Annotated in this window: 37 protein-coding genes, 1 tRNA gene and 2 pseudogenes; 21 read left to right on the top strand and 19 right to left on the bottom strand. The window is 65.3% G+C overall.

Annotated elements, in window-relative coordinates; all coding sequences use genetic code 11:
- Window positions 1-684: 684 nt before the first annotated feature.
- The gene (locus tag ACE3SL_RS09875; protein ID WP_374525566.1) at window positions 685-1737 is read right to left on the bottom strand and encodes a 5-methyltetrahydropteroyltriglutamate--homocysteine methyltransferase; all 1053 of its coding nucleotides are present in this window, start codon (window positions 1735-1737) and stop codon (window positions 685-687) included.
- 84 nt (window positions 1738-1821) lie between these two features.
- Between ACE3SL_RS09875 and ACE3SL_RS09880 the strand changes: the two genes are divergently transcribed.
- Window positions 1822-3387 carry a long-chain-fatty-acid--CoA ligase gene (locus tag ACE3SL_RS09880; RefSeq protein ID WP_374525567.1) on the top strand — a complete coding sequence of 522 codons (1566 nt, stop codon included), beginning with the start codon at window positions 1822-1824 and terminating at the stop codon, window positions 3385-3387.
- Window positions 3388-3927: 540 nt separating this feature from the next.
- Here the strand turns inward: ACE3SL_RS09880 and ACE3SL_RS09885 are convergent.
- From ACE3SL_RS09885 to ACE3SL_RS09905, 5 genes are read right to left on the bottom strand one after another with little or no spacing between them, the layout of a single operon-like run.
- Entirely contained in the window at window positions 3928-4521 is a 594-nt protein-coding gene (locus ACE3SL_RS09885) for a VOC family protein (RefSeq protein WP_374525568.1), read from the bottom strand.
- A gap of 11 nt (window positions 4522-4532) precedes the next feature.
- Window positions 4533-5150 (bottom strand): glutathione S-transferase family protein, encoded by a 618-nt coding sequence (locus ACE3SL_RS09890; RefSeq protein ID WP_374525569.1) that lies wholly within the window; start codon window positions 5148-5150, stop codon window positions 4533-4535.
- Window positions 5151-5197: 47 nt separating this feature from the next.
- Window positions 5198-5851 (bottom strand): carboxymuconolactone decarboxylase family protein, encoded by a 654-nt coding sequence (locus ACE3SL_RS09895; RefSeq protein WP_374525570.1) that lies wholly within the window; start codon window positions 5849-5851, stop codon window positions 5198-5200.
- Between the two features lie 11 nt (window positions 5852-5862).
- On the bottom strand, window positions 5863-6261 hold the full coding sequence (locus tag ACE3SL_RS09900) for a nuclear transport factor 2 family protein (protein ID WP_374525571.1): 399 nt from the start codon (window positions 6259-6261) through the stop codon (window positions 5863-5865).
- A 14-nt stretch (window positions 6262-6275) separates the two neighbouring features.
- The gene (locus ACE3SL_RS09905; protein WP_374525572.1) at window positions 6276-7571 is read right to left on the bottom strand and encodes a spinster family MFS transporter; all 1296 of its coding nucleotides are present in this window, start codon (window positions 7569-7571) and stop codon (window positions 6276-6278) included.
- Window positions 7572-7678: 107 nt separating this feature from the next.
- Here ACE3SL_RS09905 and ACE3SL_RS09910 point away from each other — a divergent pair, with 107 nt between their 5' ends.
- Window positions 7679-8446, top strand: a complete 768-nt coding sequence (locus ACE3SL_RS09910; RefSeq protein ID WP_374525573.1) for an SDR family NAD(P)-dependent oxidoreductase — start codon at window positions 7679-7681, stop codon at window positions 8444-8446.
- A 90-nt stretch (window positions 8447-8536) separates the two neighbouring features.
- On the opposite strand, the gene ACE3SL_RS09915 is transcribed toward ACE3SL_RS09910, so the two are convergent.
- Complete coding sequence (locus ACE3SL_RS09915; protein ID WP_374525574.1) at window positions 8537-10801, bottom strand: TonB-dependent receptor; 2265 nt, start codon at window positions 10799-10801, stop codon at window positions 8537-8539.
- A 119-nt stretch (window positions 10802-10920) separates the two neighbouring features.
- Between ACE3SL_RS09915 and ACE3SL_RS09920 the strand changes: the two genes are divergently transcribed.
- The gene (locus ACE3SL_RS09920) at window positions 10921-11424 is read left to right on the top strand and encodes a DUF3237 domain-containing protein (RefSeq protein WP_374525575.1); all 504 of its coding nucleotides are present in this window, start codon (window positions 10921-10923) and stop codon (window positions 11422-11424) included.
- A gap of 94 nt (window positions 11425-11518) precedes the next feature.
- On the opposite strand, the gene ACE3SL_RS09925 is transcribed toward ACE3SL_RS09920, so the two are convergent.
- Window positions 11519-12676, bottom strand: coding sequence for a CaiB/BaiF CoA transferase family protein (locus ACE3SL_RS09925; RefSeq protein ID WP_374525576.1), 1158 nt, complete (start codon window positions 12674-12676; stop codon window positions 11519-11521).
- A gap of 118 nt (window positions 12677-12794) precedes the next feature.
- Here ACE3SL_RS09925 and ACE3SL_RS09930 point away from each other — a divergent pair, with 118 nt between their 5' ends.
- Window positions 12795-13700 carry a hydroxymethylglutaryl-CoA lyase gene (locus ACE3SL_RS09930; RefSeq protein ID WP_374525577.1) on the top strand — a complete coding sequence of 302 codons (906 nt, stop codon included), beginning with the start codon at window positions 12795-12797 and terminating at the stop codon, window positions 13698-13700.
- 6 nt (window positions 13701-13706) lie between these two features.
- On the opposite strand, the gene ACE3SL_RS09935 is transcribed toward ACE3SL_RS09930, so the two are convergent.
- Window positions 13707-14177, bottom strand: coding sequence for a DUF3237 domain-containing protein (locus ACE3SL_RS09935; RefSeq protein WP_374525578.1), 471 nt, complete (start codon window positions 14175-14177; stop codon window positions 13707-13709).
- 61 nt (window positions 14178-14238) lie between these two features.
- Complete coding sequence (locus ACE3SL_RS09940) at window positions 14239-16425, bottom strand: TonB-dependent receptor (RefSeq protein WP_374525579.1); 2187 nt, start codon at window positions 16423-16425, stop codon at window positions 14239-14241.
- Window positions 16426-16569: 144 nt separating this feature from the next.
- Between ACE3SL_RS09940 and ACE3SL_RS09945 the strand changes: the two genes are divergently transcribed.
- Entirely contained in the window at window positions 16570-17943 is a 1374-nt protein-coding gene (locus tag ACE3SL_RS09945) for a spinster family MFS transporter (protein ID WP_374525580.1), read from the top strand.
- Between the two features lie 210 nt (window positions 17944-18153).
- Here the strand turns inward: ACE3SL_RS09945 and ACE3SL_RS09950 are convergent, their stop codons facing one another.
- The 4 genes from ACE3SL_RS09950 to ACE3SL_RS09965 all read right to left on the bottom strand — a co-directional run bounded on the left by ACE3SL_RS09950 (window position 18154) and on the right by ACE3SL_RS09965 (window position 23017).
- The gene (locus ACE3SL_RS09950; protein WP_374525581.1) at window positions 18154-19299 is read right to left on the bottom strand and encodes an NAD(P)/FAD-dependent oxidoreductase; all 1146 of its coding nucleotides are present in this window, start codon (window positions 19297-19299) and stop codon (window positions 18154-18156) included.
- Between the two features lie 44 nt (window positions 19300-19343).
- Window positions 19344-20771: a CapA family protein gene (locus ACE3SL_RS09955; protein ID WP_374525582.1), complete on the bottom strand. Its 1428-nt coding sequence runs from the start codon at window positions 20769-20771 to the stop codon at window positions 19344-19346.
- Window positions 20772-20852: 81 nt separating this feature from the next.
- A complete protein-coding gene (locus ACE3SL_RS09960; protein WP_374525583.1) occupies window positions 20853-22346 on the bottom strand; it encodes a sensor histidine kinase in 1494 nt (497 codons plus the stop codon).
- Window positions 22347-22351: 5 nt separating this feature from the next.
- The gene (locus ACE3SL_RS09965; RefSeq protein WP_374525584.1) at window positions 22352-23017 is read right to left on the bottom strand and encodes a response regulator; all 666 of its coding nucleotides are present in this window, start codon (window positions 23015-23017) and stop codon (window positions 22352-22354) included.
- A 209-nt stretch (window positions 23018-23226) separates the two neighbouring features.
- Here ACE3SL_RS09965 and ACE3SL_RS09970 point away from each other — a divergent pair, with 209 nt between their 5' ends.
- On the top strand, window positions 23227-24852 hold the full coding sequence (locus ACE3SL_RS09970; RefSeq protein ID WP_374525585.1) for a serine hydrolase domain-containing protein: 1626 nt from the start codon (window positions 23227-23229) through the stop codon (window positions 24850-24852).
- A gap of 40 nt (window positions 24853-24892) precedes the next feature.
- Window positions 24893-27562: a TonB-dependent receptor plug domain-containing protein gene (locus ACE3SL_RS09975; protein ID WP_374525586.1), complete on the top strand. Its 2670-nt coding sequence runs from the start codon at window positions 24893-24895 to the stop codon at window positions 27560-27562.
- An 85-nt stretch (window positions 27563-27647) separates the two neighbouring features.
- On the opposite strand, the gene ACE3SL_RS09980 is transcribed toward ACE3SL_RS09975, so the two are convergent.
- On the bottom strand, window positions 27648-28868 hold the full coding sequence (locus ACE3SL_RS09980; protein ID WP_374525587.1) for a M20/M25/M40 family metallo-hydrolase: 1221 nt from the start codon (window positions 28866-28868) through the stop codon (window positions 27648-27650).
- A gap of 234 nt (window positions 28869-29102) precedes the next feature.
- Between ACE3SL_RS09980 and ACE3SL_RS09985 the strand changes: the two genes are divergently transcribed.
- Window positions 29103-30275, top strand: a complete 1173-nt coding sequence (locus tag ACE3SL_RS09985) for an acyl-CoA dehydrogenase family protein (protein ID WP_374525588.1) — start codon at window positions 29103-29105, stop codon at window positions 30273-30275.
- Window positions 30276-30331: 56 nt separating this feature from the next.
- On the opposite strand, the pseudogene ACE3SL_RS09990 reads toward ACE3SL_RS09985, so the two are convergent.
- A pseudogene (locus ACE3SL_RS09990) lies at window positions 30332-30427 on the bottom strand.
- A 227-nt stretch (window positions 30428-30654) separates the two neighbouring features.
- Between ACE3SL_RS09990 and ACE3SL_RS09995 the strand changes: the two are divergent.
- From ACE3SL_RS09995 to ACE3SL_RS10050, 12 genes and pseudogenes are all read left to right on the top strand, one after another.
- Window positions 30655-30942 (top strand): annotated as a pseudogene (locus ACE3SL_RS09995) (integrase core domain-containing protein); the annotation flags it as partial.
- Between the two features lie 249 nt (window positions 30943-31191).
- Complete coding sequence (locus ACE3SL_RS10000) at window positions 31192-32997, top strand: PLP-dependent aminotransferase family protein (RefSeq protein ID WP_374525589.1); 1806 nt, start codon at window positions 31192-31194, stop codon at window positions 32995-32997.
- An 84-nt stretch (window positions 32998-33081) separates the two neighbouring features.
- Complete coding sequence (locus ACE3SL_RS10005; RefSeq protein ID WP_374525590.1) at window positions 33082-33990, top strand: carbon-nitrogen hydrolase family protein; 909 nt, start codon at window positions 33082-33084, stop codon at window positions 33988-33990.
- Window positions 33987-36347, top strand: a complete 2361-nt coding sequence (locus ACE3SL_RS10010) for a TonB-dependent receptor (RefSeq protein WP_374525591.1) — start codon at window positions 33987-33989, stop codon at window positions 36345-36347. Before ACE3SL_RS10005 ends, ACE3SL_RS10010 begins: the two co-directional genes overlap by 4 nt.
- A 2-nt stretch (window positions 36348-36349) precedes the next feature.
- Window positions 36350-37744: a sulfotransferase gene (locus ACE3SL_RS10015; RefSeq protein ID WP_374525592.1), complete on the top strand. Its 1395-nt coding sequence runs from the start codon at window positions 36350-36352 to the stop codon at window positions 37742-37744.
- Window positions 37741-39837 carry a hypothetical protein gene (locus ACE3SL_RS10020; RefSeq protein WP_374525593.1) on the top strand — a complete coding sequence of 699 codons (2097 nt, stop codon included), beginning with the start codon at window positions 37741-37743 and terminating at the stop codon, window positions 39835-39837. Before ACE3SL_RS10015 ends, ACE3SL_RS10020 begins: the two co-directional genes overlap by 4 nt.
- On the top strand, window positions 39828-41003 hold the full coding sequence (locus tag ACE3SL_RS10025; protein WP_374525594.1) for an MFS transporter: 1176 nt from the start codon (window positions 39828-39830) through the stop codon (window positions 41001-41003). The genes ACE3SL_RS10020 and ACE3SL_RS10025 overlap by 10 nt, the downstream gene beginning before the upstream one ends.
- Before the next feature lie 24 nt (window positions 41004-41027).
- Entirely contained in the window at window positions 41028-42308 is a 1281-nt protein-coding gene (gabT, locus tag ACE3SL_RS10030) for a 4-aminobutyrate--2-oxoglutarate transaminase (RefSeq protein WP_374525602.1), read from the top strand.
- Complete coding sequence (locus tag ACE3SL_RS10035; protein WP_374525595.1) at window positions 42305-43771, top strand: NAD-dependent succinate-semialdehyde dehydrogenase; 1467 nt, start codon at window positions 42305-42307, stop codon at window positions 43769-43771. Before gabT ends, ACE3SL_RS10035 begins: the two co-directional genes overlap by 4 nt.
- A 340-nt stretch (window positions 43772-44111) precedes the next feature.
- Complete coding sequence (locus ACE3SL_RS10040; protein WP_374525596.1) at window positions 44112-45587, top strand: M20 family peptidase; 1476 nt, start codon at window positions 44112-44114, stop codon at window positions 45585-45587.
- 37 nt (window positions 45588-45624) lie between these two features.
- Window positions 45625-45701: transfer RNA gene (locus ACE3SL_RS10045), tRNA-Pro, on the top strand.
- A 285-nt stretch (window positions 45702-45986) separates the two neighbouring features.
- Window positions 45987-47900 (top strand): hypothetical protein, encoded by a 1914-nt coding sequence (locus tag ACE3SL_RS10050; RefSeq protein WP_374525597.1) that lies wholly within the window; start codon window positions 45987-45989, stop codon window positions 47898-47900.
- A 305-nt stretch (window positions 47901-48205) separates the two neighbouring features.
- On the opposite strand, the gene ACE3SL_RS10055 is transcribed toward ACE3SL_RS10050, so the two are convergent.
- The 3 genes from ACE3SL_RS10055 to ACE3SL_RS10065 all read right to left on the bottom strand — a co-directional run bounded on the left by ACE3SL_RS10055 (window position 48206) and on the right by ACE3SL_RS10065 (window position 50793).
- On the bottom strand, window positions 48206-49054 hold the full coding sequence (locus ACE3SL_RS10055) for a hypothetical protein (protein ID WP_374525598.1): 849 nt from the start codon (window positions 49052-49054) through the stop codon (window positions 48206-48208).
- Window positions 49055-49140: 86 nt separating this feature from the next.
- Window positions 49141-49641 carry a hypothetical protein gene (locus ACE3SL_RS10060; RefSeq protein WP_374525599.1) on the bottom strand — a complete coding sequence of 167 codons (501 nt, stop codon included), beginning with the start codon at window positions 49639-49641 and terminating at the stop codon, window positions 49141-49143.
- Window positions 49642-49911: 270 nt separating this feature from the next.
- The gene (locus ACE3SL_RS10065; protein WP_374525600.1) at window positions 49912-50793 is read right to left on the bottom strand and encodes a 3'-5' exonuclease; all 882 of its coding nucleotides are present in this window, start codon (window positions 50791-50793) and stop codon (window positions 49912-49914) included.
- Between the two features lie 226 nt (window positions 50794-51019).
- On the opposite strand from ACE3SL_RS10065, the gene ACE3SL_RS10070 reads away from it, so the two are divergent.
- On the top strand, window positions 51020-51727 hold the full coding sequence (locus ACE3SL_RS10070; protein ID WP_374525601.1) for a hypothetical protein: 708 nt from the start codon (window positions 51020-51022) through the stop codon (window positions 51725-51727).
- Window positions 51728-52308 lie beyond the last annotated feature (581 nt).

The following is a 52308-nucleotide window of genomic DNA, read 5'->3' on the forward strand; positions in this document are numbered from 1 at the left end:
ACCACTGTCTCCACAATCAACATCCCGTTCTCGCCAACTGATCAAAACCAGTCGGCCGACTATATCCCCGGGATGAAGGGGTCCTTTTTGCACGCCGATCACCCCACGAAGGGGGTGCCTATTGCACGCTGATCCTCAGCCAGGGTGAGCGCGCCCGGAAAACGGGGGCGCTTCATCCTTTGCCATTGGCGATTCGAATCAATTTGTTCGCTGCGTTGTAAGCTGTCGTGGATAGTCATTCGATCCCGAGTTTTGCCCACATTCATTCCCACACTTGAAGAATCCGTTCGGCTTGGATCGCTGTGGACGCGTGGGGACATCAACTCCCGTAAAACCTAAGTTTTGTAGGCATCCAGCGGACGGTCGGGGACGCTAGGGGAGGTAAAAATGGAGAAGAGTAAATGTCTCCATTTTAACATATAAATATCTGATATTCTTTGACTTTATCGCTCCATCTTCTCTTTTTTCACATGCATTCCCACACGTTTCCGTCCGCATTCGTTCGCCCGTCGGCAAGATCGTCCCGCATCGGGGCGAGAGGCGTGGCGAAGTTCATACCACCCTTCACGGGTCGCTTATCGCCATTCTCGACTTTGCAAACGATGCTCCGCAACCCGAGGTCAACCAAGTTATAACATCGGCGGCCCCCGGATTGGCGGGGATGATGAAATATTGTTGCTGCGCTTATTTGAGTTCCGCCCGTACCAGCGCGGCTCCATCGACCATCGCCTTCAGCTTGGCCTGGCTATGCTCGCGGCTGTGGTATTTCATTCCGCAGTCGGGCGCGATCCACAGGCGTTCGGCATCGACATAGCGCAGCGCCTCGCGGATGCGGCCCGCGACGACCTCGGGCGTCTCGACGTCGGGCACCGACAGGTCGAGCACGCCGTACATGATCGTCTTGGTCGGCAGTTCGGCGAGGATCGACGGGTCGAGCCCCGGCTGCGCCGCCTCGATCGAGATCACGTCGATCGCCGAGGCTTCGAGCTCGGCAAGGAAGTCATAGGCTTTCGGCTTCGGCCCCGTCGCGCCGGCGCCATGATGCACCATCGCATAGCCGAAGCATATGTGCAGCGCCGTCGTCCCGCCGACGCCGTCGAGCGCGCGGTTGATCGCCTCGATCGCATAGCTGTTCGCTTCTGCAGCGCGCGCCTGCAGATAGGGTTCGTCGAGCTGGACGACATCGACGCCGGCTGCGAACAGATCTTTCACTTCGGCGTTGACCGCGTCGGCATAATCCATCGCGAGCGCTTTCGCGTCCGGATAATAGCCGTTCTCTGCCTGCTGCGTCATCGTGAATGGGCCGGGCAGGGTAAGCTTCACCGGCTTGGTCGAATGGCGGCGGAGGAATGCGGCGTCTTGCGACTCGATCGGTGCGACGCGACGGATCGGACCGGAGACGAGCGGCACCGGATTGGCGTTGCCGGTGCGGTCGATCGCGGTGCCGTGCTTTTCGGTGTCGATGCCTGAAAGCGCGGTCGCGAGGCGGTTCGAATAGCTTTCGCGGCGCATTTCGCCGTCGCCGACGATGTCGATTCCCAGCTCCTCCTGATCACGGATCGCCATCAGCGTCGCGGCTTCCTGCGCATCGGCCAGCCAGGGAGCGGGAATGCGCCACAGCGTCTCGGCGCGCACGCGCGGCGGCAGGCTGGCCTTCAATCGCTCGCGGTCGATCAGCCAGTCGGGCTGGGGGTAGCTTCCGACGATCGTCGTCGGCAATATGGGATGGTCGAACAAGGCTGATCCTCTCGATTTTTAGGCTGGTCAGTATTTACTTAGTATTCTATCCAATTCAAGCGAAACAGACGGTGGGAGAGCGAAATGATCGATCTGGAGGCCATCAGGACATTGGCGGACATTCCCGCAGCGCAGGCGCGAGCGCGCGGCGATGCGGTCGCGGTGAAGTTCGGGGACCGCGAGACGAGCTTCGCCGAACTCGACGCGCGGTCGAACCGCGTGGCGAATGCGCTGATCGCCTCGGGCGTCGTACCCGGCGACCGCATATCGGTGCTGACCAAGAACCATGATGGCTGGTATCCGCTCTTCTTCGGCACCGCTCGGGCGCGGGCGTGCCTCGCGCCGGTCAACAACCGCCTCGCGGCGGGCGAGATCGCCTTCATCCTCGGCGACGCTGGGCCGAAGCTGCTGTTCGTCGGCGAGGATTTCTTCGATCTGGCGCTTGCCGCGGTCGCCGGTCTTGCGAGCCCGCCGCGGCTGGTCGCGCTCTATGGCGACCATCCGGCGTTCGAGCCGTTCGAGGCGTGGCTGGGCGACGCCGCCGCGGCCGCGCCGGCGGACGAGCCGCAACTCGGCGACGATGTGCTCCAGCTCTACACGAGCGGCACCACGGGGCGGCCGAAGGGCGTCGTGCTCGCGAACCGGAATTACCGCCGCTTCCTCGAAATGGCGACCGAGGTCGATGGCTTCGCTTATGGCGAGGATGAGACGGTGATGATCGTCATGCCGCTGTTCCACGTCGCGGGGACGAACGTCAGCTTCTCCGGCCTCGCGCAGGGCGGGCGGCTGGTGTTGGTCAAGGATTTCGCCGCGGGCGACGCGATCCGCATGATGAGCGAGGAGCGGGTCGCGCACGCGTTTCTGGCCCCGGCGATGATCCAGATGATGCTCCAGCAGCCCGAGGCCGAAGCGGGCGATTATTCGGCGCTGCGTTCGATCGCCTATGGCGCGTCGCCGATCGCCGAGGATGTGCTGCGCCGCGCGCGGACGACCTTCGGCTGCGATTTCGTGCAATTCTACGGCATGACCGAAAGCTCGGGCGGCGGTTCCTATCTGTCGCCCTCGGCGCACGACCTGCCGGGCAAGCTCACCTCGTGCGGCCAGCCTTGGCCGGGGACCGAAATGGCGATCCTCGACGGCGAAGGTCATCCGCTCGGCGACGGCGAGATCGGTGAGATCGCGATCCGCGGCGACATCGTGATGAAGGAATATTGGCACCGGCCGGAGGCGACCGCCGAAACGGTGGTCGGCGGCTGGCTGCACACCGGCGACGTCGGCTTCCGCGATTCCGACGGCTTCTACTTCGTCCACGACCGGATCAAGGACATGATCGTGTCAGGGGGCGAGAATGTCTATCCGGCCGAGGTCGAGAGTGCGATCATGGGCTGCCCCGGCGTCGCCGACGTCGCGGTGATCGGCGTCCCTGACGACAAATGGGGCGAGGCGGTAAAGGCGCTGATCGTGCCCGCGCCGGGAGCGACGGTCGAGGCGAGCGATGTCATCGGCTGGGCCCGCGACCGCATCGCGGCCTACAAGGCACCGAAGAGCATCGACTTCATCGACGCGCTGCCGCGCAATCCGTCGGGCAAGGTCCTCCGCCGCGAACTGCGCGCGCCCTATTGGGAAGGGCGCGACCGGGCGGTGGGGTAAAGGCGAAAGCGCGGGATGCCCGCTTCGGGATGAAGTCCGCCTCCTGGTGGCGGGACGAGCCGTTGCTCGTGGCTGGCGCTTGGAGCCGCAAAAGCCCCGCCTATGCGCTCCGTTTTTTGTCCTTTGCGGCTTCAAGGGCTGTCTCGCCGTGTTCGGAGCGAGCTTAAAGCGACAAAAGATACCGATGCGGGCGCCGAAACTGTCTCCTTTGTCGCCTTAGGAGCGGTTCGCCAAAGCCGATGATTTCAAAGAGCGGCGTAGAGGCTGGCAGGCCGCGATAAAGTAGGACAGCGATTTTTTGGGATTGGCGGAGGGCGGCTTTGGGGTGGGGAGCGGACATATCCCACCTTCGTCATTCCCGCGAAAGCGGGAACCCAGTGCGGGGTCAGCCGACGCATGCTCGGGGTTCCCGCTTTCGCGGGAATGACGATGCTATGCGATACCAAAGCGTCGCTTTTCGGCCGAAATCTGCCCGCCCGCAAAAAAATGGCCCGGCGCAGGACCGGGCCAGGAGGAGTTCCCAGTGGTACCTTGGGACTTCTATTCGGCGGGCACCGGCGAGCGGCCGACGATCATGCCTTCGCGCTTGGTGCCGTCGGCCTGCACCGGATCGTGCGCGATGTCGTGTTCGTCGAGCGCACGGGTCCAGGCCGCGAACTCCAGGCACACGCCGTCGGGGTCGAAGAAATAGACCGAGCGGACATAGACGTCGTCGTTCATTTCGGGCGACGCCTGGTTCGGCGAATTGTCGTGGTTCAGGATCGGCGTGACCTCGACGCCCTTGGCGATCAGGCGCTGATAATAATCCTCGAACTTGTCGGCGCGGACGTTGATCGCGATGTGGTTCATCGATCCGTGCGCCGACACGAAGCTGCCCTTCGTCGGGAGCGCCGCCGGGGCCGAGATGCCGGGCACCGCTTCGGGCGCGTCGGGGAACCAGAAGAAGGCGAGGCTGTCGCCGTTGCCGATGTCGAAGAAGAAATGCTGTCCGCGGCCCTGTGGCAGGTCGATCGTCTTGGTGAGCGGCATGCCCAGGATGTCGCGGTAAAATTCGACCGTCTTCGCCATGTCCTTGCACACCAGTGCGAGGTGATTGACGCCGAGGAATTCAAACTCGTTGTTTGCAGCCATCATCCGTCTCCTTTTCAATTGGGGTTGGCGCTCGGGCGGGCCTTCATCCGCTCGTACCAGCGCACGATATTAGCATTGGCGGGATCGATCGGCTGGCCAACGGTCGTGCCGAAATCGAGGAAGGCAAAAAGCAGGATGTCGGCGAGGGTCAGCGCGCCGCCGGCGATGAAATCGCGTCCCGTAATCAGCGGATCGAGCCAGCGCAGACCGTCCTGCGCGAGTGCCTTCAGTCCCGCCGCCGCCTCGGGCAGGCAGCGCATGCGCGGCTCGAACACCGGCAGTCCCTCGGCGAAGCGGAACCCGCTGGTCAGCGGCTCGCAAATCCTGATGTCGATGCGGCGCGTCCACATGCGGGTCCTGGCGCGCTCTTCTGCGGTCGTGCCGATCAGCGCGGGAGCGGGATAGCGCTCCTCGAGATATTCGCAGATCGCGGTGATTTCGGTCAGCACCGATCCGTCGTCGAGTTCGAGCGCCGGAGTCTGCCCGGCGGGGTTCACCTCGATATTATAGGGCGCGCGCCGGTTCTCGCCGCCGCGCAGGTCGATCATGACCTCTGGAAGCTCGATACCCTTTTCGGCCATGAACATGGTCACGACGCGGGGGTTGGGGCCGATGCTGTTATAGAATCTCATACGATCCTCTTCGCGAGTCTCTTAGCCTTTTTGCCTCAAACTGTCAATTAAGTTGACGGTTTCGTGGAGCGCGGCGCGCTGAGGAAGTCGGCGGCGTCGAAGCCTTCGGGCGCCGCGACCTCGACGATCGGGTCCTCGCGCGCATCGAACTCCATCCGCAGCGCGCGGGTGATCACCGCGTGCATGTCGTAGAGACAGGTGATGTAGGTGAATTCGAAGATCTGCTCGTCGTCCCAGAAGGTCTTCAATTTGTCGAACACTTCGATCGGCACGCGGCCGCCGGCCTGGCTCAGGCAGTCGGCATAGGCGAGGACGGCGCGCTCCTGCTCATTGTAGCAATCGGCGACGGTCCAATAGGCGATACCCGCGATCTTCTCTTCGCTGACGCCGAGCCCGCGGAGCGACTTGCAATGCTGCGAAAAGACGAACTGGCTGCCCTTGACCCAGCCGGCGCGGGTCTGGCCGAGCTCGCGAAGCACCGGGTCGATCTTGCGCGCCGGGTGGCGATAGACCGCAAAGCCGTCGACCGCGTGCTTGAAGATGTCGGGCGCGAGCGCATAGACGGTCCACCAGTCGCCGGGGGTGCCCGTCGCGGTGCCGGGCTCGGCGACGGGGTCGCGGTCGCCGAACAGCCGGTTGTAATAGGCGGTGACGGTTTCGTCGGTGACTTCCGAGCGGGGAACCTGGCGCAGGACGGGCATGATGTCGCTCCTCAGGCGTTGGCGAATTTGCGGAACTCGGCGACGCGCGCCGAATCGAAATATTCGTCGAGCCGCGTGATCCTGCCATTCTCGACCTTGCAGACGATCGCGCAGGGCAGGCGGACCTCGCCATCGTCGTGGACGCGCCTGCCGGTCAGGACATGCTGCTGGACGAAACCGCCGGGAAAGGCGGTAAGGCGGCGTTCGGCATATTCGCGGTCCTTGATCCGCGCGACCATGCCGGTGAGCGCCTGCGCGGTCTGCGCCGGAGTGACGATCAGCTCGTCGGTATTGTGCCAGATTTCGGCGTCGGGGGTGAAGCTGTTCTGCATCGTCTCGATGTCGCCCTGTTCGATCGCGTCGAAAAAGCGCTTTGCCATCGCCAGGATATCGTCCTGTTCGGCCATCATCGTCTCCTCTTCCTTCATTCGGCGAAATCGCGTTCGAGGTGGCGGGTCATCGCATATTGGGCAAAACCTGCCGCCGCGGCGAACGGCACGATCGTCAGCAGCGCCCAGCGCAAGCTCCCGTCTCCGTGCGCGGCCTTCAGCGCGTCGCTGACCATGCCGACGAACAACGGCCCCAAGCCCAGCCCGACGATGTTGAACATCAGCAGCAACAAGGCAACCGAGGTCGCGCGCGATCCCGGCGGGGTCAGGTTCTGGACCAGCGCCAGCGCAGGGGCGACATAGACAGTACAGGCGGCCATCGGCACCAGCATCAGGGCCAGCGACAGCCGCCAGTCTTCGACCAGCAGCGCCGCTGCCAGCGTGGGGACGAGGACCAGCGTGGCGAGCGCCGGGATCGTGCCGTAGGCGCGGGGCGAACGCCGCGCGACAAGGCTGACCAGCCAGCCGCCGCCGAGGATGCCGATACCGAAGGTGATCCCCGCGGCGCTCGCGTACCAGGTCGCCATCGCCTCGAGCGGCATCTTCTGCGTCCGCATCAGGAAGGCGGGAATCCAGTTGAGCATCCCATAGCTGACGAAGGCCGCGAGGCCGCTGCCGATCAACACCATGCGCAGCGAGGGCCGGCGGACGAAGTCGGCGAAGCAGGCAGCGAAGGTCGGGCTGGCGTTGGCTGCGGTCCTGGCGTCCATCTGCCCGCGCGCAGGCTCGCGCACCAGCCAGATCAGCAGCGGGGCGAGGACGACGCCGACGAGCCCGACGGCAAAGAACGCCTGGCGCCAGCCGATATGCGCGGCCGCCCAGGCGCCGAACGCGGTGCCGAGGAAAACGCCGAACGGTCCGTTGAGGGTGAAGAGGCCCGATACGAAGGGGCGCTGCGCGGGCGGATAATAGTCGGCGAGCACCGAGAGCGAGGGAGCGGTGCCGCCCGCCTCGCCGGTGCCGACGCCGAAGCGCATCAAGGCGAGTTGCCAGAAGGTCGATACCATGCCGCAGGCGGCGGTGAAGCCGCTCCAGATCAGACAGGCGATGCCGACGAGCTTCACCCGGTTCCAGCGGTCGGCGATCATCGCCACCGGGACACCCATCGCGGCATAGAAGAGTGCGAAGGCGAGGCCGGTGAGGAGGCCGAACTGGGTGTCGGTGAATTGCATTTCGGCGCGGATCGGCTCGACGAGAACCGATAGAAGCTGGCGGTCGAGAAAATTGATCGTGCCGACGAGGAACAGCATGACGAGCGCGACCGTGCGGCGAATGCCGAGCGCGGTATCGGGCGGCGCATTGCCCGCTGCCATCACGCCGGTTTGCGTCACGTCTCTCTCCAGAAATCCGATTCTTGTCTTGCAAAAATACTTAGATATTTAAGTTTATCTGTCAACGTGGTTTGCGGCCATCGGAACAGCAGAGCGGGAGAGAGACCATGGATATCAAGGGCAAGCGCGCGATCGTCACCGGATCGGCATCGGGTATCGGGCGCGCGACGGCGCTGATGCTCGCCGAGCGTGGCGCGGCGGACATCGCGCTCGTCGATGTCGATGCGGCGGGGATCGAGGAAAGCGCGCGGCTGGTCGCGGCGCGAGGGGGCAGAGCGAGCGTCCACCGGCTCGACCTCGCCGATATCGCCGCGACCGAGACGTGGTTCGCGGCGCATGGCGATGGCGATATCCTGCACAATAATGCCGGCGTCGTGTCGGGCGCGAACCAGTTTCCGGAGATGCCGGTGGACCGCATCGGCTGGGTCGTCGATGTCAACCTGACGTCGCTCGTCGTCGCGACCCAGATCGCGGCGCAGGCGATGCGGGCGCGCGGCGGCGGAGTGATCGTCAACACCGTATCGACCGTCGCGCTCGGCCCGGGCTTTCGCGACGCCATGTATGCGACGACCAAGGCCGGGGTGATGATGTTCACCCGCTGCTGCGCTTCGCTGAAAGAGGAATGGAACGTCCGCGTTGCAGGGGTATTGCCGGGGCTGACCGATACGCCGATCCTGCACACGACCGGCGGCGACCGCGCAGCCGACTGGATGGCGCCGGTGCTCGCCAATAACGAACGCTGCCGGCCTGAGGACATTGCCGCGGCGGTGATCGACCTGATCGAGGATGACGAACTCGCGGGCGGCGACTGGGTCGCGGTGCGGCGCGAGAAGGGGGCCATCACCCGGCAGTGGGGGCATGATACGCCGCTTTGAGGTCCCGAAACGAACATCCCCTCCCCCGCGAGGCGAAGGGGATGTCGGGATGCGACGCCTGAAAAGGGACTGAGGCGTCTGAAAGCCAGCCTAGAATTTGAAGCCCGCCTCGACCGCGATGTTGCGCGGCGGCTCGACGAACATGATGGCGCGCGCCGAGGTGGTGATCGGGACGGGCAGGCGGAAGGCGCTGCCGGTGGTCAGCTTGTCGGTCAGATTCTTGCCGATCACCGCGATATGCCAGCGATCGTCCTGCGGCGCGAACTGGATGCGCAGGTCGAGCTTCGCATAGCCGTTCTGATAGCCGTAGAGCGGGCTCTGGTCGTCCGAGTTGAAGAAGCCCGAGCGGCCGCCGAGCACCGCCGTGCCGTCCAGCTTGTAATCGCTGATATCGACGCGGCCGTGGACCGAGATATTGCCCGTGAACTTCGACGTATAGGGCAGACGATGGCCGGCGAGGTTGTTGTTCAGGAAACTGGCGGGATTGGCCGGGTCGGTGATCGTCGTGTTGCATTCCGAAAGCGGTTGGGTCGCCAGGCACGGTGCTGCCGGATAGTCATCGTATTTGATGTCCTGATAAGCCCCCGACGCGGTGATGTCGAAATAGCGGCTCGGCGCGATGCGCAGCGACGCTTCGATACCCTTCGCCGTCGCCGACGCCGCATTCTTGGTGATGTATGTCGAGGTGGCCGGGTCGTATCCCGAGGTCTGAAGGTCGGAGAATTTCGTATTGTAGACCGACAGATTCAGCGTCGCGCGGTCATCCCACAGCGTCGATTTGATGCCGGCTTCCCAGTTGCGCGAGCGTTCGGGCTTATAGACGAAGGTCGCATCCTTGGTGCCGAGCGTGTTCGACACGAAACCGCCCGATTTCGAACCGCGGCCATAGACCGCATAGACCATCAGGTCGCGCGACACGTCGTACTGGACGGTGATCGACGGGTCGGTGAGCCCTTCGCGGATCGAGCCCTGGGCCGAGGTCAGCGGACGGAAAATCTTGCCGCCGAGCAGCTTGCCCGAGAAGGTCGCGTCCTTGTGGGTGTTGGTATAGCGCAGGCTGCCGATCACTCGCAGGCCATCGACAGGGCGCAGCGTGGCCTGAGCGAAGGCCGAGAGCGTCCGCGAATTCTGGTGGAAATAGGTCTGGTTCAGCGAGACCAGATTGAAGGCCCGGATGTCGTAATAGAGGTACGGGTCGACGTTATATTTGGCCGTGTCGTAATAAGCGCCCACGACATATTCCAGCGTGCCGCCGGTCGGCGACAGCAGGCGGACTTCCTGTGAGAATTGGTGGAAATTCTCGGGATATTTGTTGGCGACCGAATTTTCGACGATCGTCGGGGTCGCGGTCGGCGTCATCTGGTCGAAATAGTTGGTGACCGAACCGTTGAACCACGAATAGCCGGTGATCGAGGTCAGCGTGTGGTCGCCGACCTTCAGATTGGCGACGACCGAGCCGAGCACCGACCGATTGAGATAGCCCTCGCGGCCGAGCGGATATTCCTCGGTATAGCGCGTCAGCTTCGGCTGCTGTTCGGTGCCGACGGGGCTCGACACGCCGAGCCCGCCGATCCGCTGATAGTTCGACATTTCGAGCTTTGCGGTGAGGTCGAAATCGTCGCTCGGTTCCCACAGGGCGCTGACGCGGATCAGTGCCAGCTTGTTGCGCGGATCGTCGCGGCCGGTGCCGATATTCTTGATATAACCGTCCTGATTCTGCAGCCGCGCCGCGACGCGCATGCTCAGCGTGTCGGTGACGGGGCCCGAGACATAGCCGGTCAGATCATAACCCTTGAGGTCGAAATTATAGGTGGCGGTCGCGCCGCCCTCGAAGGTCGAGGTCGGGCCGGCGCTGACGACGCTGACCGCGCCCGCCGGGGTATTCTTGCCATAGAGCGCGCCCTGCGGCCCGCGCATCACCTCGACGCGCGCGACGTCGAAGAAGGGGTTGAGCGCCTGGCGCATCTTGCCCGCGTAGATGCCGTCCATATAGACGCTGACCGCCTGGTCGAACGAGAAGTTCTGCGGCGGCGAGCCGAAGCCGCGGATATAGATAGTGTCGTTGCCGTTCGTCTGCTGGACGAAGACGTTCGGGACGTAATTCTGCACCGCCTTGAAATCGACCGCAGCGAAGTCGGCGAGTTTCTCGCCGCCCACCACTTCCATCGAGATCGGCACGTCCTGCAGGTTCTGCGCGCGCTTCTGCGCGGTCACGATGATCTCGTTGGTGCCGGCATCGTCGGCGGGGGCGGCCGCGTCGCTTGCGGCGGCGTCCTGCGCCATCGCCGGCACCGCGCCGGCGGTCATCGCGGCGATCGCAACGCCGGTCAGCAAAAACGATTGAAGAAGCTTCATATACCCTCCCATGGATGCACGCCGCGGTACCGGAGCAATCATCCGGATCCGTCAATCTGATTGACCCTTAGTATACTAATGGTTTTATACTGTCCATAGCTTTGACAGGAGGATTCGGCATGACTGAGCAAGATCGGACGCCCGCACCGACGGGATTGGAAAGCAAACACTTATGCACCGTCGAGTTCGACGTCGGCGGCGGAATTATCGCGATCGGCGCCTCGCCGTTCGGCGAGCAGCGCGTCGGCTACGTCACCGGCGGGCGTATATCGGGTCCGCGAATCACCGGCGAAGTCCTGCCCGGCGGCGGCAACTGGCCGCGCGGGGGCCGGATCGGCGACGCGTCGGTGGGCACCTTCGATGCGCGCGCGGTGTGGAAGACCGACGAGGGCGACCTCATCTATCTGACCTATACCGGGCGCAGCCTGATCCCCGACGACGTCCGCGCACTCTTCGCCGATCCGGCGAAGCCGCCGGTCGATCCGTCACGCTATTATCTGCGGATCGCGGCGGTCTTCGAAACGGCGAGCGAAAAATACCGCTGGCTGAACGGAACGCTTGCGATCGGCGTGGGTGAGGTGACCGACTTCGGGGTGCGGCACGTCTTTTACGAGATCGGGTGATCCGCCAATCGTCATTGCGAGCGAAGCGAAGCAGTCCAGAGCGGTTTATGCACCTCTGGATTGCTTCGCTTCGCTCGCAATGACGGAATCAGGCCTAGCGCTCGAGCCAGCGTCCGAGCACGTCGGCCGTGTCCTGCCCCACTCCAAGCGGGGCGGGGCGGCGGACCCCGCCAGGGGTCGCCGACAGTTTCGGGAAGACGCCCTGCATCCTTATTTCGCCGAGTTCGGCGTCGGGGACGGTCACCAGCGCCTCGCGCGCCGCGAAATGCGGGTCGGTCAGCATGTCTTCGGCGTCGTAGACTCGGCCCGCGGGAACGCCGGCCGCGATCATCTTCGCTTCGAGTTCGGCGATGGTCATCGTGCCGGTCCATTCGCCGATCAGCGCGTCGAGTTCCTCCTGCCGCGCGCCCCGTGCGCGATGGGTGGCATAGCGCTCGTCCTGCGCGAGCTCCGGGCGCCCCATCGCGTCGGCCAGCCGCGCGAACACGCCGTCCTGGTTCGCGCCGATCAGATATTCGCCATCGCGGCACGGATAGACGTTCGATGGTGCGATGGCGGGCAGGGTCGATCCGGTGCGGCGGCGCTTCGTCCCGCTCGCCGAATAGTCGGAGACGGTCGATTCCATGACCTGCAGCACCGCTTCATACAGCGCGGAATCGACGATCTGGCCTTCGCCCGTCCGGCTGCGATGATGGAGCGCCGCAAGCGCGCCCATGCAGCCATAGGTCGCCGCGAGCGTGTCGCCGATCGACACCCCCATGCGCGCGGGTGGAAGGTCGGGATAGCCGACGATCCCGCGCCAGCCGCCCATCGCCTCGCCGATGCCCCCGAAGCCGGCGCGCTTTGAATAGGGGCCGGTCTGCCCATAGCCCGACACGCGCACGACGATCAGCCCAGGATTGGTCTTGCGCAGCTCGGCGGGATCGAGGTTCCATTTCTCGAGCGTGCCGGGACGGAAATTCTCGATCAATATGTCGGCCTTCGCGATCAGGTCGCGCGCGAGTTGCTGGCCTTCCGCCGACCGGAGATCGACCGCGACCGAATATTTGTTGCGCGCGATCACGCGCCACCAGCTCGGCTTGTCGCCCTGGCCCCAATGGCGCATCGGGTCGCCGGTTTCGGGCGGCTCGAGCTTGACGATTTCGGCTCCCATGTCGCCGAGCAGCTGGCCGCAGAAGGGGCCTGCGATGAGTTGTCCCATCTCGACCACCTTGATGCCGTCCAGCGCTCCCCCGCTGCTCGTTTCCGTCATGTCATTCCTTTCGGGGCTAACTCTGTTAGAGCTTCATCGCTTACCCATGGCGCAAATATACTTAGAATGCTATGCAATTTTCAACCTGCTAAATGACTCGGGAAAATCGGGGCCCAAGATGTTGAAAAACCGGACGGTAGAAATGGTCGAGGTCGGCCCGCGCGACGGGTTGCAAAATGAGGCGGCGATCGTGTCGACCGCCAACAAGCTCGCGCTGATCGAGCGCGCGATCCATTATGGCGTGCGCCGGATCGAGGTAACGAGCTTCGTCAACCCGAAGAAGGTGCCGCAGCTCGCCGATGCCGATGATCTGGTTGCCATGCTGCCCCATCGCGATGACATGACCTATATCGGGCTGGTTCTCAATCGCCGCGGTGCCGAGCGTGCGCTCGCGACCGGGCGTATCGACGAGCTGGGCGCGGTCTGCGTGACCAGCGACAGCTTCGGCATCCGCAACCAGGGGCAAAGCTCGGATGAATCGCTCGCCGCCGCGATGGAGATCGTCGCGCTGGCAAAAGCGGCGGGGCGCAGCGGGCAGATCACGATCGCGACGGCATTCGGTTGTCCGTTCGAGGGGCGGGTCGCGGTGGACCGCGTCGTCGAAATGGCGAAGCGCGCCGCCGAAGCGGAGCCGCGCGAAATCGCGCTCGCCGATACGATCGGCGTCGGCGTTCCGGCCGAGGTGTCGGACATGGTGGGCCGGGTCCGCGAGGCGGTGGGTGCGTTGCCGGTGCGGGTCCATTTCCACAACACGCGCGGGACCGGCGCCGCCAATGTCTGGGCGGCAGTGAACGAAGGCGCGGCGGTGGTCGATGCCTCGCTCGGCGGGCTCGGCGGCTGCCCCTTCGCGCCGGGCGCGGCGGGCAATGTCGCGACCGAGGATGCCGTCTATCTGCTCGAACATGGCGGCGTCGCCACCGGCCTCGACCTGCCAGCTATCGTCGATGCGGCAGGCTGGCTCGCGGGGGTGATGGGACGCCCGCTGCCGGCAATGGTCAGCAAGGCGCCCGCCTTTCCGGCCTGATCCGCGCTACAGCAACTCGAACACGTCGTAGCATACCGCGCCCCCGACGCTGGCGCCGAGCCCGACCGCGACGATGTCGTTGAGCCACGCATAGCGCTCGTCGCCGGTCTCGAACATCGGCGTCGTGCGGAAATAGACTTCGGCCTTTTCCTCCACGGTCTGCGGGCCGCCGCTGCGCGCATGTTTGTGCGCGGCCGACAGCGGGCGCAGCACGCCGCGATAGGAGACATAGATCAGCGCGCCGTCATGCGTTTCCATCGTGATGCGCGCGTCGAGCCGCAGCGTGTCCTTGTCGTCGATCGTCGCCCAGTCGCCGCCGCTCGGCATCACGCGGCCACGGAGGCGCTCGCCCTCGACCTCGCCGCCGGTCAGCGCGGCGATCATCCGGCGCCCGAAATGTGCCTTGCCGATCATCTGCTGCGGCTCGGTGAAGCTCGCGCGGTACGAGCAGAGATAGCGGAAACGGGGTTCGTCCATCGAATAACCTCTCGAACAGGGGAAGCCCGGCGGCGCACCATGTGCTGCCGGGCTACGGACTCTAGATTTTGAACGCGATCGTCGCGCCATAGGTACGGGGCGGTGCATAGGGTGTCAGAATCTGGCGAAAGGGGCCGAAATAGGTGACATAGGTCGGCGTCAGTTCGTTGGTCAGATTCTTGCCCCAGATCGAGAATTCCCACTCGTCGCCCGGCCCCGACAACGATAGCCGCGCATCGAGATTCTCGTGGCTCGGCCAAAGCTGTTGCGGGATGTTCGACGCCTCGAAATAGGCGTTGCCGACCCAGCTGTAATCGACCCGCAGCTTCGCCGACAGGTCGCCGGCGGGGACCTCGTACTGGCCGCCGACGTTGAACTTGTTCTTCGGCGAGCGCGGGAGCTGGTTGCCGGCGTAGTTCTGGCCGGGGATCGTATATTCGGTGAATTTCGCGTCGAGATACGCATAGCTGCCGTCGAGCTGGAAGCCCTCGAACGGGCGCACGACCGCCTCGACCTCGATCCCCTTGATCCGCGCCTTGGCCGCGTTGCTGACGACGACGCAGCAGAGCGGGATGAGCTGCGAGATCTGGAGGTCCGAATAATCGGTGCGGAACGCCGCGACGTTCAGCCGCAGGCGGCGGTCGAACCAGTCGGTCTTCGCGCCGACCTCGTAGCTCCAGGCGAATTCGGGGTCATAGGGAGTCGAGGCGCCGGCTGCGGTGCCTGAAATTCCCTGGAAGCCGCCGCTCTTGTAGCCGCGGGCGACCGAGCCGTAGAGCAGGATGTCGTCGGTCGCTTTCCAGTTGAGCGCGAAGCGCGGCGTAAAGGCCTTCCAGCTCTTTTTGCCGGTCACGTCATAGCCGGCGAGCGATCCCAGCGGCGGCGGCAGGCCCGGGCCGTCATCGGCCTTGAAGCCCGCGAAGCGGCCGCTCTTGCGCTCCCAGGTCATGCGCGCGCCGACGGTCGCGGTCAGCGACGGGACGATTTCATAGTCGAGCTGGCCGAAGACCGCGATGCTGCGCGCATTGACCGACTGCGGATAGATGCCGGTGCCCGAGCCCGCGGGGGTCGGGAAATCCTGAATCTGGCCCTCGACGCGGTCGTTATTCTCCTTGAGGTAATAGACGCCGGTCTGCCCCTTCAGCTTGCCGTCGAAGGCATCGAAGCTCAGGCGGAGTTCCTGGCTGAACTGGCTGTTGTTCTCCTCGCCGAAGCTCGTCGATTCGATCTGGTTCGGCGGGTTGATCGGGTTGCTGAAGAAGGGGGTGACGAAATTGAACTTCACCTTGCGCAGCGCGGTGAGCGAGGTCAGCGTGCCGAACGGCAACTCCAGATTGGCCTCGGCCGAATAGGTCTGGATGGTGCGCTTGACCTCGCCGTCGATATAGGCATTCACGACGCGCGGATCGGGATTGATGCCGGCGCAGTGGATGCCGCCCTGAAAGCTGGTGTCGCAATTATTGTGGCGCGGATTGCCCTTCTGGTCCTGATGCGAGACGTCGGCGCGCAGGATGATGTCGAGCGTGTCGGTCGGCACGAAGCGCAGCGCGACGCGCCCCGTCGTCAGGTTGAGGTCGTTGACGTCATGGCCCGTCGTCTCATTATATTCGAAGCCGTCGCGCTGCTTGTGCGACAGCCCCGCCGACAGATAGATTTTGTCGGTCAGCGCCATATTGCCGCGCGCGATCCCGCCGAAGCGATTGTAATTGCCGTAGGTGCCCTCGAAATAGAAGCTTTCCTCGTCGGTCGGCTTGCGGCTGATGAACTGGACGAGGCCGCCGATCGCATTCTTGCCGAACAGCGTGCCCTGCGGTCCCCGGAGCACCTCGACGCGTTCGAGGTCGAGCGCGTCGAGGTCGGGGGTGCCGCCGCGGCCGGCATAGACGCCGTCGATGAAGACGACCACCGACGGGTCGCCGCCGGCGTTCTGGCTGATGCCCGGCGGGCTGCCGATCCCGCGCATCGCGAAATTGGTGTTGATCGGATCGACCGCGCTGACTGCGAGGCCGGGGGTGCGTATCGCAACGTCCTGCACCGTTTCGATGCTGTTGTCGCGAAGCTGTTCGGCGCCGAAGGCGGTGACCGAGACCGGCACGTCCTGCAGCCGCTGTTCCTGCCGCTGCGCGGTCACGATGATGTCGCCGCTGGTATCCGGGGCCGCGTCCTGCGCCTGCGCGGCGGCGGGGATTATCGTTATCGCCGCGCCTGTCAGAAACAGGGCGGACCGCTTGCGTCCGATTTTCGCCATCTCTCTTCTCCCAACCCGTTTATTATTTTGCGTCCCGATCCTGCTTGACTCGGTCACAAATTTACTTAGTTTTCTAAGTAAGTGTTTTTATATATCAGGCTGACTTGCCATGCAAGAGCGAGCGGCGTTCGGGAGAGGACTTCGATGGCGACACAGAGTGCGGTCGGCGGATCGCGGCAGGAGAGGGACGCTGGTGGGAGCGGCGCGTCGCCCGTATGGCCGCGCCCGGCCTATGGCTGGTATGTCGTTGGCGTCCTGCTGATCGCCTACACCCTGTCCTTCGTCGACCGGATGATCCTCAGCCTGCTCGTCGCGCCGATCCGAACCGCGCTCGACATTTCGGATACCGAGGTCAGCCTGCTCATCGGGCTCGCCTTCGCGCTCTTCTATACGCTGCTCGGGCTCCCGATCGCGTGGATCGCCGACCGCTGGAACAGGCGGAACCTGATCCTCGTCGGGGTCGCTCTATGGTGCGTGATGACCGCGGGGTGCGGCTTCGCAGGGAGCTATGCGACCCTGTTCCTCGCGCGCATGGGGGTCGGGGTCGGCGAGGCGGCGCTGTCGCCCGCTGCCTATTCGATGCTCAGCGACACCTTCCCGCGCGACCGGCTGGCGCGCGCGATGGCGGTCTATTCGATCGGCGTCCCGCTCGGCTCGGGGATCGCGATGATCCTTGGTTCTTTCGTTGTGCAGGCGGTACTCGCGGCGCCGGTGGTCGATCTGCCGCTGATCGGGCCGGTCGAGGCGTGGCGCACCATCTTCCTCTGGGTCGCGGCACCGGGGCTGCTCGTCTGCCTGTTGCTGCTCACCGTGCGCGAGCCCGCGCGGCAGGGCGGCGCGAAACCGGAAGGGAAGGGCGCCGCGCCGGGCTTCCTGACGCACCTCAAGCGGCAGCGCGTCGCGCTGGGCGCGCTGTTCGTCGGCATGTCGCTGATCGGGCTGGTGATGTACGGCATGATCGCCTGGGTGCCGACCTTCTTCGCGCGCACCCATGGCATGGATGTCGCGACCGCCGGATTCTGGTTCGGGATCATCATGGCGACCGGCGGCGCGGCGGGCCTGATCATGGGCGGGATGCTCGCCGATCGCCAGTTCGGCCGCGGCGTCGCCGACGCGCACCTGCGCGTCATGCGCTTGTCGATCCTGCTCGGGGGGCCGCCGTTGCTCGCCGCGATGCTGATGCCGGGCGCGACGGCCGCCTTTATCTGCCTCGCTGTCGCCTTTCCGATGCTGACGATGCACGGCGTCGGCACGGTGGCGTTGCAGCTCATCACCCCGAACGAATATCGCGCCCGCGTCACCGCGCTCTATTTCTTCGTCGTCAATCTGACCGGCCTCGGCTTCGGGCCGATGCTGATGGCGCTGCTGACCGATCATCTGTTCGGCAGCGACGGCGCGCTCCGCTATTCGATCGCGCTGGTGACCGGGGTCGCGCTGCCGCTTGCGGCGGTCATCCTGACGATGGGCTTTTCCGCCTATGCGCGCGCGCTTGCGAAGGCGACCGACGAGGCATCTTGAATATGCTGCAAAAAGCGCCCACATCCTGATCACCGTCAACAAGCGAAAGGAGGTGGTCTGATGTCTCATTGTCGAATGCCGCGCGCGGCAGATCTTCTGGGCATGGCCTCCGTCGCGGGGGTCTCGCTCGACTGAGCTTTCCGCGTCAGCCAAGACAATGGAAGGGCCGCCCGATAGGGCGGCCCTTCGCATTTTTAGCGGAGCAGTTGGTCAATCCGTCGCGTTGCCGAGCCCGAGGCGTTCCACGGCCAGATCGGCGCGATTGACGCCCCAATCCGCCAGTCCGGCGGGCCAGCCTCCACCCGTGATCAACGCCTCCGCCGCCGCTGCCATGGCGGGGGCAGTCTGCAGGCCATATCCGCCTTGGCCCGCCAGCCAGAAAAATCCATCCGCATCGGGCGCGAAGCCGGCGACCGGGATGCGGTCGTGCGTGAAGGTGCGCAGCCCGGCCCAGCTGTGGCTGATCCGCCGGACGGTGAGCGAGGTGTAATGTTCGACCTTTGCTGCCGCGAGGGCGATGTCATATTCCTCGGGCTGGGCGTCGGCCGGTTCGCTCGGGACTTCATCGACCGGGCAGGCGAGCAGGCGGCCCGATTCGGGTAGCATGTAGAAATCGTCGATCGCGGTCTTGGTGAAGGGCCAGTCGCCGATCGCCTGATCCGGCGGCGCATCGAAGACGATGATCGTGCGGCGTAGCGGCTGGAGGCCGAGCGGTGCGACGCTCGCGAGACGCGCGATCTCGTCGCACCAGGCTCCCGCGGCATTGACGAGGATCGGCGCGGAAAAGCGATCGCCGGCCGCCGTGGTCGCAACCCAGCTCGTCCCCTCGCGCGCGATCGCGACGACGCGGGCGCCCGCGATCGACTGCCCGCCGCCGCGCTTGATCGCCGTGCGATAATCCTGCTGCAGCGCTTCGCTGTCGAGACGGCGCGCGGTCCGGTCGAGCACCGCGGCGACGATCCCGTCGCCGCCGCAGCGCAGCACCGGCACGATGCCGCGCACGCCATCGGCGTCGAGCCGCTCGAGCCCGTCGCTATAGGGCCGCATCTCCGCCTCGAGCGCATCGAGGCCTGCGAGCATTTCCGGCGGGGCGATGAACAGCGCGGGCGAGGGGCGCGACAGCGCGGTGCCGTTCGCGCCCGTGGTTTCGAAATGGGCGCGGCTGAATGCCGTCATGCCGCGCACGACCGATTTGCCGATGCCGAAATGATAATAGGTCGCGCTGCGCCCGCTCGAATGATAGCCGAAGCTGTCCTCGGCCTCGAGCAGGATGGTTCGCCCGTGCGGGGCGAGCCGCGCGGCGGCCGACACCCCGGCGATGCCGCCGCCCACGATCAGAAAATCGGCTGTCTGCAATTCCCGTTCCTCTCGAACAATGGCCGGTGCGGCGCCTGATTATCCTAGTTCGCGGCGATTCGGATGACGCCGACGCCCTTTACGATGTCGATCCGCGTGCCAAAAGGCGCCGACAGCCGCTGGAGCCGTTCGAGGATGCGGGCGCCGGTCGCGGCGTCGGCCATATGCGGCACCCCGCGCGCCGCGCCGGTCGCGGTGACGCCGAGGTCGATCGGATAGAGGCGCACCTCGGTCAGCCGTCCGTCGCGAAAATGGGTGGTCGCGATCACCGATTCATAAAGGTTGGGATCGGAAAAGCTCTTCGCGTTGCGCGCCTGGAGCAACTCGGGGGTCGTGACGCTGCCCGGTGTGACGCCGAACTGGTCGAACATGTCGGCGGGCACGTCGTCGAGCGAATTGTTCATCATCGCGAAGTTGCCGAGCGAATAGAAGATCGGCTTGCCCTTATAGATTTCGATGCCGCGAAGCTGGTGCGGCCCATGCCCCATATAGACGTCGGCGCCCGCGTCGATGATCTGGTGGGCGAGGCCGGGCGCGAAGTCGGCAGGGGTCTGGCTGGCGTTGCCGGGTTCGTGGTTGTGCAGTGAAAAGACGACGAAATTGCCGTTCTGCCTGGCCTGCCGCACCGCGAGCAGATTGGCGGCGAGATCCTTCTGGTTGAGGTCATAGCCGATCGTCATCGGGGTTGTCGGCGCTTCGACCGCGCGAAAGTCGCGGCCCTTGATCCGCACCGGGGCGCCCGGCTTCGTGCCGGTGATGCGTGCCAGCACCGCGAGGTCGGCTTCGGAGACCTGTCCGACCTCGGTGCTGCGGATCGTATTGGCGCCGGGGCGGCCGGGCACCCGGCCGAGCGGATCGGCTGCGGGCGTCATCGGGGTGAAGGTGGTCGTTGCCGAGACAAGCGCGACGCGCCCCTGCGGCCCGTCATAATAAGCGGGCGCCCGCGCTTCGGCCATCGTCCGCCCGGTCCCGGCGCGCACCAGATGCGCGGCGTCGAGCAGCTTCAGCGTCTCGATCATTCCCTCGACGCCCCAGTCGGTCGCATGATTGTTGGCGTGGCCGACGATGTCGATCCCCATGGCGGCGACGTCTTTCGGCACCGCCGGATCGGCGAGCATCCAGGTGCCGCCCGATTCGGCCTGCGGCGATCCCTTGAAGGTGGCGAGGTCGAGCGCGGTCGTCTCGAAATTGCCGAAGGTCACGTCGGCGCCGCGCAAGATGCGCAGCATGTCGGGCGCCTGCTTTTCCAGCGTCGCCAGCATCGGGCGCAGATAGATGAGGTCGCCGACCGCGGCGAGGCTGAAATCGCCCGCGATCGGCGTGCTGGGGACCGGCGCGGTTTCGAGCGTTTCGCCGCCGCGCGGCTGGGCCTGCACCGAAGCCCCGGTCAGCGCGATCGCGGCGGACCCGGTGAGCGCCAGCAGGCGCAGCGCCCCGGATCGGGCAAAGGGACGGGCGAAACGGATCGACATGCTGATGCTCCCCTGATGTGAAGCGACAGCGGATAGACGGTGGCGCTGACACCAACCTGTCACCGTCCGGGGACCTAACTGTTAATCGGCGCGGAGAAATCGCACCGTCACGCAGAGGCCGCGTCCGGTCCGGCCATCGGCCAGTTCGATCGCTGCGCCCATACGCTCGGCCAGCGCGCGCGCGATCGGGAGGCCGAGCCCGGTTCCGGGCGGCTGCCCGCGGCCCTGGATGCGATAGAAGCGATCCCACACCTTCTCGCGCTCCGGTTCGGGAATGCCGGGGCCATCGTCGTCGATCTCGACCAGCGGCCCGCCCGCGCCGTTGGTCAGGCGGACCGAAACCATTCCGCCCGGACGGCTGTAGCGGATCGCATTGTCGAGCAGATTGCCGATCAGCTCGGCGGCGAGCGTCGGCTGGCCCATCGCCATCACCGGACTCTCGTCGTCCTTTTCATAGCTGATGACCCGGTCGGCCGCGGCCTGCGCCGCGCGCTCGCCGGTCACGCCGGCGGCGATGTCGGCAAGATCGAAAGGTTGCACGGAGATCATACCCTGATCCTCGCTCCGCGCGAGCGCGATCAGCTGGCGCAGCAATTGCTCCAGCGTGTCGATGGCGTGGGGAATGTCGATCAGCGCCGCCTGACCCTGCGGCGATTGCGGGCCATAGCGTTCGAGGACATCGAGCTGCACCCGCACCACCGCCAGCGGGGTGCGCATCTGGTGCGAGGCGTTCGAGGTGAACTGGCGCAGCGACTCGCTCGCACGCTCCAGCCGCGCCATCAATCCGTTGAAGGCCGCGACGAAGGGGCGGATTTCGGTCGGGGTGGCCGCATCCGCATCGAGCCGGACCGTAGGAGAGGCGGCGCGCCGGGCCGCTTCGACCTGTTCGGTCAGCGTGCCGAGCGGACGCAAGCCCCAGCGGATCGCCAGCCAGAACAGCAGGCCGGTGACGATCAGCGCCGTCAGCCCGATCATCAGGACCTGACGCAGGAAGGCGCGTTCGTGCGCCAGACGGTCGTCGATATAATCGGCGATCTGGATCGCGATCAGCCGGTCGTCGCCATGTGCGCGGCGGATTTCCAGCGCTATGCGGGCAGGCTTTCCGTGCAGCATGCCGTCGCGCAGATAGGCCGCCTGCGTCACCTCGCGCGCGTCGGCGGGGTCGAGATAGCCGCGCACCAGCTCGGTCCGGCGATAGGCGTTGCTGAAGGTGGTCGGCGGATGGCGGTCGATCGTGCCGTCGCCGGTCGGGCTATAGTCGGCGGGCGGGCGCAGCGAAGCGTCGCCCGCGATCAGCTGGTCGCCGCGCCAGACGCTATAGTGAACGACCGGGCGGGCGCGCCGTTTCAGCAGGTGGATCGCGAGCGGTACGAGCCGTTCGCGGTCGGCTGCCGGACTGTTGTAGGCGAGGCTCAGCGTGCGCACCGACCCGATCAGCACCCGGTCGACGGTGTCGGCTTCGTTGTTGCGCGCGACCAGCGTCGTGATGATACCGAAGAACAGCACGAGCGCGGTCAGCGGCAGCAGGACCGCAGCGGTCAGGCGAAAGCGCAGCGAGTGGGGCAGGCGGCGCACGGGCGCTAGTCCGTCTCGATCATATAGCCGAGTCCGCGGACGGTGCGGATTGCGGGGCCCGACGGCTGCAGCTTGCGGCGAAGGCGGCCGACATAGACCTCGAGCGCGTTGGGTGTGACCGCATCCTCGAAATTGAAGACCTCCGCCGCCAGCCTTTCCTTCGGGATCACCTTGCCCGGCCGCCCCATCAGCGTTTCGAGTACCGCCAGCTCGCGGCGGCGCAGGTCGATGATACGGCCGTCGAGCGATACGGTGCGGCTCGACCGGTCGAACTCCAGCGCGCCGATCCGCAGCACCGGGTCGGCGGTGCCCTGGCTGCGCCGGACGAGCGCGCGCAGGCGCGATTCGAGTTCGCGCGGGCTGAACGGCTTCGCCATATAATCGTCGGCGCCGCGGTCGAGGCCGGTGACGCGGTCGTCGATCATGTCGCGCGCGGTCAGGATCAGGATCGGCGTCGCGACCCCGCGCGCGCGGAGTGCCCCCAGCACATCGAGCCCGTCGATGTCGGGCAATCCGAGGTCGAGGACGATGGCGCTATAGGGTTCACGGTCAGCGAGTTGCAGCGCATCCTCGCCATGGGCGAGGCTGTCGACTGCGAAGCCCGCCGCTTCCAGCGAGGCCGCCATGCCGCGCGCCAATCGCTCGTCATCTTCCACCACCAGCACGCGCATGTTCGACCTCGCTCCGCCTCCCCGGTTTCGCATCTGAAATTACAGCCTGCTCTATCTCCGCCTATGAAAATGTCACGCTTGAGGCAGAGAATTTTCCATTCATTGCCCCAAAGCGATGCTCCCGCGCCTGGTGTCAGCTTCGTGACAGCGACGCCCGGTAAGGCGGCCGCGTTCGCGCCTTGCCCGCGGCACCGAGGGAGAATCGGAAGATGAAGACCAGTCTGCCCCTGCTGATCGCGGGAGCCACCTTGTCCCTATGTGCCGCAGCGCCATCGGCCGCGGCCGCGCCGGCGGCGGGTCCCGACGCCGCCGGCGCACGGCTCGATGCGCTGTTTGCGCGCTGGGCGCATGACGATACGCCGGGTTGCTCGATCGCGATTTCGCGCGACGGACAGCCGATCGCGGTTCGAAGCTATGGCATGGCCAGCCTCGAACTCGGCGTTCCGGCGACCGCCGACAGCATCTACGAGGCGGGGTCAGATTCGAAGCAGTTCACCGCCGCCGCGATCCTGATGCTGGTGCGCGAGGGCAGGATGTCGCTGGACGACGACGTCCGCAAATATCTTCCCGAACTGCCCGCTTACGCCGCGCCGGTGACGATCGCGCATATGCTGCATCATACCAGCGGCCTGCGCGACTGGGGATCGGTCGCCGCGATCGAGGGCTGGCCGCGCAATTCGCGCACCGCGAACAACGACGATGTGCTGACAATCGCCGCGCGCCAGACCGAGCTCAATTTCGCGCCGGGCAGCCATTATCTCTACAGCAACAGCAATTACAATCTGCTGGCGATCGTCGTCGACCGGGTCAGCGGGCAGTCGCTCGCCGATTTCACCCGCGATCGCATCTTCACGCCGCTCGGCATGACCAGCACGCGCTGGCGCGACGACCATGGCGACATCGTGCCGGGCCGCACCGGCGCCTATGAGTTCGAGGACGGCGTCTGGCGCAACGAGCAGGTGATCGAGGACGCCTATGGCAATGGCGGCCTGCTCACCACCGTCGGCGATCTCGTCAAATGGCAGGCCGCGCTCGACAGCGATGCCTTCGGGCCGGGCTTCACCGCCCAGATGCAGCAGACGACCAAGCTCAACGACGGCACACCGATCGCCTACGCGCTTGCGCTGGTGAACCTCGACCATCGCGGGCAGCAGGAGGTCAGCCATTCGGGCTCGACCGGCGGCTATCGCGCCTGGATGGCGCGCTATCCGGCGCAGCGGCTCGCCGTGTCGCTGCTCTGCAATGCGGGCGATGCCGATACGCCGGTGCTCGGGCGCGCCGCCGCCGATCTTTTCCTGCCGCCCGATAGCGCCCAACCCTATGCGCCGCGTGGCCCCGTGCCGACCGGCCTTTATGCCGACAGCGTCAGCGGCGCGCCGCTGCGCTTCGAGGCTGACGGCAAGGGCGGCCTGCAAGCCGACGGCCGCGCGCTCGTTCCGGTCGGGCCGGGGCGCTGGATGCTGCGCGAAGATGTCTTCGCTTTCGGCGCGAAGGGCGGCCTGATCCGCGAAACGCGCGAGGGAGAGAAGATTCCCTATCGCAAGGTCGATGCCGTGACCGCGGTCGATCCGGCCCCCTATGCCGGGCGCTTCTGTTCGGCCGAGACCGGCACCTGCCTCAGCTTTCAGACCCGCGGCGGCCAGCTCGTCTACAGCGGCCCGCGCTGGACCGGCCAGCCGCTCGCACCGGCCTATCGCGACGTATTCACCGGCGACGCCGCGCCGCGCGCCTCGCGCGTCGTCGTGAAGTTTCAGCGCGACGCCGGCGGCGCCGTCACCGCGCTGCGTTTTGGGGAGAGCCGTGCATACGACCTGCTGTTCACGCGGGCAGACTGACCGACGATTCATCCAGCGACATTCAACAAGGGGATTATCTATGCGTAACGATCGGACCGGGCTGAAGGGCCTGTTGAGGAGCGGCAGCGCCGCGGCGAGCCTGATGCTCGCGCTGGCCTATAGCGGCGCCGCGGCGGCGCAGGAGGCGGCGGCCGACGAGGGCGATGCCACGGATGCGATCGTCGTCTCCGGCTCGCGCATCGACCGCAAGGGCTTCGACGCGCCGACCCCGACGACCGTCGTCGGCGAATCCGAACTGGCGCAGGGGGCGCGTCCCAGCATCGCGCAGGTGCTGAACGACCTGCCGCAATTCCGCGCGACCGTGTCGCCGAACAGCACCAACGCCAACACCAATTCCAGCACCTCGGCGATGGACCTTCGCGGCCTCGGCGCGACCCGCACGCTGACCTTGCTCAACAACCGCCGCTTCAACGGCGCGTCGGACCTCAACAGCATCCCGCAGGACATGGTGAAGCGCGTCGAGATCGTCACCGGCGGCGCCAGCGCAGCCTGGGGCTCGGGCGCGATCGGCGGCGTCGTCAACATCATCCTCGACGACAATCTGACCGGCCTGAAGCTCGGCGTCCAGAGCGGCATGTCGACGCGCGGCGACGGCTTTCGCTACAGCATCAACGGCAGCTTCGGCACCGAATTCGCCGGCGGCCGCGGCCATTTCATGATCGGCGGCGAATATCAGAACGATGAGGGCATCCTCAGCCGCAACGCGCGCAAGAATGTCGGCAGCGCCGACCTGTTCACGCCTGCGGGCAGCGCGCAGCAGATCCTCGTCCGCGACGTCAATCCGGCGAACACCGGCCTCGACGGGCTGATCACCACCGGCGCGCTCAAGGGCATGACCTTCGCGGCCGACGGCTCGCTCCGTCCCTATCAGTACGGCAGCATGATCAACGCCGACGGGACGCTGATGGTCGGCGGCGAAGGCCGCGGCATCGGCGACCAGAAGTCGCTCGCCAACCCCTATCAGCGCGTCAACAGCTATGCCCGCGCGAGCTTCGAGGTCGGCGATGCGACCTTCTGGATCGACGGCATGTACAGCCGCATCTGGGCCAAATATCCCTTCTACGCCGAATATGGCAATTACACGCTGAAGGCGTCCAACCCCTATCTCGACGGCATCCGCAGCCAGCTCGGCGCGGGGGAGACGACGGTCAAGATCGGCCGCGTCTTCGAAGATTACGGGATGCGCACCTTCGACTATTACCGCCAGAATGCCGAAGGCGGGATCGGCGTCGACGGCAGCTTCGCCGACGGCGCATGGCGCTATTCCGCCTATTACAACCATGGCGAACTGCGGAACATGCAGAGCTATCACAACCAGATCGTCGGCGCGAAGATGACGCAGGCGCTCGACGCGGTCCGCGTCGGCGGCAACATCGTCTGCGCGGTCGCGCTGACCGACCCGAACACCGCTTGCCGTCCGCTCAACATCCTGGGCTCGGGCCGCGCCGATCCGGCGGCGATCGACTATGTGTTCGGCGACCTCGCCAAGGTCGTCTACACGACCAAGCTCGACAGCATGGGCGCCAGCCTGCGCGGCGACCCCTTCTCGACCTGGGCCGGTCCGGTCTCGATCGCGTTCGGCGGCGAGGCGCGCTGGGAAAAGCAGGTGACGAACAGCATCGACCCGATTTCGACGGCGCGCGGGTTCAGCCGCTTCAACTTCTCGCCGCTCGACGGCGGGTTCAACGTGCAGGAAGGCTTCGGCGAAGTCGCGGTGCCGCTGCTCGACCAGCCATTCAGCAAGCTCGATTTCAGCGCCGCCGCGCGCTACAGCGATTACAGCACCAGCGGCGGCATCTGGTCGTGGAAGCTCGGCGCCACCGACCGTATCTTCGACAATCTGTTGCTGCGCGTGTCGCGCTCGCGCGACATCCGTTCGGGCAGTCTCGCCGAACTGTTCACGACGCGGACCACGACCTTCTCGACCGTCTCGGAGAACGGCCAGTCGTACAGCGTCACCCGCTACGGCGGCGGCAACCCGAATTTGAAGCCGGAGGTCGGCAGCACGCTGACCCTCGGCGCGGTCTTTACCCCGACCTTCCTGCCGGGCTTCAACCTTGCGGTCGATTATTTCGACATCAAGCTGCGCGACGCGATCACCTCGCCGAACGCCCAGGACGTGATCACCGCGTGCGGCAACGGCAATCAGAACGCCTGTTCGCAGATCACGCGCGACGGCCAGGGCCGCCCGACCGAGATCAACTCGACCTATCTGAACCTCGCGCAGTACAAGACCAGCGGCGTCGATATCGAGGCGAGCTATCAGCGGCCGGTCGGCAGCGGAACGCTTCGCCTGCGTGCGCTGGCGACCTATGTGTCGAAGGTCGTGATCGACGACGGCATTTCGGTCATCGACCGGGCGGGCGACGTCGGCGACGTGAGCTTCGGCACCCCGCACTGGCGCGGGACCGGCAGCGTCACCTATGGCAGCGACAATGCGAGCTTTACCGCGCGCGTCCGCTATGTCGGGGGCGGCGAGTATAACCATCTGCTCAATATCGCGAACAACGACACGTCGGCGCGGGTCTATGTCGACCTCAACGCGCAGGTGAATGTCGATGAGCGCTTCACGCTCTTCGCCAACGTCAACAATCTGTTCGATCGCGATCCGCCGCTCAGCCCGGCCGGATCGATCCATTATGACTCGATCGGTAGCTATGTGACGGTCGGCGCCAAGCTCCGTCTCTGATCCCCCCAGATCAGTGGCAAGGAAAAGGCGGGCATCGCGCGATGCCCGCCTTTTTTGCTGCCCCGAAAGGGGGATTCTTATCCGATCACTGAACACCCGCGGTGGCGAGCAGGATGCCGAGGCCGACGCTCGCACCCTGCACGCTCTGCGTCTTTTCGACGTCGATCCACTCGTCGAGCGAATGGCTGCGCTCGGCATGGCCGCCCGAACCGATGGTGATCGCCGGAATCCCGAGGCTCATCGGCATGTTCGAATCGGTCGATGAAAAGGACATTTCGGGGGTCAGACCCTTGGCGCGAATGATCGCATCGGCGTTGCGCACGACCGGCTCGGTCGCGGCCGTCTGTCCCGCCGGCCGGTCGCCGATCATCTTGATATCGGCGGTGACCGGGCCTTCCTTGGTCGATCGCGCGGCATTCTCGCCCTCGACGCTCTTCTTCACGATCGCGAGGAAAGCCTGCTCCAGCTTGGCGAGTTCCTCGGGGTTCTCCGACCGCATGTCGAATTCCATGAAGGCTTCGTTGGGGATCGAGTTGACCGACGTGCCGCCACTCGTGACGCTCGCCGAATAGGTGGTCTTGGGCGTCGCGGGCACCGGAATCCTGTAGAAATCGACGACCGTCTGGCTCATCGCTACCATCGGATTGACGAGGCCGAACGCCCCGAAGCTGTGTCCGCCCGGCCCCTTGTAGGTGATCCGGTAGCGCTTCGACCCGACGCCGCCCGTCACGACGCGCGCCGGGTTGGTTCCGTCCATCGAGACGAAGGTCCCGATGCGGTCCTTATATTTGCCCTTGGTCATCAGATAGCGGACGCCGCGCAGGTCGCCGGGACCCTCTTCGCCGACATTGCCGACGAAGACGATGTCCTGCCGCACCTTGACGCCAGCCTCCTTCATCGCCCGCGCATAGGCGAGCAGCACGGCGAGGCTGCGCGTGTCGTCGCCGATCCCGGGGGCATGAAGGCGGGTCCCTTCGCGGCGGACCTTGATCGGCGTCCCTTCGGGAAAAACCGTGTCGAGATGCGCGGCGATCATCACGACCGGAGCGCCCGCAGGGCCGGTGCCGCGATAGACACCCATGACATTGCCTTCCGGGTCGGTTTCGACGTCGGTCAGGCCGGCCTCCACCAGCATATCGCGATAGGCCGCGGCACGCGCGGCTTCCTTGAAGGGCGGGGCTGGAATCTCGGTGAGCTTGACGATCTCCGCGACAAGGCGATCATGATCGCGGCTCAGGATTTCGGCGGCTTTTTCATATCCTTTGCTCTTCAAGACCGCTTCGGGTTTCGCACCGGCCGCGGCCATTGCCGTGCCGGATGAAAACAACAGGGCGGTCAGGGCAAGAGAGGCGGCGGTTCGCATGAAAGTCCTTTCGCTGGAGAGATCGTCTGATCTCTGAAAGCTTTGCGAAAAGCGTGTCAAGCGAACTTGCCCGGTCGTGGCGAAGAACCGGGAATCGCCGAAAAGCGCAAGCCGAACTGGACCGGGCGTTAATCTTGCGGCACGTCGATATCCTTCGCATCGAACGCAGGAATGACCATGCAGCTTAGCCCCTATGACAGCGAACATTTCCCCGAGATCCGCGAAGGCGTCCGGCGCCTCTGCGCCGAGTTCCCGGGGGAATATTGGCGCGAGCTCGATGCGAAGCGCGAATATCCGACCGCGTTCGTCAAGGCGCTGACCGAAGCGGGTTATCTCTCGGTGCTGATCCCCGAAGAATATGGCGGCTCGGGGCTCGGCCTGTCGGCGGCGGCGGCAATCCTCGAGACGATCCAGGCCGAAGGTTGCAACGGCGGCGCCTGTCACGCGCAGATGTACACGATGGGCACGATCCTGCGCCACGGGTCGGAGGAGCAGAAGCAGGCCTATCTCCCCAAGATCGCGACCGGCGAGCTCCGCCTGCAGGCCTTCGGCGTCACCGAGCCGACGAGCGGCACCGACACGACCGCGCTGCGCACCGTCGCGGTGCGCGACGGCGATCATTATGTCGTCAACGGCCAGAAGATCTGGACCAGCCGCGCCGAGCATAGCGACCTGATGCTGCTCCTCGCGCGCACCACGCCGAAGGACCAGGCGGCCAAGAAGACCGAGGGGCTCTCGACCTTCATCGTCGACATGAAGAAGGCGCTTGCCGATGGGTCGCTGACGATCCGCCCGATCCGCACGATGATGAACCATGCGACGACCGAAGTCTTCTTCGACAATATGCGCATCCCCGCCGCCAACCTGCTCGGCGATGAGGGCAAGGGCTTCCGCTACATCCTCTCGGGCATGAATGCCGAGCGCACGCTGATCGCCGCCGAATGCGTCGGCGACGCAAAATGGTTCACGAAGAAATCGGCCGACTATGCGAACGAGCGCAAGGTGTTCGGCCGTGCGATCGGCCAGAACCAGGGCATCTCTTTCCCGATCGCCAGGGCTTATGCCAACATGCGTGCCGCCGAGCTGATGGTCCACGAAGCGGCGCGCCTCTACGAGGCCGGGCAGCCTAATGGCGCCGAGGCCAATATGGCGAAGATGCTCGCCGCCGATGCGTCGGTCGAGGCGGGCAATGTCTGCATCCAGACGCATGGCGGCTTCGGCTTTGCCGAGGAATATGACGTCGAGCGCAAGTTCCGCGAGACGCGCCTCTATCAGGTCGCGCCCATCTCGACGAACCTCATCCTCTCCTTCCTCGCCGAACATGTCCTCGGCATGCCCAGGAGCTATTGAGAAAGCTGTGTCCTGTCGGGCATCGGCGCAGGGTGAGCGGGGTGAACCGAGGAGTTAGCGGGCGGGAGGGATTCGAACCCTCGATCCAATTTTTGGTCCGTAGCCGTCTTCAGTGGTCCGTATTAGTCCAGCAAACTCAACGGAACACCCGCATTTTGTACCGTATGCATACCATAGATTGGTGGGGTGGGGGCGACCATGCAAAAGTGTGGCTGGGGGACGAAGATTGGCAGCTCAGCCGCCTGGTAGCGGACATTATGTGCCAGCTTTGGAAGGTAAAAATTCGGCTTGCTTCGCATCCACTAAATGTCCGCTATCGGCCAGCGATAGCCAAAGCCCGCGCGCTCTGCGCTGAAAATGCCGGAGCGTACGCGCTCAGGGGCCGGAGTTCATATCGAAGTATCTCGATCCGCGGGTCTACCAGCACGACGTCGCGCTGGACTTCAGCAGGCGGGAAAAGCCGACCGACACTGCCTTCGCGGAATCGTTCAACGGACGGGTCAGGGCGGAGTGCCTCAACGCGTATTGGTTCTTGAGCCTGGCCGACGCCCAGCATAAATGTGAGGCATGGCGGTACGACTACCACAATGTCCGCCCGCATAGCTCCCTCGGTAGCCAAACCCCGGCGGAGTGCGCTTTTGCATCGGGGCAGACTAGCCCGCCCTGATGCAAGAAATCCGTCTTTCTCGCAAAGATCAGATCAAAGATGGAGCCAAGCTCACGTCGATTTCACCTACCAAGACCCTTTGGGGGATTTTTGGGGGCATTTCGGTCGAGATGGAGCGAAACGCGGCATCATCGAGTATGATCCAGCAATTTGCGCCCAGGGGTGCTTGCCGTCATCACGTCCTGTCCGTCTCGGCGCCGGTGAGGGTTTGGTCTTGATCTGGTGGCAGCGATTCGAACACAAGGAGGCATGCGTCCTTCCTTCATGCTCGATCGCGCCAGCGATACCACCTTGCAGGACCAGATTCGCAAGGGCGTGATTGAACTGATGCGGTCGCAGGCATGGCCTGCCGGTCACCGCCTGCCGTCTTCGCGGACGATGGCGCGCTTGCTGGGGGTTGCGCGCAACACGGTGACGATCGCCTATCAACAGCTCGTGGCCGAGGGGCATGTGGTGGCGCGCGAGCGTAGCGGGCTGTTTGTCTCGGGTGATCTGTCCTCGGGAAGATCGGGCTTTGGCGAGGTCGCGGGCATTGCCGAAAGGGTGACGGCCAACGGGGTAACATGGTCCGAGCGATTACCGCTCCTGCCCGCGCTTCCGGAACCGATGCCCGCGAATTGGCAGCAATATCCCTATCCCTTCCTGGACGGCTGCTTCGACGACAGTCTGTTCCCCGCCGGCGACTGGCGCGAGGCGGCGAGCCTGTCGCTGAAGCGTCGGCAGGTCGCTTCCTGGTCGGGGATCGCCGACGACGATGCGGCGCTGATCGAGGAAATTCGCACCAAGATATTGCCGCGCCGCGGCATCTATGCGCGCCCCGACGAAATATTGCTGACGCTCGGCACGCATCACGCGCGCGTCCTCGCGCTCGACCTGTTCTGTACCGAAGGCAGCCGCGTCGCGATCGAGGACCCCGGCCTGTTCGAGCTGCGCGCGCTGATCGAGGCACGGCGCGGGCAATGGGTGCCGCAGCCTGTCGATGCGGCGGGCGTGGTGACCGACGCGCGGCTCCCCGGCTGCGATCTCGTCATGGTCACGCCCAGCCATCAACTGCCCACCGGCGCGACATTGTCGCTCGACCGGCGGCGGGCGCTGCTTGCGGCGGCCGAAGCGCACGACCTGATCGTCGTCGAGGATGATTTCGAATGCGAGACCAATTATCTCGACGAGGATTTTCCGGCGATGCGCGGCATGGCGGGCGGTAGCCGCGTCGTCTATATCGCCGGCCTCGCCAAAGTGCTCGACCCCGGACTCAGGCTCGGCTTCATGGTCGCCGACCGCGAGGTGATCGCGCACCTGCGCGAACTGCGCCGCCTGTCGGTCAAGCAGCCGCCGCCGAACAACCAGCGCGCAGCGGCGCAATTCCTGTCGCTCGGCCATTATGATTCGATGATGCGGCGGATTGGGCGCGAGTTCCGCGCGCGGCAGATCGCGCTGCGCGATGCGCTCAACCATTATCTGCCGCGCTCGATTGCGATCCAGCCGGTGCGCGGCGGGACGACGATGTGGGTGCGGGGAGCCGCCGGGCTCGACGTTGCGGATCTCGCTGCGGCGGCCGAGCGGCGCGGAGTGCTGATCGAGCGGGTCGATCCCTATTATGCCGGAACCGCGCCGCCCGGCTTGTTCCGGCTCGGCGTCACGAGCCTGCCCGTCGAACGCATCCGCCCCGGCGTCGCGGCGCTGACCGCGGCGCTCAACGATGTGCTTGAGAAAAAGGTGGAACCGCCGCTGATTCTGACGGGCCGCGCGCTGCGCCGCAAGATGAGCGGCGCGCGGCTCGAATGCCGCACCATCTATGGCGATCCCTGCACCATATTGCTGCTGCCCGACGGCACGATGACCGGGCGCGCGGGCCATGCCGACGAGGATATCGACACCGGGCGCTGGTGGATCGAGGGCGACCGCTGGCACCGCCAGTGGCAAAGCTGGTCCTATGGCGAGGCGACCTCGTTCGAGATCGCGATCGAGGGCGATGTCATCCAGTGGCTCGGCGCCGGACAGCGCGTCGTCGACTGGGCGCTGATCGGCCGCATCGGCGATCTGGCACCATCCTAGTTTGCAAACTGGACCTATCGTAAGCGCCGCATAGCGGACAGATTGTCTCCCGGACGTGCCCCGATGAGCGCGTCGGGGAGGATTATGACTCATTTCGCGATCGCCGGCCTGCAACTGGCCCTGCCGCGGGGCGACAATCTGGATCGCATCGCCGAGGAAGTGCGGCTCGTTCGCCGCCGCTTCCGCTGGGTCGATATGGTCGTGCTGGGGGAGCTTTCCTGCTTCGGCCCCGCCACCGCGAACGCGCAGCCGCTGCCCGGCCCCACGGAAGACGCTTTTGCGGCGATGGCACGCGAGCACGGACTGTGGCTCGTCAACGGCTCGCTGTTCGAGCGCGAGGGCGACACGATCTACAACACCACCAGCGTCTTCGCGCCCGACGGCAGTGTCGCCGCGCGTCACCGCAAGATATATCCTTTCTACCCCTATGAAGAGGGGGTGACCGGCGGCATCGAGCCGACCATATTCGACGTCCCCGGCGTCGGCCGCTTCGGCCTCGCCATCTGCTATGACATTTGGTTTCCAGAGGTTGTCCGCTCGCTGATCTGGCGCGGGGCGGAGGTCATCCTCAATCCGGTGATGACCAACACGATCGACCGCGACGTCGAACTGTCGATCGTCCGCGCCGCCGCCGCGACCAATCAGGCCTATGTCGTCTCGGTCAATGTCGCGGGCGACCTCGGCTATGGGCGCTCGTGCGTCGCGGGGCCGGGCGGCGAGATGATCCATGTGGCGGGAGAAGGGCGCGAGGTGATCGCGGTCGATCTCGACCTCGATTATGTTCGCCGCTGCCGCGAACGCGGCTGGCACGGGCTCGGCCAGCCGCTCAAGAGTCTGCGCGACGGGCCGCAGCATTTCGAAGCCTTCGACCGCGGGCCTGCGGCCTCGCCGACGCTCCAGGCGCTTGGCCCGCTCGTTCAGCCTGCGTCTTCGCTCACCGGCAAGGATGGCGCCGACGCGCGCGCAATGACACATAAGGGGGGAAAATCATGACCAACACCACGCGACTTCTGGCGACGACATCGCTCGCCTGCACCGGCCTGCTGGCGGCGATGCCAGCGCCGGCCTTCGCTCAGGAAGCAGGGGCGACGAATGATGGCACCGACATCGTCGTCACCGCGACCCGCCGCGAGGCGCGGACGATCGACATTCCCTATAATATCTCGGCGGTCGGCGGCGACCGGATCGACGCGAACCAGACGCGCGATCAGGCCGAGCTGCTCCGTTCGATCCCCGGCGTCGCGGTCGTCGATCGCGGCCGCCGCAACGCAGGCGTCATCAACACGGTGACGATCCGCGGCATCAACGTCGACAGCGCCGCGCTGGGCGATTACGCCGTTTCAGGCATTTCGCCGGTCTCGACCTATGTCAACGACACGCCGCTGTTCGCCGCCTATCTGCTCAAGGATCTCGATCGGGTCGAGGTGCTGCGCGGGCCGCAGGGAACGCTCTATGGATCGGGCGCGCTCGGCGGCACGGTGCGCTATATCCTCAAGAAGCCCGTGCTCGGCCGTTTTGAGGGCCGCGTCACCGGCGGTGTCAGCAGCGTCAAGGGCTCGGACGGCATCGGTTACGAAGCCGACGTCGTGCTCAACGTGCCGCTGGGCGATACCTTCGCGATCCGTGCGGTCGGTAGCCGCCAGCATTATCCGGGCCTCACCGACTATGTGAACGTCTACAAGCTCGACGGCGACGGCATCCCGACCGCCCCCGCCGGGATACTCGCGCCCGACGCCGAATATCGCCGCGTCAAGGACGCCGATTTCGTCCATGTCTGGTACGGCCGCATCGCCGCGCTGTGGCAGCCGAGCGACGCGGTCGACCTGACGCTGACCTATAACCATCAGGAGGATAATGTCGGCGGCCGCCGCCAGATTACGCGAGGGCTCGACGGCTATGGCAAGCCTTACGAAGGCTATCAGAATGGGTCGATCCAGCTCGAGCCTTCGACCCGCAACGTCGATTCGGTTGCATTGGAAGCGAACGTCGATCTCGGCTTCGCGACCCTGACCTCCAGCTCCTCCTGGTATGATCATGAAGGCGATAGCGTCAGCGAGAATACCGGCTTCTACGCCAAGGCGGGCTTCCTCGCCTTCTATTACAACTACCCGCGCCCGATGGCGTCGGCGGTGCGCAGCTATCGCGACAAGAGCTTCGTGCAGGAACTGCGCCTCGTGTCGAAGGGCGGCGGGCCGCTCGATTATGTGATCGGCGCCTATTATCAGGACCAGAAGCTCTTTTCGTCGCAGGACAGCTATCTCCGCGGTTTCAAGCGCTGGTGGGATGCCGCGACCGGCCTTCCGGCAGCGGTCGCGAGCGATCAGGATTTCTTCTATCGCCGGCACGAGACGTTCAAGGACCGCGCGCTGTTCGGCGAACTGACGTGGCACGCCACCGACACCGTCGATCTGACCGGCGGGGTGCGCTATTTCTGGAACAAGGCGCACAACGACACTTCGATCGATATCCCGATCTTCCCCTCGCTGTCGCAGCCGACTGACGCGACCTTCCGCACCAGCGAGGACAAGGCGCTGTTCAAGGGCAATCTGTCCTGGAAATTCGCCGACCGCGGGCTGCTCTATGCGACCGTATCGCAGGGCTATCGCCGCGGCGGGTCGAACGCGGTGCCGACGATTGGCCGCTATGCCGAGGACCCGTCGTGGCAGCAGTACAAGTCCGACACGCTGGTCAATTACGAAGTCGGGGTGAAGGGCGCGCTCAGCGGACTGACCTATAATCTCGACGCCTTCTACATCGACTGGAAGAATATCCAGCTCAACACAGCGACTCCGGTCTGGGGCTTTTACGTCGTCCAGAACGGGGGCAAGGCCCGCTCGCAGGGGATCGAGGCGCAGATCGAGGGGCGCAGCGGCGGCCTCCACTATGCGCTCGGCTATACCTATGTCGATGCGAAGCTGACGCGCGATTTCTTCTCGCCCGATCCCAGCCATGTGCTGATCGGGCGCGACGGCGATCGCTTGCCGGGCTCGGCGCACCATATATTGACCGGCAGCGCCGATTACAGCTTCGACCTTGGGAACGACACCAGCCTGACGCTGCGCGGCGATGGCTTCTACCAGTCGTCGACGCGCAACGCGATCAGCACCTCGCCCAAGTTCAACGTCCGCCTGCCGGGCTTCTCGATCTGGAACGCCTCGGCGACCTTGCGCAAGGGGGCCTATGGATTGACGCTGTTCGTCAAGAATCTGTTCAACACGGATGGGGTCACGGGCGTCTTCACCGAAGCCTATATGGGGACGTCGCCATCGCAGGGCTATTATGGCAACGGGTCGAAGGAACTGATCACGCTGCCGCGGACGATCGGCCTGTCGGCGGACGTGCGTTTCTGACGATGACGGCCCGGCCCGCCGCCTCTGACGCCCACGACCGTTCCGGCGATTTCGACGCCGGTCTGGCACAGGCGCGGGAAGCGGTGGTGCGGGGCCGCTATGGCAAGGCGCGCGCGGTTCTCGCCGCGATCGAGGAACTGGCATGGGACGACGCCCATGCCTTGCGCCGCCTTGCCGAATATCACGGGCATATGAACCGCCCGGTCGAGGCCGAACGCTGCTGCGCGCGCGCGGTCGAACTGGCGCCCGACGATGGCCGTGCGCGCTACGACCTTGCCGCCGCGTCGATCGCGCTCGGCCGGATCGACGCGGCAGAGGCGCATTTCGACCGCGCGATTGCGGATAATCCGCGCGACTGGGACGCCTGGGCCAACCGCTCGACGCTGCGCCGCGCGACCGCGGACAATAATCATGTGGCGGCGCTTGAAAACGCGCTGGCAGCGACGGGGAGCAATACCGAGGCGCGCATCGCGCTCGGCCATGCGCTCGCGAAGGAACTCGAGGACCTCGGCGATCATGACCGGGCATTCGCGGCGCTGAAGGCGGCCGCCGATGCGCGGCGGGCGCGGCTGTCCTATCGCGTCGCCGACGACGTCGATACGATGGCGGCGATCGCCGAAGCCTTTTCGACCGAGCGCCTGCGCGCGGCTCCGCGACCGACCGCCGGACCGGGGCCGATCTTCGTCCTCGGCCTGCCGCGTAGCGGGACGACATTGGTCGACCGCATCCTCTCCTCGCATAGCAAAGTCGCGAGCCTCGGCGAGATTCAGGATTTCGCGCTCGCGCTGATCGCGGGCGCCGGGCAAGCGCGGGACAAGGCCGACCTTATCCGCCGCAGCGCCGCGATGGATCATGCCGCACTCGGCCGCGCCTATCGGTCGCGTATCGCCGAACGCGATCCCGGCGCGCCTTTCGCGATCGACAAGACGCCGCTCAACTTTCTCTACATCGGCCTGATCGCGCTCGCGCTGCCCGACGCGCGCATCGTCCATGTCCGGCGCGGGGCGATGGACGGCTGCTATGCGATGTACAAGACGCTGTTCCGCATGGGCTATCCGTTCAGCTATGACCTCGGCGACCTTGCCGCTTATCGCATCGCCTATGAGCGGCTGATGGCGCATTGGCACGAGGCCTTGCCCGGCCGGATGATCGGGATCGACTATGAGGCGCTGATCGCCGATCAGGAGGGCGAGAGCCGCCGGCTGGTGGCGGCGTGCGGGCTCGGCTGGGAAGAGGCCTGCCTCGATTTCCACAGCAATCCCGCGCCCGTGGCGACCGCGAGCGCGGTACAGGTGCGCGCGCCGATTCACGATCGCTCGGTCGGTCTCTGGCGGCGCTATGAGGCGGGGCTTGCTCCGCTGGCCGACGCCCTGGGTAAGGCGGGCATCGCGCTGTGAAATATTGGCCGCTCGTTCTGATCGCACTCGCGGCGCCCGGCAGCGCGGCGGCCGAGGAATTGCTGCGCAGCGATTTCCAGCAGGGCAGCGCCGACCCGTGGCGCGCGGCAGGCATGGGCGATGTGCGGCTGACAAGTTTCGCGGGCAATGTCTCGATGCGCCTCACCGCCGGGGCGAGCGCCGAGGTCGCAGTGCCGGTCACGGACAAGCGGCGCCTCTATGCGACCGTCAAGATCGCCGCCGATGCGCTGGACGATGACGCGGTCTGCACGGCCGAAGCCTCGCGCGATGATGGTGCGACATGGATGCCGATCCTCTCGGTCGGCAAGGCGCGCGCCGATGCGGTGACGCTGTGGCCGGGCGGACAGGCGCTCGCCGAGGGCGATGGCGGGCTGCGGCTCCGCCTGTCGGCGCGGGGCAAGCGCGCGACCTGCTGGTTCGACGATGTGGTGGTGACGGGGATCGCCAACGCCGCGGCTTCGGGTGCGAGGCGGGCGCTTGGCGGCGCCGCGCTGCTGGCGGGCGAGGGCTTCGATGGCCCGGTCGATCTGTCGGCTTTCGCGCCGGCTGCCGACGCTGCGAAGCCGTCGGCGACCTTCGCGGGTCGCCTGAATCTGACAGGCGGACCGATGGCGGGTTTTCGCATGATCGCCGAGGAAAAGGGCTATGAACGCGGCAATACGGTCCGCTCGCTCCCCGATCTCGCCATCGACCTCGTCCAGCATGGCGATGCGCTGATCCCCGCGCAGCGCGGGCTGATTCCATCGACCCACCCCGACTGGAACTGGATTGTCGAGCCGGGCCGCGTCTGGTCCGAACCTGGCGATGACGGGCTGACCCGCGCCGCGCTGCCCTTCGCGCTTCAGGAGCGCAACGCCAATTGCACCCACAACGGGATGCTCACCTTCCTGTTCGGCGCAGATGGAACGGTGAGCAACGCGGCTTTCGAGATTGCAAGCGAAACCTGCCGCTATCGCAAGTTCGACGCCTGGGGCTTCGTCGCTGCGCGCCTTGCGCCGGGCGTGGTTTCCGGCGCCGACGCGATCGTGCGGCGCGATGAGGAGGCGGCCGCGGCACGCCTGCCGGTGCGGCCGATCGAGGAACGGCCCGATGCGCTAGCTTTCGCCACTGCGGCGGGCCCGGAGCCGACCGTCTATGGCGCGGTGGTGGACGGCGTCCATTACCGCAGCGCCTGCGCGACGCGCCACGGCGATTATCCCGCGTGCGAGGTGATCGATCTGCCGTCCTATTCGACCGCCAAGTCGGTGTTCGGCGGGGTCGCGCTGATGCGGCTCGAAAAACTCTATCCCGGCAGCGCGGCGGCGGAGATCGCGGCGTATGTCCCCGCCTGCGCGCGCGGCTGGGCGGGGGTTACGCTCGAACAGGCGCTCGACATGACGACGGGCCATTACCGCTCCGACGCCTATATGGCCGACGAGGATGATCCGTCGATCGCGGGCTTCTTCGAGCCCGAGGGTCATGCGGCGAAGATCGCCTTCGCCTGTACCCATTATCCGCGGCGGACGGCGGCGGGCGCCAAATGGGTCTATCACACCAGCGACACCTATCTGCTCGGCACCGCGATGGGCGCGATCCTGCGCAAGCGAAAGCGCCTCGACGCCGATCTCTACGACGATCTCGTCCGGCCGCTGTGGGATGGTCTCAAGCTCAGCCCAACGCTGTCGACGACCCGGCGCAGCGAGGGTGCGGCGGCGCAGCCCTTCGTTGGCTGGGGGCTGACCTATCAGCCCGACGATATCGCGCGGCTGTCGCGCTGGCTGATGCAGGGCGCGGACGGGCTGCTCGACCCGCGTCTGCTCGACGCTGCGATGCAGCGCGCGCCGCGTGGCGGCGGGCTTCCCGCGGGCTTCCCGGGCTTTCGCTACCGCGCCGGCTTCTGGACGCGCGACATGGGGGTTAAGCTCGGCTGTCCCGGCTCGCTCTGGGTTCCGGCGATGTCGGGGTTCGGCGGCATTTCGGTCGCGATGCTGCCCGGCCGCGACGCCCTTTTCTACAGCTTCGGCGACAGCGATCATTGGGACTGGAGCGCGGCCGCCGTGGCGCTCGCCGGAAAGGATGCACCATGCGGCTGACCGATACGCTGCCGAAGGTCGCACCCGACGGCCTGCCCGCCGCGGTGCTGCTGTCCTTCCTTGCGACCGCCGGGCTCTTCTACGTCAATATCATGGCGGCGCTCGTCACCGGCCTGTCGGACGGGCTGGGGATCAAGCCTGCGAGCGCGGGGCTCATCGCCTCGGCCAATGTCTATGGCGCGGCGGTCGGCGCGCTGATCGCGGTGTTCCTGGTCCGGCGCATCGCGTGGCGCGTCGCCGCGACCGCGGCGCTGCTCGGCCTGATCGCGGTCGATCTCGTTTCGACGCAGCTCGTGTCGGTGGCTGCGCTGACGGTGATCCGCGCCTGTCACGGCATGATCGGCGGGCTGCTCGTCGGGATCGCCTTTGCGGTGATCGCGCGCACCCGTTCGCCCGACCGCGTGTTCGGGATGCTGCTCGTCGTCCAGTTCGGGATCGGCGGCATCGGCCTCTGGGCGCTGCCGCCGCTGGTGCCGCAGTACGGCACCGGCATCCTCTTCCTCGCGCTCGCCGCCTTCAGCCTCGCGACGCTGGCGATGCTGCCCTTTCTGCCTGCCTATCCGGTCGCCGCCGACAATGCCGCGGCGGCCGAGGCCCCGCCGATCGCGCGGAAACCGCTCGCCGCGACGCTCGCCGCCATCTTCCTGTTCCAGGCGGGCAATATGGGGCTCGCCGCCTTCATCATCGGGCTCGGGCGCAATGCGGGACTGTCGCAGGATTTCATCGGACCGACGCTCGCCGCCGCCAACTGGCTCGGCGCCGTGGGGTCGGTCCTCGTCGTCGCGATGGGCGCGCGTTTCGGTCGAGCAAAGCCGATCCTCGGCTCGATCGCGCTGACCCTGATCTTCACCGCCGCCTTCTGGTGGTCCGACCTTCCGGCCGTCTATGTCGCCGCTAACATCGGCTCGGCGATCGTCTGGGCCTTCACCATCCCCTATCTGCTCGGCCTCGCCGCGGCGTTCGACAAGGTCGGGCGCACTGCGGCGCTCGGCGGCTTCTGCTCGAAACTCGGGCTGGCGAGCGGGCCGCTCCTGACCGGGCTGCTGCTCGATCATGGCGGCTATCCGCTGACGATCGTCGCGGCGGTGCTGCTTCTGCTGCTGAGCGGTCTCGCGGCGGCGTGGCCCGCGCGATTGCTCGACCGCGCCCAACCTTCCCAAGCCTGAACCCCAAACCCACGAGGTCCCATGATGAGCAATAATGCCCTTCTTTTGTCGCGCCGTGCCGCCGCGGTTCCGCAGGGGGTCGCGAGTGCGACGCCATTGTTCGCGGCGCGTGCCGAAAATGCCGAGCTGTGGGACGCCGACGGTGCCCGCTACATCGACTTCGCAGGCGGCATCGCGGTGCTCAACGTCGGGCATCGCCATCCGCGCGTGATCGCGGCCGTGCGCGACCAGCTCGACCGTTACACGCATACGGCGTTTCAGGTCGCCGCCTATGAGCCCTATGTCGAACTCTGCGAACGGCTCAACGCGCTCGCGCCTTTTTCGGGCCCCGCCAAGACGATCCTCTTCACCACCGGCGCCGAAGCGGTCGAGAATGCCGTAAAGATCGCCCGTGCCGCCACCGGGCGGTCTGGCATTATCGCCTTCGGCGGCGGCTTCCACGGCCGCACGCTCCTGACGATGGCGATGACGGGCAAGGTGCTGCCCTACAAGCGCAGCTTCGGCCCGCTGCCTGGCGAGGTGTTCCACCTGCCGTTCCCGATTCCCCATTATGGCGTCAGCGTCGAGGACAGCTTGCGTGCGCTGTCGCTGCTGTTCGCCGCCGACATCGAGCCGTCGCGCGTCGCCGCGATCATCGTCGAGCCGGTGCAGGGCGAGGGCGGTTTCCACATGGCGCCGCCCGATCTGCTCGCGGCGCTCCGCCGTCTCTGCGACGAGCATGGCATATTGCTGATCGCCGATGAGGTGCAGACCGGCTTTGCGCGCACCGGCCGCATGTTCGGGATCGAGCATGGCGGGGTCGAGCCCGACCTGATGACGGTCGCCAAGTCGCTCGCCGGCGGCTTCCCGCTGTCGGGGGTGATCGGCCGCGCCGGGATCATGGATGCAGCGCAGCCGGGTGGGCTCGGTGGTACTTATGCCGGATCGCCCGTCGCCTGCGCAGCCGCGCTCGCGGTGCTCGACGTGATCGAGGAGGAGGGGCTGATCGAACGCGCGAACGCCCTCGGCGACAAGCTGCGGACGACGCTGGAGGCGTTCGCGGCGCGTAACGACCTGCTTCCCATCGGCCATGTTCGCGGTCCCGGCGCAATGGTCGCCTTCGACCTGCTCGCGGCGCGCGGCAGCGACGAACCCGACGGCGCGGCGGCGAAGCGCGTGACGGCGCGCGCGCTCGAACTCGGCCTCGTGCTGCTGAGCTGTGGCATCCATGGCGAGACGATCCGCCTGCTGATGCCGCTGACCGCGTCCGACGCGCTGATCGACGAAGGTATGGCGATCCTCGAGAAGGCCTTGAGTGCGCTATGAGCAACGTCCCGACCCTGATCCGGCCCGACCTCTTGCGGACCGACGCCTTCATCGGGGGGCACTGGACGGCAAGCGACCGCCGCCTTGCCGTCACCAACCCCGCGACCGGCGCGCTGATCGCCGGGGTCGCCGATACGACTCCCGCCGACACGCGCGCCGCGATCGACGCCGCTGCGGCGGCGATGCCCGCTTGGGCCGCGACCCCGGCGAAGGCGCGCGCGGCGATCCTGCGCCGCTGGTTCGACCTGATCATGGCGAACCAGGAGGACCTCGCGCGGTTGATGACCGCCGAGCAGGGCAAGCCGCTCGCCGAAAGCCGGGGCGAGATCGGCTACGCCGCCTCCTTCATCGAGTGGTTCGCCGAAGAAGCGAAACGCGCCTATGGTGACGTTATCCCCGCGACCCAGAACGGACAGCGCATCCTCGTGCTAAAGCAGCCGGTCGGCGTCGTCGCCGCGATCACGCCGTGGAATTTCCCCGCCGCGATGATCACCCGCAAGGTCGGCCCGGCGCTCGCCGCAGGCTGCGCCATCGTCGTCAAGCCCGCCGCGCAGACCCCGCTGTCGGCGCTCGCGCTTGCCGTGCTGGCCGAGGAGGCGGGACTCCCCGCCGGGCTGCTGAGCATCGTCCCGACTAGCGACGCGCGCAACGTGGGCGCGGAGATGACGGGGAACCCGCTGGTCCGCAAGCTGTCCTTCACCGGATCGACCGAGATCGGGAAGCTGCTCTATCGCCAGTCGGCCGACACGGTGAAGAAACTCGGGCTCGAACTCGGCGGCAACGCACCCTTCATCGTCTTCGACGACGCCGACGTCGACGAAGCGGTCAAGGGCGCGATCGCGTCCAAATATCGCAACGCGGGTCAGACTTGCGTCTGCGCCAACCGGATCTATGTGCAGGCGGGCATCCACGACGCTTTCGTTGCGAAGCTCGCCGAGGCGGTGAGGGGACTGAAGGTTGGCGATGGCGCCGACGCCGGCGTTGAAGTCGGGCCGTTGATCGAAGAAGCAGCGGTGGAGAAGGTCGAGCGCCACATCGCCGACGCGGTCGCCAAGGGCGCGCGCGTCGTCTGCGGCGGCGCCCGCTCGGCGCTTGGCGGCACCTTCTTCGAGTCGACCCTGCTGACCGGCGTGACCGCCGCGATGGCGGTCGCGCACGAGGAGACCTTCGGCCCGCTCGCCCCGGTCTTCCGCTTCGAGGACGAGGCCGATGTCGTCGCGCAGGCGAACGACACCCGTTTTGGACTTGCCGCCTATTTCTTCGCCCGCGATCTGTCGCGCGTCTGGCGTGTCGCCGAGGCCCTCGAATATGGCATCGTCGGGGTGAATACCGGCCTGATCTCCACCGAAGTCGCGCCCTTCGGCGGCATCAAGGAGTCGGGCCTTGGCCGCGAGGGATCGCGCTACGGTATCGAGGATTATCTCGAGGTGAAATATGTCTGTATCGCCGTGGAGCAGGCTTGATTCGGGAGGGTTTCGTTCAGACCGGCTTGCTTTCCGGGAAGGCAGGGGAGATCATCGCCGCCGCTGCCGAACACCGCCGTTCGCGCATCGCCCCGGTATCCCATTGGCGGATCATCGGTCGCGGCATGGGAAGGGTGTCGTCCGCCGGAGGGGTGAGTATATATCATTTTTGAGCAGATTATGTCATAATGCGGGTGGCCCCTGAACCTGCCATTTTCCTGTTTGATATCAGCCCGCGCACTGTCCCATCACGATTTGCGGGCTTCGCTCGTCCATGTTTAATTGGGTTGCATATCGCGATCTTTCACGGTCTTCTGTCTGCGAAAAGAGGGAGAGGGCGATGGGCAAGGGTCGGACGATCATATGGGGCGGCGTTGCCGTCATGGCTGTCGTGGCGGGCGTGGTCGGTGTTCGCACCGCGACGTTTGCGCCAAAGGACATCGCGGATGGCAGCGACGTCAAACTGGCATCGGCGCCGGCCTACGACATCGACGCCGCTGTTCGGCATCTCAGCGAGGCGGCGCAGATTCCGACAGTTTCGCATCAGAATGTGGCCGACAACCAGATCGCCGAATGGGACAGGCTGCATGGCTGGCTCGCCTCGACCTATCCCGCCGTTCACGCCGCGATGCAGCGGACGATCCTGCCGAACAGGACGCTGATCTATCACTGGCCGGGGAGCGATCCCACCGCGGCGCCGATCATCGTCATGGCCCATCAGGACGTGGTGCCGGTGACGCCGGGCACCGAGGGCGACTGGAAATACCCGCCCTTTGCCGGCACCATCGCCGAGAAAGCGGTGTGGGGCCGCGGGACAGTCGATGACAAGGGATCGTTGATCGGCTTGTTCGAAGCGCTCGAGGCGCTTGCCAAGAACGGCTTCAAGCCGAAGCGCGGAATCTATCTGGTATCGGGGCACGACGAGGAGGCCGGCGGATCGGGCGCGATCGCCGCTGCGGCGAAGCTGAAGGCAGAGGGGGTCAAGGCGATCTATACGATCGACGAAGGCAGCCTCGTGCTGACCGATACGCCGGTAATCAACGGGCCGGCGATCATGATCGGCATTGCTGAAAAGGGCTATGCGACGCTGAAGGTCACTGCGAACGCGCCTGGAGGGCACAGTTCGATGCCGCCCGCCGAAACGGGTGTTACGACTCTGGCGAAGGCGGTGCTCGACATTGCGGCCGATCCCTTTCCCTATGAAGTGCGCGGCCCCGGCGCCTCGATGATCGAGGTGCTCGCGGCGAAAAAGGGCGGGACGACGAAAATGGCGGTCGCGAACCAGTGGCTGTTCGGCCCGATCCTGAAGCGGCAGCTCGGCGCCGTCCCCTCGGTCGCCGCGGCCTTCCATACGACGATCGCGCCGACGATGCTGGAAGGGAGCCCGAAAGAGAATGTGTTGCCGCAAGCGGCCAATGCCCTGATCAACTATCGCATCGCGCCGTGGAACAGCTCGGCGGAGATCATGGCGCGCGCGAAGGCGGCGGTCGGCGATGCCAAGGTCGATCTTGCCTGGGTCAAGCCGCCGCGCGAACCATCGCGCGTGTCCTCGACCAGCTCGCAGGGCTGGAAATGGATCGCCGCCGCCGCGCGCGCTGACGCGCCGGGTGCGGTGCTGACCCCGATGCTTGTCGTGGGCGGCACCGACAGCCGCAGCATGGAACCGGTGTCAGAGGACGTCTATCGCTTCATGCCGATGCACTTCACGCTGAAGGAATCGGCGATGATCCACGGCACCAACGAGCATATGGCGATCGACAGCTTCAAGCGGATGATCGATTTCTATGCGCGGCTGATCGCCACGTCTGCGGGATAGACTTGGGAGCCAAGCCTGTCTAAGGCGCACGCACGGTCGGGGAGTAGCGCAGCCCGGTAGCGCGCCTGCTTTGGGAGCAGGATGTCGCAGGTTCGAATCCTGTCTCCCCGACCACTTTATCGACTACTACACGGATTTCCGCCACTTTGCGTGGTCCGACATTCTGGTTTGGCCCATGATGCATACACATGGGCCCTACCCACGAATGATCGGTCCGCGCCTGAAAGGCGAACTCCGACCATGCGCTCAATACCTTACGCCAACCGCATCAATGGCCGCTATGTCTATAGGCGGCGCCTCCATTTCCGAAATATTATCTCCAAGCATGTTAGCCTCGCCATGCGGACCGCTTCGCCATCAGCGGCCCGCCAGCGCTCCGCCTCGCTTTCGGTGCGTTTCATGACGGTGAAGGCGAAGGTCGATTGCATGTTGGAAACAGGTCCCGCGCTGACGGGGGAACAGATCGAAGGGATTTTTCGGCGCGCGCTCGAGGACGAGCTGAATAGCTTGCTCAACGATGCCTATGGAAACCAGCCGTGGTCAGGGTCGGTCTTGGACGTTGCCACGGAAATCGCTGAGGCGTGCCGAAACCTGCGGCGACCGAACCGACCCTTCAGCCCGAAGGACTCGCGGCGCGACGAAGATCCGGAACCGGGAGAACTCGCCCATCTCGACGGTCCCGACTTTTACGCCGAACAAATCGTCTCAAACCTTGGCGACGAACAGGTCGCGGCCTTTCTTCGAGCGATCGGTGTGCAGGCGCACGCTGGAATTCTTGAACCGGCCAGGACGCATATCATACGCGGCATGGGAGTCGGAGCAGATCTCGTGCAGCGGGCCTTCGACGACGATGTTCTCGATGCGCCCGATCCGGCGACTGCCATTATCGCCGGGTTTGAACGGCGACCATCGAACGGTAGCGCGCAGATCATCCAGCATCCGGGAACTTCAGCGCTGCCTTCGGTTACCGCAAACGGTCGAGGCAACCCGTTCGTAGTTTATGAGGCTCGCCGGTTCAGCGAGGTCATCGATGACGTAATTGCCGAGCTCAAGGCGGAAGGAATCTGGAGCCGCAATACGTCGCAGCAGCGACGGATCATGCAGACCTTCGCGTGGATCACCGGGAACAAACCGCTTGGGGAATATAATCACCTTGACGTGGCGGTCTTCAAGAAGGGATTGCTCCGCATCCCCCTGAAGTTTTCTTACGGCACATTGGAGAAAGGCGCGATGACGCGGCCGTTTGCCGAGGTCGTTGCCGAACTGCCGGCGCTGACCGATGCGACGCGCCGTGATCCCAAAACGATAAACCGCGACCTCTCCTTCCTGCAGACGGTATCGAAGCATCTTTCGGAAACATGCTGGAAGAGCCGCAGCGCGACTTCCCTTGTTCTCGACTTCGGTGCCGCCCGGCTCACGATTAAAGATAAAGGGGGTGACCTACGTCCGCCATGGCAGCGCGCCCATCTCGAGTGTCTCTTTGCTTCGCCCATATATACTGGCGGGGACGGTCCAAAACAGCGGCTGAAGGCCAGCGGACGGAAACTCGTCATTTATCATGATGCGGCCTATTTCGCTCCGCTGATCTGGTATTACACCGCGGCCTGCCGTGAGGAAATTTGCGGGCTTGAGGTCGCCGACATCGAGCTCGATCACGAGACGCCTTATTTGCACATCCGAGACAATTTTACGCGTGGCCAGGATGGCGAAAAGGCCGGGGAGAAGCGCGCGGCGCGCAATCGGCATCTGCCCCTCCCCAGGGAGCTTATTCGCCTTGGCTTTCCCGAATATGTTCGCGCCATCGCCGCGGAGGGCCATGTGGCCCTGTTTCCCGAATGCTATGTCGCCGCGAAGAAGCGCGGAGGCGCATTCTTCTACGAGCGCGCTTGGAAGCACATGGTCGATTATATCGCCGCTCAAATGCCGCTTCCCCCTCCTTCAAACGGCAAGGGAGCTGACATTCATTCAATCCGCTCGCTGGGGAGCAGCTTCTACGAAGTCGATGGCGTCAACGAGATCCTCCGCGCCGATGTGATGGGTCATGCCCGGACCGGCACCAACGGCAAGCATTATTCTAAGCGCATGCAGACCGAGGGTCTCGACGTGATCCTGCGGGAGCGCCTCGAGTTTATGGGGCGCTACGTGCCAATCATAACGGGGCACCTCGATCGCGCCCCGTTACGGCTTTTACCGCTGGACGAGCGCTCGCGAGTGGGATCGCCTCGCGAGCGCAAAATCCGGTCTGACGCGAAGCATTCGCGGATGATCTGTCATTCTCCCCCGCTGTCCGCGCACTCTTCCATTTCAAGCTAATCTATGCGTTCGAGGTGCTGGGCGGTCGATCCGATGGTCCAGCACGCTCGGCACGCCCTTCGCCAGGCAAACTCGAAGGAACGCTGCCGCGCCCACTTTCCAAGCCAAGATATGTGACGCCGTCCATGGCGGCTGTTATGCCGCCACATCTTGGCGGTCACGCACAGGTGCAGGTGCGGCATGACGAGCCAACTTCCGTTGGCCGCTTCCACGGCATTAATGACCCAGGCCACAACCGCCCCATCGCAGTCAGTTCGCGGTCCATGAGGCCCGTTGCCCTCAACCTCCCAATTACAAAGGATGGGCTAGGCCGCCATCATGTGCCGCGTGGCTTCAGCCAGAAACCGTCGTCGCCGCGCCTGCAGTTCCGCAACATAGCCGCGACCATCGCGCAATTCGATCATCCGTCGAAGGAGGCGATCCGTCGCGACATTGATATCGGCGCGACCATCATGGCACCGCCGCCAGCGTGCGAGTAGCAACGCAACGCCAATGGTGTCGCATTCACAGGCTTCCTGCACGGCATCCCACTTGCCCGCGTAAATGAGCCCCGTGACCGCGAACGCCGGTGCGGTCATCTTGGCCGGAATATCGAGCGCAGCCAAGACCTCGGCCAGATGGATCGGCTTCATCTTGAACCCGCCGGTCACGATGCGAGCGAAGTCCAGGTGGCGAGCAGGATCGTTGCCGCCGAACGACAGCCAGCGCCAACCGCGGGGAAGGGTCAGGCCGTGCTTGTAGGCGGCCATCATGATCAGCGGAATATCGTGCACCATACCTGCCCACGTCACGAGCTCGGCGTCTGGCCAGGTCTGCAGCAGCTGGAAAAGGCCGGACACGATCGCCCGCTCGTCATGATCCGGCTGGCTCAACGTCACGAACTGCGCGATGTCCAGGTTACCGTCAGCATGCTCGGTCAGCACCATGATAGAGGCGGTGACGATGGTCTGGAACACCCAGCGCGGACACGTCAGCGGATCTTCGCTGCGGGTATAACCGCGGCGCGTGGGCTGGTTGTTGTCGTTGCCGGGGTTATATCGCTCCGTGGCCTGATAGCGGCGATGGCCGCTTTCTTCGATGACGGCGGACTCGACGTCGAGCACGATATAGCTGCGCGGTCGGCGTTCGACGCCGACACGGGGTTCGTATTTCATGGATATTTCCTTGGAATGCGCGGCAGGCTCGGCCTGCCGCGGTGTGCATTGGTTTTGAGAATGACGGGTGCCAGAACCGACCGAGACTAATCGGCGCTGGAGCGCGGCTGGAACGTGTGCGTCTCGATCCGAGAGCGCGTCTCGGCGGCGACGCGTTCGATGCGAGCCAAGGCTCGACAATGTCCGCCCGCGATGTCGGAGGGCGCTCCCGCCAGACACTCGAACGCGCCATCACTGCCGAGCCGGATCGTCACTTTTCCACATTCCGACACCAGGATGACCGGCGCATTGTTGTCGCCGGACCAAGGTCGGCAGCGAAAGATGTGGATCAGATGCTGGTTGCGCATGACTGCCAGATATTCTCGCGGTCCGGACATGCCGGCATGTGCCAGACCCACATATATAATGTCCTGGTCCCACTCCATCGCGCGGAGAACCAGTTCGCGCACGATGCCACCGTCGATCGCGCCACCGGTGCCGAATTCGGTTGACGGAGTTAGCTTGGCGTCCGCCGGGAAGCCCATTTCGTGGCGCAGAGCCCAGGCGTGTTTCTCGTGCTGCAGCGCGCGCATCATGGTGTCGTTCATTCTATCTTCCTTACTATTGGGTGACGGCCGCTTTGGCCGGAGCCTTTTTCCGCTCTCTCACGGTGCTCAATCCCGCCGCATTGGCGGAGGCTTGCGCCTGCAGGCGCCAGCAATGGCCAGAGGCCGTCGATTTACCGGATTTTGAAGATTGGAGGCTAAGCGGCTCTGGGAACGGAGAGGTTGCGACCTCACCTTCAAGCGAAGCGTCGCGGCATAGCGACACTCGCTGGCCTCGCTGCTCGCGCGACCAGAGCAGCGAGGCCTTCCCCCTTACCGATAGCGAGTGTGCCAGCTGAGCTGGCGCACGCGCGGTGTTGCGCGCAGTTCCGCATCGCGCGAAAGCCATAGCGCCTCGGTCTCATGCGCAGCTTCGGTGATCTCGCGCCACCACACCTTCTCGCGCGCATCCCAGCGATAGCCGCGCGCCTTGAGGAGATGGCGCTTGTCGAACGGCGCGCCCGTTGCCTCGATCCGCAACGACGACTGCGCTGCCCGCACAAGCAGCTCCGCGATCAGCGGGCGCGCGCCGTCCGGACGATGGGTCACCAGATGCGCGAGACTGATCACATCGGCGTCCGCCCGGTGCCCGGTGCTGAAGTAGCCGATCTGCATCAGGAGGTGGCCGAGCTTGGCGCCATCGAATCCATGCGCCGCCCAATCAATTTCGCGCATCGAACAGGCCCAGGCATGGCCCTTGATCCCGGGCAACAGGCGCTCGACAATTGGGGCATCGTAGGCCGCGTTGTGCGCGACAATCAGGTCAGATCCGCCGAGCAGTGCTTCCCAGCGCGGCACGTTCAGCGCGCGCCCCGCCACGTCGTCGTCCGATATTCCGGTCAGCCGCTGCACCTCGGCCGGGATCGGAATACCGGGATCGCGGAGGCCGCGAAGCGCTGTATCGATGGCGCGGATTTCTCCGGCCTCATCGACCAGCACCACTGCGGCGGCGATTTCGATGACCTCGGCCGTCTGGACGTCGACCGATGTCGTTTCGGTATCGACGATCGCTATGCGCCGCGTCCGACCAATTGGCGGTCCGTCGTTCACAAGTTCGGCAATCGGCCGCACGCGGCGGAGGATGCGGACATCCACGCACGACGCGCAGAGCCGCAGCGCCGCCTCGCACGAGGCAGCGTCATTATGGATGGTCATGGATTTTCTCCTATTTGCTTACCGCCGAGCGGAGGCGAGGCTTTTCCTCCCCTCTCCACCCGGTTGCAGGAGACGCGGTCGCGGCAGCTTTTCCATCCCGAGCACCCCCATGAAGCGTTCGCACTTTCTTCAGCGTCAATGCCTAAGCCGGTAGCACGGCAGGTGGCACAAGTAAGGGAAGCCAGCTGGCCTTCGAACCAAGCAAGATGGAGTTTCAGGCGTGTTTATGTTCAGCGAACAATGGAAGGACTTCGAACGTCCTGCAAAGCGCGGTGCGAAGGGCTGGAACAAGGACTTTGCCGATGGCGTCTCAATCTTCCAGCGCGTCGATGATGGGGCGCGCTTCAGTCTCACTTCCGACCTCATCCGGGCATGGCGGTTCGAGCTTCCACTGAACCGGGCGATGGCCAGCGGCGCACTACGGCAGGCTTGGGAAAGCGAACCATACTTGGGTGGGATGAGACGCGGGTCCTTCGTGAGCAAGTTCATGCACGGCGAGGGCGACGACATGGACGAGTTTGCCGAAGACTGGGGACCGAGCCTGATGACCCCCGAAGAGGAGGAGAAGTTCGAGGCAATGGAATTCCCCCTCACCGCATACCGGGGAGGGACCGGCAGCATCGACGAGGTTGCGCAGGGTATCAGCTGGACGTTGGACCTCGAGATTGCCAAATTTTATGCATTAGACTGGCCTAAACGATGGGGCATCGAGCGGGAGCCGATGATTGTCTCCATGCAAGTGGAGTGCGAGGACGTCGCTGCCTTTCTTGTTGGACGCAAGGAGTCGGAACTGCTCGTGCCATACGCCTCGCTACTTCGCGACGCGATGACCGAGGTAACGGATCGTGTGGACGTCAGATTGGCTGGAGCCGATCCTTCAGGCGGCGCAGATTTTCCAGGGGGAGACTGTCGGCATTTGCCTGCGGCCTCATAGCCATCCTCCGCCTGCTGAAAAAAGCGCGTCGCCATACGCGCATTTTTGCCGCGCGCTGCGATTACGCCTTTGGCCTGAGCGTGGCCAGAGGTGAACGGCTCGACAGCAAAGGACCGCACGAGATGTGGTTGCGGCAGCTTTTCCATCCCGGTCACATGCGTAGGCCGTCAGATGGAGTAACGGACTTTTAGGTTCGATTGCCGATAAGCGCGCAGGCATTGAGGAGTTGGGACCAATAATGCCCCTTGAGCGCCAATCGCTCCAGCAGTGCCGGAAGACTCGATGCAGATGCTTTTTCCATCTCTCGGTGTCTTCCCTCCCGCGCTCTCATGTGGTTGCTCAGCATTTGAAGCGCCGACCGTCAGGTCTGGCGCAACCCGAGGTGCGTGCCGCACCGATCCGAGCCTCCACATGGAGGTGATATTTTGGACACCTCGCTCTTGGCTGTCAAACGGCGTTCAAAAGGGACCCCCGATCGGCGTCGAAGAGGGACCCCCTTTTCGGATATGATGCTGGTTTGTTGAAGATGGCCTTGCGCTGCGTGCGGCGGAGGGCGGGCGTAGCCCGACCGGAGGCGCGCG

Origin of the sequence: Sphingopyxis sp., assembly GCF_041916015.1 — a bacterium.
Taxonomy (GTDB): Bacteria; Pseudomonadota; Alphaproteobacteria; order Sphingomonadales; family Sphingomonadaceae; genus Sphingopyxis.

Excerpts from the sequence above, each read along its gene's own strand:
- ACE3SL_RS09880 (WP_374525567.1), top strand. The coding sequence starts at position 1,822 with ATGATCGATCTGGAGGCCATCAGGACATTGGCGGACATTCCCGCAGCG.
- ACE3SL_RS09885 (WP_374525568.1), bottom strand. The coding sequence starts at position 4,521 with ATGATGGCTGCAAACAACGAGTTTGAATTCCTCGGCGTCAATCACCTC.
- ACE3SL_RS09890 (WP_374525569.1), bottom strand. The coding sequence starts at position 5,150 with ATGAGATTCTATAACAGCATCGGCCCCAACCCCCGCGTCGTGACCATG.
- ACE3SL_RS09895 (WP_374525570.1), bottom strand. The coding sequence starts at position 5,851 with ATGCCCGTCCTGCGCCAGGTTCCCCGCTCGGAAGTCACCGACGAAACC.
- ACE3SL_RS09900 (WP_374525571.1), bottom strand. The coding sequence starts at position 6,261 with ATGATGGCCGAACAGGACGATATCCTGGCGATGGCAAAGCGCTTTTTC.
- ACE3SL_RS09910 (WP_374525573.1), top strand. The coding sequence starts at position 7,679 with ATGGATATCAAGGGCAAGCGCGCGATCGTCACCGGATCGGCATCGGGT.
- ACE3SL_RS09915 (WP_374525574.1), bottom strand. The coding sequence starts at position 10,801 with ATGAAGCTTCTTCAATCGTTTTTGCTGACCGGCGTTGCGATCGCCGCG.
- ACE3SL_RS09920 (WP_374525575.1), top strand. The coding sequence starts at position 10,921 with ATGACTGAGCAAGATCGGACGCCCGCACCGACGGGATTGGAAAGCAAA.
- ACE3SL_RS09925 (WP_374525576.1), bottom strand. The coding sequence starts at position 12,676 with ATGACGGAAACGAGCAGCGGGGGAGCGCTGGACGGCATCAAGGTGGTC.
- ACE3SL_RS09930 (WP_374525577.1), top strand. The coding sequence starts at position 12,795 with ATGTTGAAAAACCGGACGGTAGAAATGGTCGAGGTCGGCCCGCGCGAC.
- ACE3SL_RS09935 (WP_374525578.1), bottom strand. The coding sequence starts at position 14,177 with ATGGACGAACCCCGTTTCCGCTATCTCTGCTCGTACCGCGCGAGCTTC.
- ACE3SL_RS09940 (WP_374525579.1), bottom strand. The coding sequence starts at position 16,425 with ATGGCGAAAATCGGACGCAAGCGGTCCGCCCTGTTTCTGACAGGCGCG.
- ACE3SL_RS09945 (WP_374525580.1), top strand. The coding sequence starts at position 16,570 with ATGGCGACACAGAGTGCGGTCGGCGGATCGCGGCAGGAGAGGGACGCT.
- ACE3SL_RS09955 (WP_374525582.1), bottom strand. The coding sequence starts at position 20,771 with ATGTCGATCCGTTTCGCCCGTCCCTTTGCCCGATCCGGGGCGCTGCGC.
- ACE3SL_RS09965 (WP_374525584.1), bottom strand. The coding sequence starts at position 23,017 with ATGCGCGTGCTGGTGGTGGAAGATGACGAGCGATTGGCGCGCGGCATG.
- ACE3SL_RS09970 (WP_374525585.1), top strand. The coding sequence starts at position 23,227 with ATGAAGACCAGTCTGCCCCTGCTGATCGCGGGAGCCACCTTGTCCCTA.
- ACE3SL_RS09975 (WP_374525586.1), top strand. The coding sequence starts at position 24,893 with ATGCGTAACGATCGGACCGGGCTGAAGGGCCTGTTGAGGAGCGGCAGC.
- ACE3SL_RS09980 (WP_374525587.1), bottom strand. The coding sequence starts at position 28,868 with ATGGCCGCGGCCGGTGCGAAACCCGAAGCGGTCTTGAAGAGCAAAGGA.
- ACE3SL_RS09985 (WP_374525588.1), top strand. The coding sequence starts at position 29,103 with ATGCAGCTTAGCCCCTATGACAGCGAACATTTCCCCGAGATCCGCGAA.
- ACE3SL_RS10000 (WP_374525589.1), top strand. The coding sequence starts at position 31,192 with ATGCGTCCTTCCTTCATGCTCGATCGCGCCAGCGATACCACCTTGCAG.
- ACE3SL_RS10005 (WP_374525590.1), top strand. The coding sequence starts at position 33,082 with ATGACTCATTTCGCGATCGCCGGCCTGCAACTGGCCCTGCCGCGGGGC.
- ACE3SL_RS10010 (WP_374525591.1), top strand. The coding sequence starts at position 33,987 with ATGACCAACACCACGCGACTTCTGGCGACGACATCGCTCGCCTGCACC.
- ACE3SL_RS10015 (WP_374525592.1), top strand. The coding sequence starts at position 36,350 with ATGACGGCCCGGCCCGCCGCCTCTGACGCCCACGACCGTTCCGGCGAT.
- ACE3SL_RS10025 (WP_374525594.1), top strand. The coding sequence starts at position 39,828 with ATGCGGCTGACCGATACGCTGCCGAAGGTCGCACCCGACGGCCTGCCC.
- gabT (WP_374525602.1), top strand. The coding sequence starts at position 41,028 with ATGAGCAATAATGCCCTTCTTTTGTCGCGCCGTGCCGCCGCGGTTCCG.
- ACE3SL_RS10035 (WP_374525595.1), top strand. The coding sequence starts at position 42,305 with ATGAGCAACGTCCCGACCCTGATCCGGCCCGACCTCTTGCGGACCGAC.
- ACE3SL_RS10040 (WP_374525596.1), top strand. The coding sequence starts at position 44,112 with ATGGGCAAGGGTCGGACGATCATATGGGGCGGCGTTGCCGTCATGGCT.
- ACE3SL_RS10050 (WP_374525597.1), top strand. The coding sequence starts at position 45,987 with ATGACGGTGAAGGCGAAGGTCGATTGCATGTTGGAAACAGGTCCCGCG.
- ACE3SL_RS10055 (WP_374525598.1), bottom strand. The coding sequence starts at position 49,054 with ATGAAATACGAACCCCGTGTCGGCGTCGAACGCCGACCGCGCAGCTAT.
- ACE3SL_RS10060 (WP_374525599.1), bottom strand. The coding sequence starts at position 49,641 with ATGAACGACACCATGATGCGCGCGCTGCAGCACGAGAAACACGCCTGG.
- ACE3SL_RS10065 (WP_374525600.1), bottom strand. The coding sequence starts at position 50,793 with ATGACCATCCATAATGACGCTGCCTCGTGCGAGGCGGCGCTGCGGCTC.
- ACE3SL_RS10070 (WP_374525601.1), top strand. The coding sequence starts at position 51,020 with ATGTTCAGCGAACAATGGAAGGACTTCGAACGTCCTGCAAAGCGCGGT.